Here is a 57,236-nt window from a genome sequence, read left to right on the forward strand (position 1 = left end):
CCCCTATTCGAACGTCGATAGGGTTGCTCGGGTCGTTTCGCAGCAGGATATAAGGGGTTACGTTGATGGGGTACGCCAAAAAGTTATTAGGCATGGTCGCAATCCGGATATTAAACGGCACAGGGGTGTTATAAAACGCGCCATTGATACGTAAGCCGGTACCTTGACTGGAAAACTTCGGACCGGGCACCCAGGGGGGGCCGGCTTGCGCGGATGTTCCCCAATAGTCTATGCGTGTAGGGTGGGCAGGCGAGGGAGTAAACCGGCACTCCAGCCGTGCGCCTTCAAGGATCAGACGGGTAGTGTCTGACCCCACGCTGACAGTGACGGGAACCTGCAGGTTCAGAATCCCACCGTCGCCAACATATTGCCATGTTCCGTTATTAACGCGGCAATCAGCGGCTCGCACGGCCGTGGTAACACCCATTAGGACGAGAAGCACTATAGCGCCATGGCGTCGTTTCATTTTGTTCTCTCATTGTTCCTCTGAACGTCGCCGCAGGTGTCCAACCCCATGCTGAAACGGTCCGAAAGATAGTTAATGTTTTCAGCCCATCCAGGGCTACGGATAGTCCAACGTAAACGTTGAGGTCACCGTGTACGCACCGTGCCCGATGGTTTGATCCTTGATGGCTGTCGGCTCGCCCTGCACATAAGCCTTGAGCTCGATGGCATTGCTGCCGTCGCTCAGCGCCTGTTTGTCGCTGACGGTATTCAAGGGCAAGGGTTTGTCGCTCAGCGTCTCTATACCGACGCCAATGCCGGAGGCGCCGCTGCCGCCATCCAGCGCGAGCAAGCCGGGAAGCTCTGCGTTCTCTACCCCCCCGAATGTGATGGTCACCGAGTTGCCGATCGTGGTATCGCAGTCTTCCAAGTGCAGCTTGAAACGCTTACCCACCGAGCGCGTGTTGATATAGAGGTACTTGCTGGTGAGGTCCCAGAGTTCCAGCGTGATGGCCTCGTCGCCGGGGCGCAGGGTGCAGGCTTCTTCAACCAGGTTGCCTTTGAAACGCAAGTTGTCCGCCGCCTGCCCCAAGGGGACCAGGCCGACCATGAGCAGGAGTGCAATGCCATTGTTTTGAATCCGTGGATATCGCATCGATGCAGCTCCTACTGGTATTCGGCCAACAACGTGGCCACCGCCGTAAACCTGGCGGGAGGCAGCGTTGCACCGGGCTGTTGCACGGGCACTACCTCCAGGGTCGGCGGTGCCGACAGGGTGATGTCCAGCGGCGTATTGAGTGGAAACGGCAGGTTGTTCTGAAAAACCCGAATGCCCAGTGCAGGCACGCTGGTCTGCACCGCTGAGCCGTCAAACGCCGTGGGGGTGCCGTTAACGCTCAGCTTCAATACCCAAGGCAGGGTGTCGGTGCCGCAATTAATGGCGTAGCCAACTCCTCTGCGATACCTCACACCATCGACGCGTTTTACCCCGACATCGCCGAAGTCAATCTCGATGGTGTTGCCCGCATCGATCGTGCAGGGAGGCGGTTCGTTCAGCGTTCCGCTGAACGTCAAGTTGGCCGACGCGCCACTGCACAGTCCGATGGCACACAGGGCGAGCAAGGCTCGCGGCTGCCAAGCTGTCATGGGTCGTTCCTCGTATTATCAGTAGCCGTTCTATCGGTAACCATCATTGGTAATCGACCACCAGGGTCGCGGTGGCATCGAAGGCTCCGCCGGTCAGCGTGCTGCCCGCACGCTTGACCGGCACCGCCTGCACCACGGGAAAATCGGGATAGGTGAAATTCACGGCCGTATTCAGTGGCCAGTCGGCACCATTCACAAACAGCCTTACGCCGAGATCCGCTTTGCGCGTGGCAAGCACGCGGTTATCAAACGACGCCGCCGTACCCTTGAGCTCCAGGGTCAACGCATTGCTGAAGGGAGAATTACAGGTGACGGTATACGGCACCCCGCGACGGTAATTGACCCCATCGACCCGTGACGTCAGAAGGTCATTGCCGAACGGCACATCAAGCGTGCTGCCGCTATTGATGACGCATGGCGGAGGCGCAATGATCACCGCGCGAATGGTCAAACTGGTTTCGGCCTGTATGCCCTGGCTGACCGCCAGTAACACGCCGCCGGCAATCACGCCGATTGATTTAGCCATCATCGCCCCCTTACTCATAATCGAGCCTGAAATCCACCACGGCCCTGAATGCCCCACTGGTCAACGGCGCAGCGGTGCGCGTGGGACGTACATTCCAAGTCTGGGTATTGCGGCCCACGGGCAAAAACAGCGGCTGGCCCCTTGAGCCCAATTGCACGTCCCGGCCAAGGGCGTCGGTCAACTGCAGGCCCATGCCGGTGATGCCCTGCACTTTGACCAACCGCGGATCGTCGGCGTCCGCCGGCGCCTGGAACGTGACCGACAGCACCGGTTGATAAGCGCTCCAGGTCAGGTTGCCCGTACGCTCATTGCGTATACGGCCGGCGGTGCGCAGACAATCGGTGAACCGCAGCTGAAAGGCCTTGGGCGTCGCCTGGTCGCCGGGCCGTTGCAATTGGCTGGTCGACACGGCGTCCAGATCGACGGTCTGGTGCAGCGAAGTCATTTCCAGGCTGCAAGGCGACTCATGCATGGACCCAAGCACATTCAGCATGCCGCTCATGCCTTCGATATCGTCCTCATCCGCGGCATATGCACCCGCCGCCACGGCCCATAACAGGCCGCCCAGGATCTTCATTTTTTGCGACTTCATGACGTTCTTCAGCACCATTACTCCTTCGCCGGCACGGCCTGCGGGTTCACTTTGCAGGTATGGCCCGTGCAGGTGAAGGCGAGGAGCGGGCGGCCGCCGTAATCGTTCACATAGGCCAGATAGGGGGTCGTACCCAGCGCCTTGGCGGTAGGCCCCAAGGCCAAGGTGCCTTTGGGGGGAACCATCAATGGCACGAAACCCGGCACGGTTTTGCCTTCCTTGCTGTTACGCGCATCCACCAGCGTCACGTAATACGGCGTGGGGTTATGGACCCGGTATTGATCGCCTTCACGGGTCAGGGTCAGTTTTTCCTGCCATGGGTTGGACAGGTCCTGCTGACTCGGCTCGATGGCTTGCGGGCGGTAGAACAGTTTGATGCGGGTTTGCAGCGCGATCTGCAGGGTGTTGGCCTTGTCGCTGCGCGGCGGAATCTCTCTCAAGTTGAAGTAGTAGACCGTCTCCCGGTCCTGCGGCAGCAGCTTGGCCGCCGGCAACGCCTGGACTTTCACCTGGCTTTGTTTACCCGGCTCCAAGCGTTGAACCGGTGGGAGCACAATCAATGGCGTGGTGATTTTTTGACCGGTTTCATCTTCGATCCAGCCCTGGGCCAGATAGGGCAACTGGGTATTGTTGTTGGTAATGCTCACGCTGGTGGCTTCTTTGCCACCGTCGAAAATCACGCGGGTACGGTCCAGAGCCACCGCCGCGTTGGCGCTCTGGCTCAAGGCCAGGACCCACAGCGCGAAGGTCGGGAATATGAGACGTGTGCTGGGCATCATGATGCTGTGTTCTCCATATCTGTAGGCGTGCCGGACAGCCCGGCGGGCTCCGGCAGGGATGAGTCAGCGGCGACCGCCTCGCAGCGCAACTGCAGGGCGTCGGTCAAACCATCGGCAGGCAACGTGGCAGGCAGCGTGAGCAGGCATCGCGCGTCGCCGCCCCAACTGACGGTCATCTGCTCGCCGGCCTGGATGCCGCTCAGGTAGACCTGGCCGCCGTCATTCACAATGCCGGTGCCCTGTTGCTTGAGGTTTTGCACCGTCGCGCCAAAGGGTGGTGGGTTGCCATCCGCCAGCCGCAGTACCGCCATGGCCTTTTCACCGGCAATCACATCCAGCGAGCGATAACCGATCGCTCCTTCGGTGAGCGTCAATTGCGTGACTGACTGAGTGGCTTCGACGTTGCTCGGCAAACGCTCCAGATCGACACTGGCGGCAGTACGCTGATAGCTGCTGATATCCGAAATCACGGCCTTGCCAAACACATTGCTGCGGGTCGGCGCGCCATAACCGCGCACCGGCACATCGGGCACTCCGGCGGTATCGACCATCAGGCGGGTGCCGCCCGTGCTGGTGGTTCGATGGAGCGCCGCACCATAGGCCGTGAGCGTGGCGCCGCCGCGGGCAGAGACACCGAGGCTGCTGGAGCCGCCCTGCTGCCTGCTGGCGCTCACGTCGATGTCGGCGTGGTTGCCCATATGGTTCAGGTAACCGCTGGCGGACGTGTCGCTCGCACTGAGCTGGTAGCTGTTACGCTCATCGAAGCGATCGCTGTAGCGCGATGCAAAGCTGTTTTTGCCGGCGAGTCGATTGGCATCCAGCGCGAGTGTGCCGGTACGCCCCAACGGCAGGCTGACCGTCAATGACATGCCGTTATCCTTGTAGTTATATTCCTGGGTGCGGTGCATGTTCAGGGAAAGGCTCATGTTCTTGACGGTGCCCATGTTGAAGTAGCGCGACAGCGACAAGTTCCAGCGATGCGTGTCAGGCCGGTCCCAGTAGGTTTGCTTGTTGTAACTGGCGTAGACGGTGGCCCCCAGGTCACGAAACTGCTTGTTGACCGTCACCGTATACAGCGCCTTGCTGCCACCGATAGGCTTCCACCCTTCGTTGTGGTCGCGATAATCCCCACGTCCGCCGAGTTCGCCGTTCAATCCGTAATGCCTGGCATCCAGATATTCACTCATGCTCAGGAAGTTCTTTTCGGAAAACCGGTAACCGGCGAAGGTCACTTGGCTGTCGTACTCTTCGAAGTTCTTCGAATATTGAAGACGGTAGGATTTACCCGAGAGGGTTTCATTCCATATGTTGGCACGAGACTGTGTTACATCCAGCGAGACGGCGCCGAACGCCAGCAAGTCCCGCCCGGCGCCCACGGATAACGCCCGATAGTTGTTATCGGTGATACCGCCACCGAACAACGACCAGCCATTGCTCACGCCCCAGGAAAACTCTCCGGTACCGAAGAAGGCGCCATCGGAGCCATTCTGAAGGTTGGACGGTCGCCCGCTCGCCAGCTTGTAACGGACTTGGCCTGGGCGCGTCAGGTAAGGCACGCCGGCCGTATTGAGTTGGAAGGTATGGACCGAACCGTCCTGCTCTTCCACCCGCACATCCAGCTTGCCGGTCACCGCATCATTGAGGTCCTGAATGCGAAATGGACCCGCAGCAACCAGGGTTTCGTAGAGCACACGGCCCTGCTGGCTGATGATGACTTTGGCGTTGGTTTTGGCCACCCCGACCACTTCCGGCGCATAACCACGCAAGTTGGGCGGCAACTGGCTTTGATCCGAGTTGAGCGCGGCACCGGTAAAGCGGAAGCTGTCGAACAGGTCCGAATACAGGTAGCTTTCACCCACGACCAGGCGCGCCTTCAACGCCGGAATAGCGCGATACGCGTAATAGCGACTCCACTCCAGCTTTTGCGGGCCGGCCGCCTCTTGCCGATCGCTCTCTACGCGCCCCTGCCAATCCGCCCTGAAACGCCAGGCACCGGCATTGGCTCCCACGGTTCCGTTGCCACTGAGGTTTTTGCGCTGGCCCTGGTTTCTCTGATAACTGGACTGCGCGGTCAGGCTGTAGTCCACCAGCAACCCCGGCACCCCCTCATCCCATCGGGAAGGCGGGTCCCAATTGATAGCGTTGTACTCCAGGTAGGCCTGGGGCACGTTGATGCTCAGGGTGGAGGTGGCCAAATCACCACTGACCTCCATGCCGGGCAAGCCTTGGATATCCAGGCACTCCCCGTCCTTCCACCATGTAAGTCTGCCGACTTCGGAGACTTTCAGACCCAGTTGCTCAACAAGATTGCGCGACAGACACGCTTGGCTGCCTTTGGGATCGTTATCCGGGGGATAGAACGCCACCGATTGCTCAGCAATGGGCTGGGCGTTCAGGTGCACAGCCATCGGGTAAGTGCCGGGCAAAATGAATCCGCTGCGCGCGAATTGAGACAGGTCAATATTAGTACGATCACTCAGATCGAGAACGTCGGTATTGAACTCGATATCCCCAGCGCCCAATGCAGTGCCTGCCAGCGACATCAACCCGCCAAACAGCCCGGGGCGGAGCGAATTTTTGATCTTCGACGTATTCAACATGCAAGGCTGTCCATCATTGTTCAAAAGTATTCCAACTTGAATCGCACCGCGGCACTGTGAGCCCCGACCACCAATGGCAAGCCGTTGCCGACCAGGAAAAACCGGTAGTTGAGTGTCATGTCACCTTCCCTCAGCGGGACCGGGGCCATGCGTTGCCCCGGCAGACTTTCCTGGCCGGCGGCGTCGACGATGTGCAGGGCAACCCCCTGCGAGTCGCCAAACACAGCGAAGGAGAGCCCTGCCCTATCGGTGGGCCCTTCGAACGTCACGCGCATATGTTCCCAATCAGGCAGGCTTGCGCCTGGGCGCAACGGGTCCGGGCGGCTCAATGAGCAATTGACCAGACGTAACTGGAAGGGATGATCTTCTCCCCGCGTGTTGCGCAAGAGCCGACCAACCGGTTCGGGCGGCATCTCGATGGTTTGATCGATACTGGACAGTTCCAGCCCGCAGGCGGAATCAACCACTTCACCTCCCAGCAACACGACCCCATCGCCTTGCGCAGACGCCTGGGCGACCACACAAGGACTGATGAATGTCGTCAATGAAGAAGCGATAGCCAGACGTATGAGTGTTTTCACCTGGATCTCCCATCAGCCTCCCCCGCCACACCGGGTGGCGGGGGCAACCTTTACTGATACGCCAAGGTGAAATTGGTGACCGCGCTGAAGTCGCCGGGAACGATGTCCCCAGTGGCGGCGCCTTGTACGTAGGCACCAAATTCCAGCGTGTTATCGCCCGCGCCGATGATTTGCGGAGTGGTAGGAACGCCCAACTGAACGAGGGCACCGCCATGGGTCATCATGATGCCCAAATTGCCTGCACCGCCGACCGTACCGATAGCACCGGGCACCACCGTGGACGGCGCGCCAGTGAAAGTCGTGGTGACGGTATTGTCAGTGAGGCCGGCCAGGTCGCAACCTTCCAGCTCGATCAGCACACGTCGAGCCTCCGATTTGCCACCCGCTTGCAGCTGGTGTTTTGCAATCGCACCCAGGCGAACGGTTTGGTCAACGGAGTCAGGCTTGATAGAGCAGGCACCTGAGTGGACCGACCCTATGAATGTCACCGTTCCATCCGCCGCATGTGCCATTGACATCGAACCCGCCAGCAGACCGACAGACAACAGCACAGTTTTCATTTTGGTTTTCATCTACACATTCCCACTTAACAAGTGTCATTAAGGAGCCTTTCCACCGACAGGCGCAGGGCTGATTAAAAGAGCGGTTTTACCTATACATCGAGGGGGACTTCCTGAAGCGCATTACAACTTTTTGTATTGCATTTCAGGGCCACGCTCAACGCCGGACAAAGTATCCACTTAACACTTTAAGAAGTAAGCCAGATATGTCACTCAATGGCGTAGCCTTTGCGTATCGAGGCCTGCATGAAATTTATGGCTATTTGCCAAAACTTTAAAAACAGGTGAAGGAAGAGGACTACATGAGCACTAGATGCGAATTATTTAGCGCCGGAGACGTCCGTAAGAATAAGGCTACATACCCTTTAAAACAACAAAACTTACAGGAACTTAGCAACTAACTATGTGGCCCGCGAGCCAGTGGCATCCCCGAACGGCAAATGCAAAAAGGGGAGCAAAGCTCCCCGTAATAGCGCGCTGCAACTGCCAACCAATGCTAGCGCACGGCTTCAAACAACCCGGTTGCGCCCATCCCACCGCCCACGCACATGGTGACGACGCCATAACGCAGGTTACGCCGCTGCAACTCACGCACCAGGTGCCCCACCTGCCGCGAGCCAGTCATGCCGAACGGATGGCCGATGGAGATCGAGCCCCCATTGACGTTGTACCTGGCGTTATCAATCTCCAGGCGATTGCGCGCATACAGGCACTGGGATGCGAACGCCTCGTTGAGTTCCCACAGGTCAATGTCCGCCACCTGCAAACCCTTGGCCTTGAGCAGCTTGGGCACCGAGAACACCGGGCCGATGCCCATCTCGTCCGGTTCGCAGCCGGCCACGGTAAACCCACGGAAGAACGCCTTGGGCTTGAGCCCCAGTTCCAAGGCTTTTTCCAGGCTCATCACCAGGGTCATCGAAGCACCGTCGGACAATTGCGACGAGTTACCCGCTGTCACCGAGCCATCTTCGGCGAACACCGGCTTGAGTCCGGCGAGGCTGGCCAATGTGGTGTCCGGACGGTTGCAATCATCACGGTCGACTACCCCGTCGAGCACCTGCACTTCGCCGGTGTTCTTGTCCTCGACCCTGTACTTGACCGCCATCGGCACGATTTCATCGCTGAACAGGCCGTCAGCCTGCGCCTGGGCCGTTCGCTGCTGGCTTTGCAGTGCATAGAGGTCCTGGTCTTCCCGGCTGACGTTGTAGCGGCGCGCGACGATTTCGGCCGTCTGCCCCATGGGGAAGTAAATGCCCGGCACCTGCTCCTTGAGCAACGGGTTGATCAGGTTGTCGGTGTTGACGCTTTTCATGGTCAGGCTGATGGACTCGACGCCGCCCGCCACAATGATGTCGCTGCAACCCGAGGCGATCTGGTTGGCCGCAATGGCAATCGCCTGCAAGCCCGACGAGCAGAAGCGGTTGAGGGTCATGCCCGCCGTACCCGTGCCCAGTTGCGACAACACGGCCACGTTGCGCCCGATGTTGTAGCCCTGGGCACCTTCGTTGGAGGCGGCGCCGACGATGCAATCTTCCACCGTCGCCGGATCGATGCCGTTGCGGCTGAGCAGCGCGTTGACGCAATGGGCCGCCATGTCATCCGGGCGGGTCTGGTTGAACTTGCCGCGAAAGGACTTGGCCAGGCCGGTTCGCACGCTGTCGACGATCACTACTTCACGCATGGGCTACCTCGATCTTGTTGTAGTTGGGAGATGGATCGAGGATAGATCCAGCTCTGTCCAACCGCGACGATCATTCACCCCGTCTATACAAAAGCATGGCTGCGAACTGACTTGTAACGGGCTTCGCAGATTCCCTGTGGGAGCGGCGGTGCGACGATTCGACTTGCTCGCGAAGGCGGTGGATCAGTCGATATCTTCGGCGACTGACACTCCGCCTTCGCGAGCAAGCCCGCTCCCACATTGGATTTTCCTTGCTTTGAGCATTGCGTTCGCTCAACTGATCGGCAGGGATTATTTCTTTTTCTTCTTATCAGACTTGGCGAATGCCTCCTCCAGCGCAACGTTGATCGTGCGCAGCACCTTGACCCGCGCCCAGCGTTTGTCATTGGCTTCCACCAAGGTCCAGGGCGCCACTTCGGTGCTGGTGCGGTCAACCATATCGCCGACCGCCGTGCGGTAAACATCCCATTTATCGCGGTTGCGCCAGTCGTCTTCGGTGATCTTGAAGCGCTTGAACGGGATTTCCTCGCGGGCCTGGAAGCGTTCCAGTTGGGTCTGCTTGTCGATGGCCAGCCAGAACTTGACCACGATCACGCCCGCGTCGCGCAGTTGCTCTTCGAAGTCGTTGATCTCACCGTAGGCGCGCATCCAATCGGCCGTCGTGCAAAACCCTTCAATGCGCTCCACCAGCACGCGGCCGTACCATGAACGATCAAATACGGTGAATTTGCCCCGCGCCGGGATTTTCTGCCAGAACCGCCACAGGTAGGGCTGGGCACGCTCGTCTTCGGTGGGCGCGGCAATCGGCACGATATGGTACTGGCGCGGGTCCAGCGCGGCGGCGACGCGCCGGATCGCCCCGCCTTTACCCGCCGCATCGTTGCCTTCAAACACCGTGACCAACGCGTGCTTGCGCATACGCTTGTCGCGCATCAGGCCGGAGAAACGGGCCTGTTCGGTAATCAGCTGTTCTTCGTAATCGTCCTTGTCCAAGCGCAGCGTCATGTCGAGGCTGTCGAGCAGGCTCATCTGGTCCACCGCCGAGGGCAAGGGCGCCGGGTTCATGCCGCTGGCCTTGAGCTTGGGCTGCTTCAAGGCGCTCTGCAGGCCCTCCAGCAGGATCTTGCCCACGGTCAGCCCGCGGTAATGCGCATCGACGCCCTCGATCACATGCCACGGCGCATAGTCGCGGCTGGTACGGCGCAACACGCGCTCGCCGAAATGCACGAACTTGTCGTAGGTAGCGGATTGCTGCCAGTCCAGCGGGCTGATGCGCCAGCTGTGCAACGGGTCGTCGGCCAGCGCCTTGAGCCGCGCCTTCATCTGCTTCTTGGACAGGTGGAACCAGAACTTGAAGATCAGCGCGCCTTCATCGCAGAGCATCTTTTCCAGGCGCTCGGCGCCGGCAATGGCCTGGTCAAGGCGCGCATCCTTGATCTGCCCGTGCACCCGGCCTTGCAGCATCTGGCTGTACCAGTTGCCGAAGAAAATCCCCATGCGCCCCTTGGCGGGCAGTTGGCGCCAGTAGCGCCAGGCCGGTGGCCGCGCCAGTTCTTCATCGGTCTGCTGGTCGAAGGTGCGCACCTCGATCAGACGCGGGTCCATCCATTCATTGAGCAGCTTGACCGTCTCGCCCTTGCCGGCGCCTTCGATGCCATTGATCAGGATGATCACCGGGAAGCGCTTCTGCTGCTGCAGCTCGTACTGCGCTTCCAGAAGCGCTTCACGCAGGGCCGGCACTTCGGCGTCGTAGGTGTCTTTGTCGATGGCGTGACCGATTTCGGCGGATTCGAACATGGGCAGCTCCGTGTGTGGGTGGACCAAGACTAGCGGATCGAGGCGTGCGTTGCGCTTGATCCACGACATTAGGTTAACACTGCGTTCACACGCTCTAATATTTCCCGCTGGAAAGCGACGGAACTCACGACACACGTCTCCACACTCAACGGGAGGCGTGCGATACGCGCCACCAAGGAAGAAGACTTTTCCGTCACCTCAGTCCAGGTAGGTCATCATGCTCTCCGTCAATACGCAGCGAACTGCTCCCTTCGATTTCCAGGTTCCAACCCAGCCAGACAGCCAGCCGCCACACCCGACCACCCACGCAGTCGAGCCCCACGTCCCGCTGGCGGTACGCTCGCTGCGGCGAACCCGCGAGGCCTCCGGGCCACGCACGGAGGCTGCCACGGCAGGCGCGCCCGCACTCGGCAACTTCAGTGGGGCATTGTCCTGGCCACTGCCCTTGACGGTTGAAAGCCAGCGCGAAATTGCCGACGTCGTCGCGTGTAACAGTGCGCATCTGCCGGGCCTGCCGCTGGCCGACAGCCGCCAAGGCGCCCTGGGCTATCTGCTGGGTGATCCGTCAATGTCGGATATTGACCTGCAAAACCCCGCCACTGTTCTGCAGCAACTTGCGCGAACGTCCAGGTGGACGGCATTGGGCAATGCCCTACAATCGCAACTCAACGGTATTCCCACCCAGACCAGCGTCAATGACTACGTGTTGGCAGCCATCGGTATTGGCCTGGACCTGGAGTCGCTCGATCACCCTGCAAGAAACACTGTCGCCGGTTTCGACCTGGCGGGCCAGGCGCACTGGGGCCAGTCACCCTCCACCGTCGTCGCAGCCCTGGAGCGCCACTTGATCGCTCAAGGCAAAACCACCGCCGACAGCGCAAAGCTGGGCGCCCATCTGTTGCTGGCACGGGTAGCTCCGGAGTATCTGGTCAAGGCTATTCCTGCGACCGTGGTCTATGGCAGCGCCGCGTGGGCGACCTTTACCCTCGCGGTGGCCCAGCTTGAAAGCGATGCGCCCGGCAGCACAGCAAGCATGAGCTTTGCGCAAGTCATGGCGAAAACGGAAGGTCGTTCCCAGGCGCCTTACGCAGATGCGTTGAGAGCGGCACTGGTCGATTGGGCAGTGGTCAATGGGGTGGTTGAAAAGCACGCAGACGATACCTATGCACCCGCTCAGATCGAAACCATCAGGCAAGCGTTCAACCAGCAACGCGATGAACGCCTGCAAGCCTCAAGGGCACTGGACAGCCCCCTGCCCAGTCGCAAGGAAATAGCGCTGGCGGCACTCAAAGAGCGCTTTGGGGACCAGCCCTATTTTGAGGAAAAATGCCTGAAGGCCAAGCCGACCCCAAGGAAGAGCCGTTTATATACCGGAACCTATTCAATGTTGGATCTGGTCATGGCCGGCATTGAAAAGCTCGAAACCTGGACAACCAAAGACCCACGCATTCCCATCCAGGGTTTTAACACCGGCGCTGGATTCACCGCCAAGGCAGCATTTGAGAGTAAGTTCGACAGCGTCATCGGCGAACACAAAAAAGCTCACCACACCCTGGTCAAGCACCTGATTGCACAACTGCCACTGGACGATCGAAACAACTTCGAGCAGGGAAAGCTCACGTTCTTCCGACAAAACACCTACAAGATAGGGATGGATATTATCCCCTCGACCACGCTTATCGAAAAAGGCAACACCCTGACGCTGAAACTTGAGCGAACAGTCGACAACCGCTCTAAAGTCGATCTCTATGAAATAGATATGACCCACGGCGTCATCCGCAAACGCAACGATTATCCCCACTTGGCAACCCCCTCCACCAAGTCGGTGGCCAATAAAGATTACGTTATCGAAACGTTCAAGCCGGATGAAGACAAGCAGTCGCATTTGCGTGACGAACGCCCCTCGCCCCAGTCGACACCCCAGAGTTTTACCAGCCCCCGAACCGACTACATCGCCAACGCCGTCGTTGAAGCCATGGATCTTGACTCGGCAAACGTCGTGAACGCTGCGCGCGGTAGCACGACCATTGACCAGGAACGCGCTTCACGGGAGGCCGTACATGACTTTCTGCTCAACCTTGTGCCGCTGCGGTCCGCGATTGTCAATTTCCGCGAGGGCAATACTGGCCAGGGCGTTTACGACCTGGTGGTGGATGTGTTTGGCTTTCTGACGGCAGGGCTGGGCGTCGCCGGAAAGCTCGGCAAGGTGGTGAGCGCAACGGCCACTGCAGGCACCAAAGCGCTACAGACCGCAAAGATCCTCGGGGTCACAGCCATCGGCACGATCAACCCGTTGGGAGGCGTAGGTGACCTGGCCGTAGGTGTCGGGAAGCTGATCACCAAAGGCGCGCGCGCCGCACTACACGGAGTTCGCAAGCTTACGGGCCAGGCCGGGCAGTATGATTTGCTCCAGGCCAGTGCAAAACAATCGCTTGCAACGGGCATCTTTACGGTTGCCGGTCAACCCGTCGAAGGTGCCGCCGTGCTGCACAAAGGCAGGTGGCATGCCTTCGATACCGTCACCCAATCGGCTTATGGCCCGCCCCGGGATAACTTCCGCGCCAGTGCGCGCTCCTTGCAGGACAGCGCATTTGGCAGAACCGATTTCAAGGTTTTGGAAACCACCCTTGGCGAACGACCGCTGGTACTGCACCGCAACGGTTTAAGCGACGTGCTCATTGGCGACCAAGTCTTTCGGCATGACCGCAAACACCCAAGCTTTCTATACGACCTCGCGACTCACCCGCAACGTAATGGCGAGGATCTGGTCGCTGTCTGCAGCCCTCCCAAGGGTGGGGCTAGAGTAAAGCGCGGCCTGTCCAACCTCTGTTTTGCCAAAGACATCGCCCAGACCGGAACGCGTGAATTCAAGCGCGCCCAAGCCATTGAACACAAACGTTTCCAGCCCTACCCCAACCGCGACGGCGCCACGCTGCTCAGTCACAACCGGCGCTATTATCGGGCCGATAATCCACCGGCAGGTCAAGCGCTGCGACTTGAAACGGCGGGCACCCCCATCGCCTATAAAACTCAGGTAAACGGTCAATTGCTTGACGACCCCTCTTTCGGCTTGCCCAATAAAGAAGTGGATCCGGTACTCGACGCCCACACCCGTGTAATCAGGCTTGAAGCCATCGATGACCAGGCCAACGTTCAACGCGATGTGCGAGCGATAGTGATCGAGCCCAAGCACAACAACCCGGGCCATAAAAAGTACCTGGTGGCCGAAGCCGATACCGGGGTTTTCTACAAGGCTGAACTGGGCCAGGACAAGGATCTGACGTTTAGTAAAATCGATTCGCTGGGCCAGGATGGGCTGGGGCTCGAACTCATTCTCACGCACAACCTGCACGTCGAAGACGCCTTGAGGGCCGCGCAGTTGCCGATCGATAAGGATCTGGTGGCGCTACCTCCCCTGAACACGATATTTACCAACCTGCGCGAAAAATATCAGTACCGGGCCAAGCACATGGCGGCGCTGCAGGAAAAGATGGACAAGCTGCCAGACGAGAAAAAACGCGAGTTCGCGCTGGGCGTCTGGAACAAAGGTGAGGGCCGCCCCGTAGAGATAGCGGCGCAGGAGGTCAAGATCAGACCCTTGGTCAAACCCGCCGATTTCGATCAGTTCCTGGAGCAAAACAAAAATCGATTTTATGCGCAAGCGGCGAAAAAGGAAGTGGATAAACAGTTCCAGGCCACCGGGATCGGCCCGGCGAACCAGCGCGTGCCCGACAACCCAGGGGACATAACCCGACAAAAAATCGCTCGCGAGGTCGTGATCTGGGAATACGACAAGATTGGCGCGCCCAATTATGCCGACATCGTTCTCAAGACCGGCGCAGGCAACTGCGATCAAATGGCAAGGGCCGCCGCCGAAATCATCAAGGAAAGCGGCGGCGATGCAAGCGTTTGGGCGATGTCAGGGCATGTGTTCACAGTGGTCGGGGCACCAACCGGGGTCAACGCCAGAACGGTCGACTTCCGCGAGCCGAAATGGGCAAATGCCTGGATCGTCGATCCATGGGCGCAAATCGAGTGCAAGGCCAGTGAGTACGTAAGTCGACTCAAGCAGAAAATGGACGAGTGGAGTCGGGCCGGCAAAGAGCTGCTCGTCGTCAATCCCGCGGTCGCCGGCGCGGGCCCCGTGTGGACCCGTCCCAATGAACCCTTCTGGCTCGACATGCTGATCAAGGAGGAAAAGGAGTGGTTGTATAAAGCCTAGGGTCAAAGCGTGCCGCAGGTCAGGCAACGGCGGACCAATAGGCTAGAATGGCCGCCTTGCCTTTGCCTGCTTTTGATGAGCCCTCCATGAACCCCATCACCCACGCCCAGCTTGACTGGGATGACCAAGGCCGCCCGCACTCGCGGGTGTTCGACGATGTGTACTTTTCCGACCAGTCGGGCCTTGAAGAAACCCGTTATGTGTTCCTTGAGCAAAACCGTTTGCAGGCGCGCTTTGCCGCTTTGCCGGCGGGCGGGCGGTTGGTGATCGGCGAAACGGGGTTCGGCACCGGCTTGAATTTCCTGTGCGCCTGGCAACTGTTCGAACGGCACGCCGTGGCCGGCGCGCGGCTGCATTTTGTCAGCGTGGAAAAGTACCCGCTGAGCCACGCCGACCTGCAACGCGCCCTCGCCCTCTGGCCCGAGCTGCAACCTTTCGCCGAGCAACTCCTGGCGCAGTACATTGCCATCCACCCAGGCTTCCAGCGCCTGGTGCTGGATAACGGCCGCGTAACCTTGACCCTGATGATCGGCGACGCCCTGGAACAATTGCCGCAACTGGATGCACAGGTCGATGCGTGGTTCCTCGACGGTTTCGCCCCGGCAAAAAACCCCGAGATGTGGACCGCCGAACTGTTCGCCGAACTGGCGCGCCTGGCGGCACCCGGCTCGACCATCAGCACCTTTACCAGCACCGGCTGGGTGCGGCGGCTGATCAACGCCGCCGGGTTCAAGATGAAGCGCACGCCGGGGATCGGCCACAAGTGGGAGATCCTGCGCGGCGAGTTTCTCGGCTGGCCCAGCGACACAGCGCTTCCTGCCCCCGCCAAACCCTGGTTCGCGCGCCCGCCGGCCCTCGACGGCGAGCGCCACGCAATGGTCATCGGCGGCGGCCTGGCGGGTTGCGCCACCGCCGCCAGCCTCGCGGCCCGGGGCTGGCGCGTCAGCCTGCTGGAACGTCACGCGGCCCTGGCGCAGGAAGCGTCGGGCAACCCGCAAGGCGTGCTCTATCTCAAGCTTTCCGCCCATGGCACGGCCTTGTCCCAACTGATCCTCAGCGGTTTCGGCCACACCCGGCGCCTGCTGGAACATTTGCACCGGGGTGTCGACTGGGACGGCTGCGGCGTACTGCAACTGGCGTTCGACGCCAAGGAAGCCGAGCGCCAGGCGCAATTGGCCCAGGCGTTCGCGCCGCCATTGCTGCACCTGCTCGATCGCGATCAGGCTCAACAAAGAGCCGGCATCGAACTGGCCCAGGGCGGTCTGTTTTTTCCTGAAGGCGGCTGGGTGCATCCTCCCGCGCTGTGCGCCTGGCAGGCTGCCCATCCGCTGATCGACGTGCTGCCCCACCATAATGTTCTGCAGTTGCATCGCGACGGCCACCAATGGCAGGCCCGCGACGGCGACAACGTGCTGGCCAGCGCTTCGGTGGTGGTGCTCGCCGGCGCCGCCGAGATCAAGGGTTTCCCGCTCAGCGCCGAATTGCCCCTCAAGCGTATTCGCGGGCAAATCACTCGCCTGCCGCAAACGCCGGCCAGCCAGGCGTTGGCCACCGTCGTATGCGCCGAAGGCTACGTCGCCCCCGCGCGCCTGGGTGAACACACCCTGGGGGCGAGCTTTAATTTCAGCAGCGATGACCTGGTGCCCAGCGTCACCGAACATGTCGGCAACCTGCAGATGCTGCGGGATATCTCGCAGGATCTGGCCCAGCGCCTGGCTGCCGACCAACTGCCGCCCGAGCAGCTGCAAGGCCGCGCCGCCTTTCGCTGCACCAGCCCCGATTACCTGCCCATCGTCGGGCCGCTGGCCGAGAGCGAGGCGTTCAAACACGCCTACGCCGCCTTGAGCAAGGACGCCCGACACGTCCCGGATGCGCCCTGCCCCTGGCTGGACGGGCTGTACATCAACAGCGGCCACGGCTCGCGCGGGCTGATCACCGCGCCGTTGTGCGGCGAACTGATCGCCGCCTGGCTCGACAACGAACCCCTGCCCCTGCCTACAAGCGTGGCCCAAGCCTGCCACCCGAACCGCTTTGCCGTGCGCGGTTTGATTCGGGGCAAGCCCGGCAAAGCCTGATCAGGGGATGCTGCCGGCGCACACCTGCGACTCCTCCCCCCCGGATGGCTTCCAGGGTCAGGCGTTGGATCTCGGCCTTCTCCTGCGACTGCTGCTCGGCCCGAATATCGTTGACCCGCTCAAAGTAGGTCGCGTCATCCAACTCCAGGCGTTGCTCGAAGACCTCGAGCATGCGCTGCACAAGCGGCTCGTTCAGCGCCTCGAAACGCTGCGAGAATGTGCGCTGCAGATAGTCCTTCCAGAACGGCAAGTCTTGTATGAACGTCATCAATTGCGGCGATAACTCGGCAAGCTTGACCTCGCCCTCGGCGCTGTCCAGGGCGGCTTGTGTCACTCCGCCCAGGCGGGCAAAACGCATGTGTTGCGGCTGACCGGGCAAGTAGAACCGGTTCACCAGGCCGGTTCGGAAAGCCAGGCTGACTTCAAGCGGATCGCTGGTCGGATGCGCACTGCTGTGCCGGCCGGCAATCCGTTCCAGGCGATCGAGGCGAAACAAGCCCCTTGCCAGCTTCAACAGGGGGCGCGCGGTAATACGCCCGTTTGCCAGCAAACGCCTGGCCTCGCTGATTTCCGTCAGTATTTCCAGGTTGCTGAAATTGACGGCGGCGGCGTCGGCGCAGTGCAGTGGCGTGGCCGCCCGGTCGAAGAGTTCTTCGCGCAGTTCGGCATCGCCCGCCGCCGCGTCCAACACGCGCCAGATCCGCCGCTGCAGGTCTTCGCGCACATGGTGCGCATCGGCGGTGGCGCCCATGTCGGCGAGCAACTTGAAAAAGCCGTCGGAACGTGGCGCATTTTTCAGCCCGGTCCACACCAGGTCCTTTTCGGCAAAATCGGCCATGCGCTCGTCCACCATCCACAGCTCGCGGGCTTTCTGTTCGGTCAGACGGGCGATATCGTCCTGCACGAAGCCAAGGCCCAGGCCCGTGCGTCGGCGCAGGCTGCGCACGCCCGCTTCGCTGGTGGGCGACAACGGGTTATGACGTAGATTGAACGCCTGGGCGATGCTGCGGGGCAGCTCCGGCAGCCAAGCCGGCAATGTGGTGATGTCGTTCTGGCGCAGGTCCACATGTTCCAGGTACGGCAAGCGCTGCACCCCCGCGGGGAACTCCTTGAGCTGGCAGTTACGCAGGACCAGGGCACGCAACTCGAATTGGTGGCTGACATCCGGCGCGATGAGCAGCGGGTTATTCGCCATGCTCAGGGTTTTCAACCCGCGCAGGCCGGCCAGTTTTTTGCGCGTCTGTTCGGTCAGCAATACGCGGTTGCCGGCCAAGTACAGATGCTCGAGTTGAGGCATCATTGACAGGACTTCGGGCACGCGGGAGATCCGGTTACCGTTGAGTTCAAGGATGTGCAGCCCCTTGAAGTGCTTGAGAAAGTACGCCACGTCGTCGTTCAGATCCATGTTGCGCAAGGACAGGTGCCGCACATGGTCAAAGCGCACCTCGGGCGGCAAGGTGGGCAAGGCGCCCAAGAGGATGCCGTCCAGCGCCAGGCCCGGTGCTTCTATAAGCTGCGCGCTCCTGAGGGTATGGAGCCCACGCCAACTGCGCTCAATGGCCTGCGCCGCCTGATGCCGGCTCAACCGGAAATCCCACAACGGCTCAGCCTGTGCGTTGTGTCCGGAGGTGTCGCTGCGCCAGCGCTTGAGCGTGCGTTGCAGGGTCTTGAATTGCTGCTCCAGCGCTTCGACGGCATGGGCCCGGCTCAGGTGATCGTCACCGCAGCCGCGCAGCAGGTCGGCAACCTGATGCTCGGAGAGCGTGGGGTAGAGTTTTTTTATTTTGCGCACCAGGGCTGGTGCGAACTCGGCCGGCGGGCGCACCTGCGCGGGAGCACAGGTCTCAGGGGCTTGTTCGGCGAAGGCGCGCTCGGGCCACAGGTAGCGAGAGGCGTGCGAGCGCTCGGTCCGGGCGCGGAAGGCCAATTGACTGCGCAAGCGTTCGGCCGGGTCTTCACCCACCAAGTTCAAGGTGCGGCGTTGCGCAGGTGAGAGGCTGTCCACCACAGCCTGGTACAACCCCATCGGCCCTGGCACGGGCGTATTCAGGCCCTTACCCTGCTCATCGAAAGCTTGAAAACCCGTGCCGCTGCGCACGAGGGTGCGCCGTACCGGCGCCGAGGCCGGCCCGGTCTGATACAGCAACTCGCCTTCCACGCCGCCCTCGCGCACTTGCAGCAACAGGTCTTGCGGCCAGCCATCCAAGCGTTCAAGCATGCCGATCGCCACGCGGTGGGTTGCAGCGTCTGCCAGTGGGGGCCAATGCAAACCCATCAAGGCTCGATCGCCAGCCCGCAGGTCCATGGCTTCGCGCGAGCGCTCGGCGAGCGGCAATGGCACCCGACCGGTCTTGCGCAAATACCGTCGTTCCACGGTGGGCGTGCCGACCAGCAGTTCCTGGGCGATTCGCCTCGGCATTCCTGGAAAACGCGCACACAACGGCACAAGATCGCCGCTTGGCGCGCCGCTGTAGCGCTCATACAGCGCGTGCGAGACTTCGCGGTGATTGGCCCTGAGCGTCGTCAGCAACCGCTGCCTGAGCAACGGTTGCGCCTGTTCAAGTTCGACGGCTTGCCCGAGCAAGGTTTCACGCTGCGCAGCCGTCAAGGCCTGGAGCAAGGTCGGCATCACTTGCCCGTCCATCAGTTGCTGTTGGCTGATATGGATGCTCAGGTCGGAATAATCGAAAGGCGCCAGCTCGGGATAGGTTTCCAGTCGTTTACCTTCGCTGTCGAGCAATTCAAAAAAACGGCCCGAGGGCCAGCCCTCGAGCAAAGGCAGGGCCAGCATTTGGGTGCGGGCCGTCTGCGCGGCTGGAACCTCTCCGCGCTCAAGCACGCCGACCAGTTCATCGACCTTGCGATAGTGGCGGTAGAGGGTCACGCAATCGTACAAGCGCTCCGCCAGGCGCTGATGTTCTTGCGCCAACCGCTGCAACTGGTCCACCGGCTGTTCAGTGATCGCCGCCAGGCTGTCCAAGGCTTCGCCGGGCAGTTCCCGCAGTTCGGGGTTAATGCGCAACAGGTTGTAACGCGCCTCCTGCCATTCTGCCGGGCGCTCGAAGACGTGCTGCCACCCGCCCTGGAAGTTGTGCCGCAGCGGTGGGCGGTAGGCCCCCGAGCGTTTGGGGTGGTGAACTCGCCAGTGGCCAGAATCGCCGTCGTACTCAACGTGGTAGACCTCATCGTCGATCTTCACATACGACTTGCCTTCAGCCTGATGCATGCCACGGGCATCGGCCAGCCACGGTGCCGGCAGTGCGTCAGTATGACGATACGCAGCCAGGCGCGGGCGCCACAAGCGCGCCCGGTGATCGGGCAGCGCAACGCTCTCGACGTTGTCAAAAAAGGGCGCCGAGGTTGTCAGCGTGCGCTTGATCGAGCCCGCCACGCGCGCTCCGGCGCTGAACAACAGCATGCCTGCGATGTTTTCCGCGACGCCGACCAAGTGTTTGAGCGCCTCGGCGTGGTCATGGTGGCTCCAATCCTCGACGCCCTCAAAGACTTCGCCGAGCAGCTGTCCAACGGCCACGCCGAGCATCAGCTCTCCCAGTACGGGCACCACGAGCGCGGCGATGTTGAGTACGTCGAGCCCGGCATTAAGGTAATCGAACAGCCGTTGCTGACGCGCTTCTTCGTCCACGTCCGCGACCGGCACGGCCAGGACCTGCGCGTCCAACTGGATTTTGCCAACGCACGCCCTGAAAAAAAAATCACCGAAATTACTGGCCACAGGCTGTGGTTTGACAACCCACAGGGTGTGGTCTTGATCAAAACGCCGAAAAAAATCGAGCCGCTCGGCTTCGTCCAGGTAGCGGGTGAAAAATTCCCGGTAGGACGGCACCTGCAATTTCAGCGTCAGGTAGTGTTTGAAGTCGTCTATCGAGGGGTACTCATACCACGCTCGCACGGGCTCGTTGGGCATATAGACCGTGACCGCGCCGCTCGGCAGCTCGCCAGGTTCAGCGTCGCCGAACATCAGCACGCTCCATAGGCACGCGCTGTCGATATTCACGCCTTGCCAGATCAGGCGTTGCCCCTCTGGCGCCATGGCGCGCACTTGATCAGCCGGCTTGTCGGCCTTGATCAAGCGCAGCAGCCACTCGTGGTTTGCCTCGCTGATATGCCGCTTGGCCAAGGCAATGTGCAGTTCGATTTGCATGGCGCTGATTTTGCCCAGCCCAACCCCGAGCGCCGCCTCGTTGTACTCCACCGGCAGGGGCGTCTCGCCCGGCTCCGGCAGGTCGAACACCTCGCGGATGTGTGCCTGGTAGGCGCTGCCCAGGTCCAATGCGCGGCAATGGCGCACGAACTCGGCGGCGCTCAGCCCGGGGATCGCGCGCTGTTCAACCGCAGTGCGCAGCACCGAGCCTTCGGGCAGGCCGTCCACCTCGGCCTCGGCAGCGGAAAAATTCTGCATGGCGGCCCTGACCAGGCTGCGGCGTTCAAACGCGACGGTCTCAATTAACACGCCGGTGAGATAGGGGGCGAAATTGGCCGTTTCGCGCCTTGGCATTTCCAGATAGTCACATCCGACCTCCAACGTTGTGTGGCCCTTGCCCGCAAGGTAGCGGGTCAACGCCTCGGTGCAGAACTGATCCAGTGGCTGCAAGCTATTCATATAGTATTCAAGGTGTTCGCGGGCACTGAGGCTTTCGGCGTGCGCCTGCAGCAGGTAAGTCAAGGCCGGGGGTTTGGCCTCGATCAGCCAGTGCGGCAGCGTGGCGTGCAGGGTCCGGGCCTTTTCCAGATCACCGGTCATCTCCAGCATCGCCGCGTCCAGCTCAGCTTCCGTCACGGGCGTGACGAGGTCATATAAATTGCGCTCATTGCTCATCGCAGCAGTCCTTGGTGCAGTCAGTGGGGACTGACCACGATAGGCCTGCGCGGCACAAAAACAGATCCAAATAGCCGCTCGTTCCAGGGGCTGAAACACTCGAATTTCGCCGCTGAAAAACACCTGGATACCGCCGCTTCGCTGCACACCGCACCGCGTCGGCAGCCGCGCAACAGGGTAAATGGCTATGCGACTTATAACTTATCGATCTAAAACTCCACCAATTGGCGTGGGTCAGTTTCTGGGTACGCGCCCTTTTGGCGCATTAAGTCACCACTCTCCCCAACGGAAAAACCGGTAAGGAATTTATGTGCGGATTAGCTGGAGAATTACGTTTCGATGCCCAACCTGCCGATCTGGCAGCCATTGAGCGCATCACCCATCACCTGGCCCCCCGTGGGCCCGACGCCTGGGGCTTCCATGCCCAAGGGCCGATTGCCTTGGGTCATCGACGCCTGAAAATCATGGACCTGTCGGATGGCTCGGCCCAGCCGATGATCGATGCGCAGCTGGGCCTTTCCCTGGCGTTCAACGGCGCGATTTACAACTTCCCGGAATTGCGCCAAGAGCTGGAAGCCCTGGGCTATGCCTTCTATTCCGGCGGCGACACCGAAGTGCTGCTCAAGGGCTACCACGCCTGGGGCGAAGCGCTGCTGCCCAAGCTCAACGGCATGTTTGCCTTTGCCATCTGGGAGCGTGACGCCCAGCGCCTGTTCATCGCGCGTGACCGCCTGGGCGTGAAACCGCTGTACCTGTCGCGTACCGGCCAGCGTCTGCGCTTCGCTTCGGCGTTGCCGGCGCTGCTCAAAGGCGGCGATATCAAACCGATCCTCGACCCGGTGGCGCTCAACCACTACCTGAACTTCCATGCGGTGGTGCCCGCGCCGCGCACCTTGCTGGCAGGCATCGAAAAGCTGCCGCCCGCGAGCTGGATGCGCATCGAGGCCAACGGCAAGACCGAGCAGAAAACCTGGTGGACCCTGCCTTACGGTCCCCATGAAGATGAAAAAAACCTGAGCCTGGAAGACTGGACCGACCGCGTCCTCGACAGCACCCGCGAAGCCGTGGCCATCCGCCAACGCGCCGCCGTGGACGTCGGTGTGCTGCTGTCCGGCGGTGTCGATTCGAGCATGCTCGTGGGCCTGCTGCGCGAAGTCGGCGTGCAGGATCTGTCGACCTTTTCCATCGGCTTTGAAGACGCCGGCGGCGAACGTGGCGACGAATTCCAGTACTCCGACCTGATCGCCAAGCACTACGGCACGCGTCACCATCAGCTGCGCATCGCCGAAAGCGAGATCATCGAGCAACTGCCGGCCGCGTTCCGTGCCATGAGCGAGCCGATGGTCAGCCACGACTGCATCGCCTTCTACCTGCTGTCGCGGGAAGTGGCCAAGCACTGCAAAGTGGTCCAGAGCGGCCAGGGCGCCGACGAACTGTTTGCCGGCTACCACTGGTACCCGCAAGTGGACGGCGCGAGCGATCCTTATACCGCGTACCGCGATGCGTTTTTCGACCGCAGCTATGAGGACTACGCCGCCACCGTTGCGCCCAAATGGCTGACGGCCAATGACGCCGCTGGTGACTTCGTGCGCGAGCATTTCGCCATGCCGGGCGCGGAGGCCGCGGTAGACAAGGCCTTGCGCCTGGACAGCACGGTGATGCTGGTGGACGACCCGGTCAAGCGCGTCGACAACATGACCATGGCCTGGGGCCTGGAAGCGCGTACGCCGTTCCTGGACTACCGCCTGGTGGAGCTGTCGGCCCGTGTGCCGGGCAAGTTCAAGCTGCCCGACGGTGGCAAGCAGGTGTTGAAAGAAGCCGCGCGCCGGGTGATTCCGAGCGAGGTCATCGACCGCAAGAAAGGCTATTTCCCGGTGCCCGGCCTCAAGCATCTGCAAGGCGACACCTTGAATTGGGTACGTGAGCTGTTGCTGGACCCGAGCCAGGATCGCGGCCTGTTCAATGCCAGCGCGCTCGACCGCCTGCTCACCGACCCACATGGCCAACTGACCCCATTGCGCGGCTCCAAGCTCTGGCAGTTGGCAGCGCTGAACCTGTGGCTCAGCGAACAAGGAATCTGATTGATGAAACCCCACTCAGCGGCCTACAGCCAACGCTTGCTCAAGGGCCAGGCGCCCACCTACGAACGCCTGCAAGCACGACTGGCCGAAGATGGCAGCCCACTGGCCGCCGACCCGATCGCGGTGCATTGCGGCTGGGGCCGCTTGTTGATCGGCCATACCTTCCCCGAGCCCGCGACCCTGGCCCAGGAGCTGCTCAACGAGCGCCCCGGAGAACGTGATATTGCACTGTACGTGGCCGCGCCCCAGCAGATCCTCGGGATCGATCCCCAGCAGTTGTTTCTCGACCCTTCGGACACCTTGCGCCTGTGGTTCAGCGATTACCGCCCGGCGACCCGGGTGTTTCGCGGGTTCCGTATTCGCCGCGTACAGTCCGAAGCCGACTGGGCAGCGGTGAACCGCCTCTATCAGGGACGCGGCATGTTGCCGGTTGACCCTGAGCGCCTCACCCCCCGGCATCAAGGTGGCCCGGTGTACTGGCTGGCCGAAGACGAAGACAGCGGCGCGGTGATCGGCAGCGTCATGGGCCTCAATCACCAAAAAGCGTTTCACGATCCGGAGCACGGTTGCAGCCTGTGGTGCCTGGCGGTCGACCCGCAGTGCACTCGCCCCGGCGTCGGCGAAGTGCTGGTGCGCCACCTGGTCGAACACTTCATGAGTCGCGGCCTGAGCTACCTGGACTTGTCGGTGCTGCACGATAACCGCCAGGCCAAGAACCTCTATGCCAAGCTGGGTTTTCGCGCGCTGACCACCTTTGCGATCAAGCGCAAGAACGGCATCAACCAGCCGCTGTTCCTCGGGCCCGGACCCCAGGCGGGGCTCAACCCGTATGCGCGGATCATTGTCGAAGAGGCCCACCGACGCGGGATCGACGTGCACGTGGACGACGCGGACGCCGGCCTGTTCACCCTCAGCCATGGCGGGCGTCGCGTACGTTGCCGTGAATCCTTGAGCGACCTGACCAGCGCCATCAGCATGACCTTGTGCCAGGACAAGAGCCTGACCCACAAGGTATTGAAGGCGGCCGGCTTGAAACTGCCGTCGCAGCAATTGGCGGGTAGCCCCGATGACAACCTGGAGTTCCTCGACGAGCACCAGCGCATCGTGGTCAAGCCGCTGGATGGCGAGCAAGGCCAGGGCGTCGCGGTGGATTTGCAGAGCATCGAAGAAGTGCAGCAGGCGATTGAAGTGGCACGGCAGTTCGACAGCCGCGTGCTGCTGGAAAGTTTTCACGAAGGCCTGGACCTGCGCATCCTGGTGATCGGTTTTGAAGTGGTCGCCGCCGCGATTCGCCGCCCCGCCGAAGTGACGGGCGACGGCCAGCACTCCATCGGTGCCTTGATCGAGGCCCAGAGCCGCCGGCGTCAGGCCGCCACCGACGGTGAGAGCAAAATCCCCCTGGATGGCGAGACCGAACGCACCCTCAAAGCCGCCGGTTACGACTACAGCAGCATCCTCCCGCGTGGCCAGACCCTGGCCGTGCGCCGCACCGCCAACCTGCACACCGGCGGTTGCCTGGAAGATGTCACTGCGGTTTTGCACCCGACGCTGGTGGACGCCGCCGTCCGCGCTGCCCGCGCCCTGGACATCCCCATGGTGGGCCTGGACCTGCTGGTGCCCGCCGCCGACCAACCCGAGTACGTGTTCATCGAAGCCAACGAACGGGCCGGCCTGGCCAACCATGAACCGCAACCCACTGCGGAGCGGTTTGTGGATTTGTTGTTTCCCCACAGTCAACCGACGGCTTGAGAAATAGGCTGCCCGCACCGCCGCCATCGCGGGCAAGCCCGGCTCCCACAGTTTGAACGCATTCCAAGGTGGGAGTCGGGCTTGCCCGCAATGGGGCCCTTGAGGGCGCCAGATCCTTACAAGCAATCAGGAGTCTTTATGAGCCGAACCATTCCCGAACCCGATCTTAATTACCTGCAGAAAGTACTGCTGGAAATGCTCGCCATCCCCAGCCCCACCGGGTTCACAGACACCATCGTGCGCTACGTCGCCGAGCGTCTGGAAGAACTGGGCATTCCCTTTGAAATGACCCGGCGCGGCACCATCCGCGCCACCCTCAAGGGCCAGAAGAACAGCCCCGACCGCGCGGTGTCCGCGCACTTGGACACCATCGGCGCCGCCGTGCGGGCGATCAAGGATAACGGTCGCCTGACACTGGCGCCGGTGGGCTGCTGGTCGAGCCGGTTTGCCGAGGGCAGCCGCGTCAGCCTGTTCACCGATAACGGCGTGATCCGCGGCAGCGTGTTGCCGTTGATGGCTTCCGGGCACGCGTTCAACACCGCCGTGGATGAAATGCCGGTGAGCTGGGACCACGTGGAGCTGCGCCTGGACGCCTATTGCGCGACCCGCGCCGATTGCGATGCCCTGGGGGTCGGCATCGGTGACTATGTAGCGTTCGACCCGTTGCCGGAGTTCACCGAGAGCGGGCACATCAGCGCGCGCCACCTGGACGACAAAGCCGGCGTCGCCGCCCTGCTCGCCGCGCTCAAGGCGATTATCGACAGTGGCGAACCCTTGCTGATCGACTGCCACCCGTTGTTCACCATCACCGAGGAAACCGGCAGTGGCGCAGCGGGCGCCCTGCCTTGGGACGTCAGCGAGTTTGTCGGTATCGATATCGCGCCGGTCGCCCCTGGCCAGCATTCCAGCGAGCATGCGGTGAGCGTAGCGATGCAGGATTCCGGCGGGCCGTATGACTATCACCTGTCGCGGCACTTGCTGCGCCTGGCGGCGGATAACGAGCTGCCGGTGCGCCGCGACATGTTCCGCTACTACTTCAGTGACGCCCACTCGGCCGTGACCGCCGGCCACGATATCCGCACCGCCCTGCTGGCGTTCGGGTGCGACGCGACCCACGGCTACGAGCGCACGCACATCGACAGCCTGGCGGCGCTGAGTCGCCTGTTGGGCGCCTATATACTCAGCCCCCCCGTGTTCGCCAGCGATGCGCAGCCTGCCCAGGGTTCCCTGGATCGGTTCAGTCATCAGATCGAGCACGAGACGCAGATGGAGAGCGACACACGGGTGCCGTCGGTGGACAGCCTGGTCGGCAACAAGTCGTGATACTGGCAACTGCGGTCCCGGCGCAGTAGCATCGCCGGGATCCACCACCCGAGGCTTGTATGCTGATTCCCTACGACGCACTTGAAGTCGACACCCTGACCCGCCTCATCGAAGACTTCGTGACCCGTGACGGCACCGACAACGGCGACGACACGCCCCTGGAAACCCGCGTGCTGCGTGTGCGCCAGGCGCTGACCAAGCGCCAGGCGCTGATCGTGTTCGACCCGGAGAGCGAGCAATGCCAATTGATGCTCAAGCACGATGTGCCCAAGCATCTGTTTGACTGAGGGGTTCACATAACTGTGTAGTGAGCGGGCTTGCCCCGCGCTGGGTGGCGAAGCCGCCCCAATCGGACCGCCGCGGTGTGTCAGGTAAAAATCGGGGCGCCTGGTTTTGGGGCGGCTTCGCCACCCAGCGCGGGGCAAGCCCGCTCACTACAGAGATTTGCGTGGAGGCCTGTTATGGGGTGGGCGCCGCGTGGAGCTCCACGGCTTGGCGTTCGAGGATTTTCTGGTACACCTCGGCGCGATGAACCTGCACCCCGGCCGGCGCTTCAACGCCTATTTTCACCTGGGTACCGTTCAACTCGAGGATGTGTACGGCAATGTCATCGCCGATGGCGATGGCTTCGCCTACAGTGCGGCTTAAGACCAGCATGGCGGTTGTCCTTTTGGAATAACAGAACCTCGACCATGCGCGCTGGCTGTGGAGTCATCAATGGCTTGCAGTAAAATCAGGCACCACCTACATACCCAGGTAACTTGCCTGACAGACTACTACCTGATCAGCCTCTGACCGCCTGCGCCTTGGCGCGCATCTTGTCGGCCATGGTGGTCATCTCGTCATACAGCAACTGCGGGTTCTTCTGCTTCAAGGCCCAGGCCATGCGTCCTTGTTCATGGGGCAGGATCATGAACTCACCCGCTGCGACGCGCTGGTAAATGTAATCGGCAATCTGCGCCGCCGTGATCGGCGAACTCTCCAGCAACTTACCCACCTGAGCCTTCATCGCCGGAGTCGGCCCACGGAAGGAGTCCAGCAGATTGGTCTGGAAGAACGATGGGCAGACCACATGCACCCCGACTTCTTGCTGCTTGAGTTCCACCAGCAGGCTTTCCGAGAGCGCCACCACACCGGCCTTGGCCACGTTGTAGTTGCTCATGGCGGGCCCCTGCATCAGCGCGGCCATGGACGCGATGTTGATGATGCGTCCCTTGCTCTTTTCCAGCAGCGGCAGGAATGCCTTGCACCCTTTGACGACACCCATCAGGTTGATCGCGATTTGCCAGTCCCAGTCTTCCAGGGACAGTTCGGCGAAAAACCCACCCGAGGCCACCCCGGCATTGTTGACGATCACATCAATGCCACCCAGTTTCTCCTCGCAGGCCTGGGCAAACGCCGTGAGCTGGCTGTAGTCACGCACATCGCAGCGTTGGGTAAAACCATCGCCGCCCGCCTCGCGCACCTGCTTGAGGGTTTCCTGCAGGCCGGGCTCGCTGACATCCGACAAGGCCAGCTGCCAGCCTTCGCGGGCCCAGCGCAGAGCGATTTCGCGACCCAGGCCGGAACCGGCGCCAGTGATCATCATGCGATTTTGCATAGGAAGTAGCCTTGTGGTTTACGGAGGAAGTGAACGCCAGTGTAGCGAAGGTTGTTACTGACCCCATCCACCATCAGAGTGATGAATGCCCCTGGCAAACCGCCGGCCGGGTCGCAAAGTTGCGTATAGCCCACGTTCACTTTTTTTCAACTAAGGAGGCGTATTTGCGAACGCATTAAAAGAAATAGGCAAGTGCGCGAAATGCTTTAAAAAAATACTGAATTTTTCGTGAAGCGCATGAGTCGGAGTTGTTAAGGCGTCCGTTCAAGCTGTCGGGCCTATTGCTGAATAAACCGGTCTTTGCAGAAAGCCAATAAGGAAGAAAAACCATGAGCCTCATCCTGATCATTATCTTGATCCTCCTGCTGGTCGGTGGTCTGCCAGTATTCCCTCACTCGCGTAACTGGGGTTATGGCCCGTCGGGTATCCTGGGTGTCGTGTTGGTGGTACTGCTGGTGTTGTTGTTGCTCGGCAAGATATAAACGCCGGGTAAAAAAAAGAGGCCTTCAAGGCCTCTTTTTTATTGCCGGTCAATTAGTCCGGCTTGCCGTCAACCACGCCGGCGGTGTTATCCAACAAGCTCTTGGTTGCTGTTTGCAGGAACGATTCAAGCTTCTGTCTTAATGCACCTTCGTCCGCAGATTCCGCAATCACCTTGCCGCTCGGATTGGCACCCAGCTCGTATTGCCAAAGCTTGGGTGGCATTTCCTTGGGCAATACCAGGATGCGATCGCCGGTGACCAATGCCACCGTCTGATCGCTGCCCGACGGCTTGATCACACCAAAACCCTTGTCGCCTTCCGGCAGGTTCAGCAGGTCGCGGCCCCAGCACTGGTGCAGGGTTTCGCCACCCAGGCGGCCCATGATGGTCGGTACGATGTCGATCTGGGTGCCGACGGTGTGATCACGCTCGCCGAACTTCTCCTGCATGCCCGGTGCGATCATCAACATCGGTACGTTGAAGCGGCCCAGGTCCATCTCGGTGATCTGCTGCTCGTTGCCAAAGCCGTGGTCGCCGACGATCACGAACAGGGTTTCCTTGAAATACGGCTCCTTGCGGGCCTTTTCAAAGAACTGGCCCAGGGCCCAGTCGGAATAGCGCATCGCGGTCAAATGCTCGTCCAGGCTGCCACGGCCCGTGACCTTCTCTACCGGCAATGGCGTCGGCAAGGCATACGGCGTGTGGTTGGACAGGGTTTGCAGCAAGGCGTAGAACGGTTTGCCGCCTTCACGGGCCTTGAGCTCCTGCAGGCCACGGTTGAACATGTCCTGGTCCGAAACGCCCCATGTCGGGTCGGAGAACACCGGGTCGACGAAGTCGTTGCGACCGATGAAGTTGGTCATGCCCTGGTTGCTGAAGAACCCGGACTGGTTGTCCCAGGCGAAGTCGCCGTTGTAGACATACACATCGTCAAACTTGCGTGCGCTGAGCAACTGCGGCAGGCCCGACAGCTTGTGGCTGCCTTCCGGGGTCTGCATCAGGTATTCGAACGCCGGCAGGTTCGGGAAACACGCCATGGTGGCGAACATCCCTTGGTGCGTGTGGGTGCCGTTGGAAAAGAAACGGTCGAACAGCAGGCCTTCCTTGGACAGTTTGTCGAAGTACGGCGTGATGTTTCCGGGGCGACCGAGGGCGCCCACCGAGTGCCCGGCAAAGCTTTCCATCAGGATCACGACGACGTTTTTGATCGGCAGGGTTTTCTCTGCCGGTGGCGTGAACTCGCGGCGCACGGCGGCGGTGTCGGTATCGACCAGCTTTTCCGTCGGCAGCACCAGCATGTCACGCACGGTCTGGGTCGCCAGCGGTTGTTCCAGCGTGGCCTTCCAGGTGTTGTCGCGGTGCTCGGAGAAACGTGCCTTGGCCGCGCCTACCAACGACAAGGTGCCGTTGAGGCCCAACTGGTTGGCGAAGTTCGAATCGGTGGTGTACACATCACCCCAACGCAGCGGCGGGCCCTGGCGCAGGGTGCCGCGCGCGGCAACCACAGCGATCAACAGGCACACCACGAACACCGCGCTACGCATGTACCACGGTGCCACCGGGCGAGTGCCGATGCTGCCACCGCTGAACGGGCCGCGTGGGCGCGTCGCACGGTCAGCGCCCTTGAACGCGATGCTCAGGAGCAGCGTGCCCACGGCCCAGGCCAGCAGGTAGCGCACCACCGGGAAACCGTACCAGAGCATGCTCATCACGGTTTTCGGGTCTTCCTTCACGTACTGGAACACCAGGCCGTTGAGGCGCTGGTGGAATTCGCGGTAGAAGTCCATTTCCATCAAGCCCAGGAACAGCGCGATGCTGGACACAACGGTCAACCACAAACGGAAGAACCCGCGGGCGGCCATCGCCCGTACGCTGAACAGTGCCAGCAGCAACGGAATGACCAGGTACACCACCAGGCGCAAGTCCAGGCGCAGGCCGTTGCCGAACGCTTCAAGGAAGGTCGAGGCCGGCGTGTCGAGGATCATTTCGCGGTTGTAGACCAGCAGCGCCAGGCGCAGCAGGGAAAACATCACCATCATGACCAGCGCGCAAAGCAGCGTGTACGCCAGATGGGATTTGACGGTCGGTTGCAGCAGACGATTTGAAGCACGCTGCTGATTCAGGGCATCCGGGTTTGCCATGTCGTTTTAGGACCCATTGGAAGTTTAAGTTGCGAAATATTGCAGCGGCATCCTGCCCACGCCCAAGCGTGTAGGAACGGGGGGTTAGCGCGTTGGCGCAAATGGTGCCCGATCAATGCCATCAACGCTATTGATTACTGAGGAAAAACCGTGCTTTTGACGCTTTTCCCCGGCAAGTGACAGAGGCGTCCTACAGGGAAGCGAAGCGAAGGGAATTGTCCGAAACGCTGTGTGAAAATTCTGTGTAGCGAATATTTCGATACAAATTTCAAACCGCACCTAAAACAAATGTGGGAGCGGGCTTGCTCGCGAATGCGGTGTGTCAGTCATGAAAGGGTTGACTGATCCACCGCTTTCGCGAGCAAGCCCGCTCCCACATTTACCGAGCCCGCTCTAGATTGAAGTGCAATCAGATCCGCACGTTGCCCCGCGGCCCGGCAATCGCCCAAATGATCAAGCCCAGCACCGGCAGCAACAGGATCAGCAGGATCCAGAGCACCTTGGCGCCTGTGCTCGCGCCGCTTTTGAAGACGTTGATGATCGCCCAGATATCCAGCGCCAGGATGATCAGCCCGACCAAGCCATTAAAAGTGGAACCCATGGTGTCGCTCCTAAGTGAGGGCATGCACTTGTAGGATAGTCAGCCCTGGCAGGGGTTCCGTATTATTTCAGACGTGAACGGCGATCTTCAGCGCTTCCAGGGACGGCTCGCCCTTGATGCCGACTTCGGCGCACAACGCCAGCACGCGCGGCACGTCGTTGCCATAGACCAGCACGGCCTGGATCTCGTCATCCAGCGGTTGGCTGAAGTCGAGCAGCACGTAGCCGCCGTCTTGCGCGCTGAGGGCGCTCATCTGGATCTGGATGCGGTTCAGTGCGGTGAGGGGCTCGGTCTTGGCCAATTGCTTGGGCTTGAGGTTGAACGCGACACCCGGCCCGAACGACGCGACGATCTGCGCGAACAGATCGCCGTAGGTGTCGGCCTGGAACAGCACGGTGTCCGGCAGGCTGCCAACCACGATCCATTCGCCCAGCGCAATCGGGAAGGTGTCGTCGTAGTTGATGTCCGGGTTGGCCGCCAGGAACGCCGCAGGATCCGCGTAGGCCTGGGCCGCTTCATCGGCGATACGCGCCACTTCGTCCTCGCTCATGACGCCGGCGCTGATTTTGCTGATGAGTTCGACGAGGGCGGTTTTCATGGGCGTGGTCCTGTGGCGGGCTGGTTTTTCAGGGCGCGTAGCCTACACCAGTTTCTGCAACCGCGCCGCCGTATCCACTGCGCCCATGGTCCGCGCCGCCGCCAATGCAGTGGCGCCCTGGGCATCGGTAGCCTTGGGGTTGGCGCCCTGGCCGAGCAGGTAATCGACCATCTCCACGCGGTTGAACATCGCCGCCATCATCAATGCGGTGCGGCCATCGGAGGACGCGGCTTCGATCGGCGTGCCGCCTTCGATCAGCGCCTTGACCACCGGCAGGTTGCCCTTGAACGCCGCGCCGGCGATGGGCAATTGGTTCTTGTCGTTGGCAATCAGCGGGTCGGCCTTGAACTCCAGCAGCACTTTCACCGCCTCGACATGGCCGTGGTAGGCCGCGAGCATCAGCAGGGTGTCGCCGTTATGGTTGCGAAAATTAGCCGGCAAACCCTTCGCCAGCAGCGCGGCAAGCATGGCAGCGTCGCCTTTGCGGGCCACGTCGAAGACCTGCTCGGCAAATTCGGCGGCTTCGTCATCGGTCATTTGTTTGGCTTGGTCTGACATGTGGGGCTCCTTGTGCAAGTACTGGATAGGCGCCAGTGTCGCGAGGGAGTTCCCGCCTGTCATGGTTTTTTTGTGAAAAACCGCCATAGGCAGAATCAATAGCGGAACTGTCCGCCTTGAATCTGCGCGAGCAATTGCCCCGTCACGGGCACATAGCAGTCCGAACCCGGCAACCAGGCGTAGACCGGATCATTGCCCGCCTTGTCCGGATCGAACGCCTCTTCCTTGAGCCGCACCTTCTGATATTTGAAGGTGCCGGTGGTTTCCATCTTCACTTTGATCCGCAGGAACAACGGCACCGCATAGTGAGGCAGCTGGCCATGGGCGAACTGCAGCAGCTCGCGCATATCCAGGGCGGCCAGGGACTCGCTCGGAGTAATGGCGACCATGCCGGCACGGCCGTTGGTGTTGTCGATTTCCACGCCATAGGCCACGACTTCGGCAATTTGCGGATGTTGCAGCAGGACGTTCTCTACTTCGGTAGTGGAGACGTTTTCGCCCTTCCAGCGGTAGGTATCGCCCAGGCGATCGACAAATTGCGCATGGCCGAAGCCGATGCTGCGCACCAGATCGCCGGTATTGAAGTAGCGATCGCCCTTCTCGAACACGTCGGCGAGGATCACCTGGCGGTTCTTTTCGGGGTCGGTGTAGCCATCAAAGGGTGATTTTTCATCGATCCGGGCCAACAACAAACCCTGCCCGCCGGTGTGCACCTTGTGCATGAAGCCATCGTTGCCACGCAGCGGTTCGCCGCTGTCGTGGGCGTAGTCGACCAGCGCCCAACGCTGCAGGCAAAAGCCGATGGTGTTGTCGAAATTGAGTACGTTGGTAAAACCGATATTGCCGTCGCTGGCGGCGTACAGCTCGCAGACATGATCCACGCCATAGCGTTGCTTGAACTGCGCCCACACGCCAGGGCGCAGGCCATTACCGACCATCTTGGTCACGCGGTTGTCACGGTCGTTCGTACTGGTGGGCTGGTCGAGCAGGTAACGGCAAAACTCACCGACGTAGCCGAGGGTGGTCGCCTTGAACCTGCGGGCATCGTCCCAGAACTGGCTGGCACTGAATTTTCGGCGGATGGCAAACCCCGACGCCCCGACAATTGCCGAGCCCCAGCACACACACAGGCCGGTGGCGTGGTACAGCGGCAGCGTGCAATAGAGGACGTCATCCGGGCCCATGTTCAGGGCAATGTTGCCGAAGCTGACAGCGGTCTTGGTCCAGCGACCGTGTTTCATGATGCCGGCCTTGGGCAAGCCCGTGGTGCCGGAGGTATAGATATAGAAGCAAGGGTCGTTGAAGAAGACCTGCGCGGTGGTGGCCGGGTTGTCCGCAGGGCTTTCGACGCTGGCAGCCATCAGGTCGATGTAACCTTCGGGCAACGCACTGCCCTGTTGCTCGGCGACAAACCAGGTGCGTTGCGCCTCGATCGCCACCTGGCTACGCACCGCTTCATAGGCGGCCACCAATTCCTCCCCCACCACAATCGCCACCGGGTTCACCAGCTTCAGGCTGTGCACCAGCGCCGCCTGGGTTTGCGCCGTATTGAGCATGGCGCAGACGCCGCCCAGCTTGGCCACGGCCAGCACGTTCAGCAGCAATTCGGGACGGTTCTCGACAAACATCGCCACCACGTCGCCCTTGCGAATGCCTTGGGCCTGCAAGTGATGGGCGATACGGTTGGCGTGTTGGTTCACTTCGTTGTAGCTGAGCACGCGGTCGGCGTACAACAACGCCGTACCATCCGGGTTACGCAGGGTAGCCTGCTCGAAATGCCAGCCCAGGCCGCAGGGCTGCCGAGGATCGGTGACAGTGGCGGCACGCATGCCGCGCACGACGCGCGGCAGGGCGCGCACAATGGCAGGCACCTTACGCAGCATTTTGCTCCAGGTGATCATGTCGTTTGGCGAGCGGTTCATGAGAACGTCCTTTTTCTTATTCTTCTTAAAACCTTGCAGGAAAGTACGTCAGCCCCTCTTCAGCTGTACACGCGGGATTTGAAAAGTTTTGTATCCCGATGAGCGACCGCCGCAGGAGGGAATTTCGCGACGAAAACACAGTCTTTAGCAGTAAGCGCGCGACCGTTCAGCCAGGACGAACAACGCAAAATGCAGGATGCATGATGGCCCTTCATGCAAATTGCACGAAATCGAAAATCCGCTAATTTTTCAAGCTGTTGATTTATAAGGTAATTTTTATAAATCACAAGCTGGCACAATCACTGCACCTATCACTCCATGCTTGCCAACTTGAGCCAATGGAGCTGATAGACATGAGCCTGATCCAAGATAAATTCGCCTCAGTATTCTCCAACTATGACGTCACCACCCAGCCACGCCCTGACGGCGGCATCCTGTTGACCCTGCGTAACAGCGAAGGCAAACAGGTCAAGCGCTCGATCTCTTACCAGCAGTTGCACACTGCCGATCAGCTGACTTGGGTTATCAGCGCCATTCGCCGCGACCTGGCTGAACAAGCCAGCGATCTGCCGCAAATTTCGATGCTGCAAAGCCAGAACCGCTTTGCCCTGCCGACTTACCATTCGGCTTAAGACATGCCACACCAAAAAGGGCCACGACACCGTTGAGTGTCGCGGCCCTTTTTCGTGCTTTCAGTAAAGGCCCTGACGCGCCGCTTCGTTCATCGCCTGCACGCGATTGGTGACCTCCAACTTGCAGTAGATATTGCGCAGGTGGAATTTTACCGTGGCTTCGGACGTGGCGCGTATCTGGCTGATCTCCCAGACCGTCTTGCCTTCCGAGGCCCAGCGCAAGATCTCAAGCTCTGCCGGCGTCAGCGGCCTGCCCGACAAGCTCAAGCGTCGTCTGACCGCGTTGGGCACCGAATACGATGGTAGAAACGCTTCCTCTGGACCTCGCATATGTTCTCTCCTTTTAATGGCTGACGCTCCATCACCTTTCGGATTACTCCTATTGACAGGCGATATAAACGTTAAGGCCTCAGAGAGTTACATAAAGAACAGTAATCAAGCGTAAGCCCTGCAATAAACAGCAAGGCCTTACAGAAGTTTAGGTTTCTTCCCACAGCAACTTCCAACATATGGGGATTGACGCTTCTGATAGCGCACGATTAATCGTCCAAACCCGGAAAGCGCCGGGCAATATCGTCACCCGTGAAGGCAGGCACCCACCCTTGCGCTGAATCAAACAGCCGCAACGCCACGAAGTGCGGGTGCTCTCCCATATCGAACCAGTGCGCCGTACCGGCCGGAATCACCAGCAGGTCGTTTTTCTCACAACGCACGGCATACACGTAGTCGTCGATGTGCAGGGCGAACAATCCTTGGCCTGCAATGAACAATCGCACGTCGTCTTCATTGTAGCGGCGCTCGTCCAGGAAACTGGAGCGTAGCTCGGCTTGCTGGGTGGGGTCGCCGGTCACGCGCAGCACCTCAACGCAGCTGTAGCCAAGCGCGTCGATCTGCGCCTGGTATGCCGCGATCAATTCGGCATCGCTGGCGCCTTGCTCAATCGGGCCGGGCTGCCAGCGCTCAAAACGCACACCGTGCTCGGCCAAGGTGGCGGCGATGTCATCGAAATGGGTCAGGACCTTGTTGGGCGTGTCCGGTGCAGCGGCGGAGTAGACAGCGACATAACTCATTGAAGGGTTCCTTGGTTCTGCTCGTGCAATCGAAAACCGATGATAACGGCGGCCGCCAGGGCGGCGACGCTGGCAATGCTGAAGGTCAGGGTCGGCCCCAACAGGTTCCAACTGTAGCCTGAATACAGCGCGCCCAGCGCACCGCCAGTGCCCGCCAGCGCCGCATACAGCGCCTGGCCCTGGCCTTGTTGTTTGTCGCCGAAACTGCGCTGCACAAAGGCAATCGCTGCGGCATGGAAGCTGCCGAACGTGGCGGCGTGCATCACCTGCGCCAGCAACAGCACCCAGAAAAACTCGGCAAACGCCCCCAGCAGCAACCAGCGCAGCGCCGCCAGCAGGAAACTGGCCAGCAGCACGCGACGCACCGAAAAGCGCGCGAGGATGCGGCTCATGGCCAGGAACATCAGCACTTCCGCCACTACCCCCAGCGCCCACAGCAAGCCGATCACGCCACGGCTGTAGCCCAGTTGCTCAAGGTGCAGGGTGAGAAAGGTGTAGTACGGGCCGTGGCTCATTTGCATCAGCGCCACGCAGGCGTAGAACGCCAGCACGCCGGGGCTGCGCAATTGCTTGAGAAAGCCTTCGCCCGCCACGCGATTGCCCTGGACGGCCGGCTGCGCGTTCGGTACCCACAGGCTGGCGCCGATAATACCGGCCATGATCACCACGACCACCACCGGGTAGATATCCAGGCTCAGCCAGTCGAACAGGCGCCCCATGATCACCACGGTGAGGATGAAACCAATCGAGCCCCACAGGCGGACCTGGCTGTAGCGCGCGGTCTGTGTTTGCAGATGGGCCAGGGTGATCACTTCGAACTGGGGCAGCACCGCGTGCCAGAAGAACGCATGCAGCGCCATCACCAGCGCCAGCCAGGCGTAGGTGTGGCTGACGAAAATCAGTGAAAAACTCGCCAGGGTGCACAGCGCGCCGAAGCGCACGATGGCCAGGCGCCTGCCCGTGTAGTCGCCCAGCCAGCCCCACAGATTGGGCGCCACGCAGCGCATCAGCATGGGGATGGCCACGAGTTCGCCGATACGCGCGCTGGAGAACCCCAAATAGTCGAAGTACAGCGCCAGGAACGGCGCGGTTGCGCCGAGCAGGGCGAAGTAGAACAGGTAGAAGCTGGAGAGGCGCCAGTAGGGGAGCGTGGTCACCGTCAGGCCGTCACAGCTGGCCCAGCACCGGCGTACTCACGCGTACGTCGGCGTTCTGCCCGCGATGACGCAGCAGATGGTCCATCAGCACGATGGCCATCATCGCCTCGGCGATCGGCGTGGCACGGATGCCGACACACGGGTCGTGGCGGCCCTTGGTGATCACGTCCACCGGATTGCCGTGCACATCGATCGAACGGCCCGGCGTGGTGATGCTCGACGTCGCCTTGAGCGCCAGGTGTGCCACGATCGGCTGGCCGGAGGAAATACCGCCGAGGATGCCGCCGGCGTTGTTGCTGAGAAAACCTTCGGGGGTCAGCTCGTCGCGATGCTCGGTGCCACGTTGCGCCACGCAGGCGAAGCCGGCGCCGATTTCCACGCCTTTCACGGCGTTGATACTCATCAGCGCGTGGGCCAGTTCAGCGTCGAGGCGGTCGAAGATCGGCTCGCCCAGGCCGGGCTTGACGCCTTCGGCAACCACGGTGATCCGAGCACCCACGGAATCCTGATCGCGGCGCAACTGGTCCATGTAGGCCTCCAGCTCCGGCACCTTGTCCGGGTCGGGGCTGAAGAAAGCGTTGTCGTCCACGCTGTCCCAGGTCTTGAACGGGATTTCAATCGGGCCCAGTTGGCTCATGTAGCCGCGAACAACGATGCCCTGGGTGGCCAGGTATTTCTTGGCGATGGCACCGGCGGCCACGCGCATGGCGGTTTCGCGGGCCGAGCTGCGGCCGCCGCCGCGGTAGTCGCGTTCGCCGTATTTGTGGTGGTAGGTGTAGTCGGCGTGGGCCGGGCGGAACAGGTCCTTGATGGCCGAGTAGTCCTTGGACTTCTGGTCGGTGTTGCGGATCAGCAGGCCAATGGCGCAACCGGTGGTGCGACCTTCGAACACGCCGGAGAGGATCTCGACTTCGTCGGGCTCCTGGCGCTGAGTGGTGTGGCGGCTGGTGCCAGGCTTGCGGCGGTCGAGGTCACGCTGCAGGTCTTCCAGAGACAGCTCCAGGCCTGGCGGGCAGCCGTCGACAATGGCGACCAACGCCGGGCCATGGCTTTCGCCCGCGGTGGTGACAGTGAACAGCTTGCCGAAGGTATTGCCGGACATGCAGGGCGCTCCGTGAAATCAGTTGAATCAAGTCAACTGTAATAACTTAAGGCCGCCAGTATACGCAGGCCAACCGACTAGTTCATCCTCGAAACCTTACCGGTAGACTCTGGTCCAACCGGCACCTCTCCAATGATGGCGCGATGATGCTGCGAGTTCTGCTATTTACCCTCACCCTGTTTGCCGCCGTGGTCCAGGCCGCCTCCCCTGTCGTACTGCAACGCCCCATCAGCCTCGACACCGGCAACGGCGAGCTGTTCGGTTCGCTGCTGTTACCGCAGTCGGACAAACCCGTGCCGGTGGTGCTGATCATCGCCGGCTCCGGCCCCACCGACCGTAACGGCAACAGCGCCGACGGCGCGCGCAACGACAGCCTCAAGCGCCTGGCCTGGGTACTGGCCCGGCACAACATCGCCAGCGTGCGCTACGACAAGCGTGGCGTCGCTGCCAGCCTGGCCGCCACGCCTGACGAGCGCAACCTGACCCTGGACGCCTATGTCGCGGACGCCGTGGCCTGGGGCAAACTGCTCAAGGCCGACAAACGCATGGGCCCCTTGATTGTGCTCGGCCACAGCGAAGGTGCCCTGGTGGCGGCCCTCGCCGCGCCGCAACTGGACCCGGCGGGCGTGATTTCGCTGTCCGGCAGCGCGCGCCCGGTCGACCAGGTCATTCGTCAACAGTTGGCCGATCACTTGCCCCCTGCCCTGCTGCTGCGCAGCAATCAAATCCTCGATCACCTAAAGGCAGGCCAAGTGGATGCGGATGTGCCTGGCCCGCTGGAAGGCATTTTCCGACCCAGCGTGCAGCCGTACCTGATCAGCCTGTTCCGTGCCGACCCGTCGGCCGCCTTCGCCAAGCTGCGCATGCCGGCGCTGATCATCCAGGGCACTAACGATATCCAGGTCGGCGTGGGCGACGCCCAGCAACTGAAAAAGGCCAAGCCCGACGCACAGTTGGCGGTGATCGAAGGCATGAACCACGTGATGCGCATCGTGCCCAACGATGTAAAACAGCAGCTGGCCTCTTACAACGACCCGCAATTGCCCCTCGCCGCCGAGCTGGGCAGCCGCCTGGTGCGCTTTATCGACGGCCTGCAACCGCGCTAAGCGGCAATTGGCCTCCAGTCCTGGCGAAAACGGCCGATAAGCCCAAGGTCGACAGCAAAAAGACTGTCGGCTTGCTGGGTTTGGACAGGATCGCGCCGCATGACAACCACTGAAGCAACACCGGAATCTACCGCCGAAACCCCGGCTGAAAAAACCGAGGCCGTCGACGCGGCGGCCCTGCCGTGGGCGGATGTTCAGGCCGAGCATTTCAAGATGCTGCGCCTGGCGCCCCTGGCCATTGACCGCGCCACGGGGGTGCGGCCGTTGCGGTTCGTGCAGTTCGGCTATGCCGAGCGCCATGACAAACACCACAGCCTGCTGCGCATGGTCATTCAGTTACCGGGGCAGCGCGTGCGCCGTGAGCAGAATCACCTGGATATCTGGGTCGACCACGATAAGCATCGTGTGCACTTCGGCCCGGGCAACAGCCTGGAAATCGAACCGGTCAACCGTGGGATCGGCCGCTTTCTGGTGGCCCAAGCGGCGGCCTGGGCGAAGAAAAAATGGTCGCATTACCGCGTCGACGGCGTGGACCTGTCCAACAAGGACGCGCTGAACGAATCCACGCGCCTGCGCCGCGATCATTTCCTGCGCATCCACGGTTTTGATGTGGCCTACGCCGATGTCCAGCATCTGAAGGGTAACGTGCAGCCGGGCAAGGTCGGCGATGTGCTGGAGAACTGGAACACCGAGAAGGTACAGTTCGTGGAGATTCTGGAGGCTGCTCAGATGCTGCAGCAAGCCGAGCAGAACCTGGCGGAGCAGGAAGTGAAGCTGCGCAAGGAAGAGGAAAAGGTCACCAAATTCAAGCGTGAGGACAGCGGGTTGCGCTTTACCATCACCTGTTTGGTGGCGTTTACGGTGTTTCAGGCAGGGTTGTTGATCTGGATTGCCACGCACCGGTAGCCGGTTGAAATGCGATCAACCTGTGGGAGCTGGCTTGTCGGGTCGCCGCATCGCTGCGATGACGGTGGGTCAGCTTGCACAGGTTGGCGGTTTCCCCTGTGGCGAGCGGGCTTGCCCCGCGTTGGCTGCGAAGCAGCCCTAAAATCAGGCTCTGCGGAATGTCTGATACACCGCATTCTGCTGACTGGGTCTGCTGCGCAGCCCAACGCGGGGCAAGCCCGCTCGCCACAGAGAGATTTGTCAGCCGTTGAAATTGTTTAGATATCTATGGCTATCGCAAGCCAGCTCCCAAACTGACCGCGCTCCTGCCGTCAGACCCTGGCGGCAAACACCGCCTGATGCTGGCGGCATTGCTCCGCCGTCAGCATGAACACCCCGTGCCCGCCACGCTGGAACTCCAGCCAGGCGAAGTCGACTTCCGGGTACAGCGCCTCGACGTGCACCTGGCTGTTGCCCACTTCAACGATCAGCAAGCCCTTCTCCGTCAGATGGTCCGCCGCCTCGGCCAGCATGCGCCGCACCAGGTTCAAGCCATCGTCGCCGCAGGCCAGACCCAGCTCCGGCTCGTGCTGGTATTCGTCGGGCATATCGGCGAAGTCTTCGGCATCCACATACGGCGGGTTGGACACGATCAGGTCGAAGCGCTGGCCTGGCAGGCCGTCGAAGCCGTCGCCCTGCACGGTGTAGACGCGCTGGTCGACGCCGTGGCGTTCGATGTTCTGGTTGGCCACTTCCAGGGCTTCGAAGGACAAGTCACCCAGCACCACTTCGGCGTCCTGGAACTCGTAGGCACACGCGATGCCAATGCAGCCGGAGCCGGTGCACAGGTCGAGGATGCGTGCCGGCGGCTGGGCCAGCCAGGGTGCGAAGCGGTTTTCGATCAGCTCGCCGATCGGCGAACGCGGGATCAGCACGCGCTCATCGACGATAAACGACAAGCCGCAAAACCAGGCTTCACCAATCAAATAAGGCGTCGGCACGCGTTCGTGGATGCGGCGATGCAGCAACCGTTGCAGGTGGGCAACTTCCTCTTCTTCCAGGTTGCAGTCGAGGTAGCTGTCGGCGATTTCCCAAGGCAGGTGCAGGGCGCCGAGCACCAGTTGCCGGGCGTCGTCCCAGGCGTTGTCGGTGCCATGGCCAAAAAACAGGTCTTCCCCATGGAAACGGCTGACAGCCCAACGGATATGATCGCGCAAGGTGCGCAGGCGGGAAGTGGTCACGGGGTAAGCTCCTGGAAAAAACGACTGGCGATTCTAACAGCCTTCACCTGTACCGACGATGTACGAAAAAGCCTCTGCCACCCGTCGGATTTCATCTGAATTAGCCTCATTGTGTTAAACAGGCCAGCCTCTTGACATGGCTGCACGCCAGCAACGGCGTACCTTACGATGGTAGCGATTCACAGAACCGCTCAGCCAGTGGACAATGGCGCAAAAGCCCCCCTCACAGGAGCCCCAGAATGTCCGTTCCAAAGACGATGTTTCAACTCAGCGGTCGTGGTTACGCAGCAGCGAACCTCAGCCATGCGACCCTCGTGATCATCGACGCCCAGAAGGAATACCTCAGCGGCCCGCTCGCCCTGTCCGGCATGGACGCGGCGGTCAGCAACATCAAGCAGCTTGTGTCTTCGGCGCGCAACGCCGGGCGCCCGATCGTGCACGTGCGCCATCTGGGCACCGTGGGCGGCCTGTTTGACCCCCAGGGCGAGCGCGGCGAATTCATCCCGGGCCTTGAGCCTGAAGGTGACGAAACCATCATCGGCAAACTGTTGCCCAGCGCGTTCCACGGCACCGGCCTGGAAAAGCATCTGCAGGATCTTGGTTCCCTGGACCTGATCGTCTGCGGTTTCATGAGCCATTCAAGCGTCAGCACCACCGTGCGCGCCGCCAAGAACCTGGGCTTTCGCTGCACCCTGGTCGAAGATGCCTGCGCCACCCGTGACCTGCCTTACAAAGGCGGCATCCTCAGCGCCGAGCATGTGCAGCAGACCGAAATGGCGATCATGGCCGACAATTTCGCCACCCTTGCGCTGACTAAAGACCTGATCTGATCCAAACGAGCGCCGATGAGCGACGCGGCAATGTTTATTGCCTCGCTCATGCGCAAGACCCTTTCATTTGGCGCATTTACCCCTCGTCCCGGAACAACCTGTGTATTGTCCGGTCGAAGGGCCGATACCCTGGAGGAAAGGTCGGAATGAAGATATCCGATGGTTTTGATGCTCGTCGCTTGCGCCCCAAGGGCCCGAGCAACTGGCGTCTGCGCCTGGTAGCCGGCATTGCCGCGCTGCTGGCGATTGTAGGTCTGCTGCTGGCCGGCGCTGGTGGCGCCGGCCTGTTTGGTCACTCTCCGGCCCTTGGCGAGCTGAATGCCAGCCCTGGCGGCTCGGCGATTCTGTTGGCGATTGGCCTGCTGGTGCTGTGGCTGGGCGTGTGGTTATGGCGGCGCAGCCGTCGGAAAATGCGCCAGCCATTGTCGCTCAACATCGCTTCGCACCTGATGAAAAAGCACGACTGATGGCGCTTGGATAGCGTTTCCTGCGCCCTGGCCGCCGCGTTTTAGGTAAACTGCCCGCCCTTCGCGGAGGCCATCATGCAAGACGACGATTTTTCCCTGTTCAAGAACGAGCTGCGCGGCGTCAAGCCGATCAAGCACGACCGCGCCGACACCGGCAAGCCCAAGGCCGACCGGGCGCAGATCGCCAAGCTGCGCCAGGCCGCGACCGTGCGCACCGACGCCACCACCGTGGACGGCCTGTCGGACCAATTCGTGATCGACGTCGGCCCCGAAGACGAGCTGATGTGGGCCCGCGATGGCGTGCAGGAAAGCCAGATGCGCAAGCTCAAGGCCGGCCAGATCCCGTTCGAAGGCAGCCTTGATTTGCACGGCATGAACGTGGAGAAAGCCCGGGAAACCCTGTGGGCCTTCCTTGCCGAAGCGACCAAGTTCGAGATTCGCTGCGTGCGCGTCACCCACGGCAAGGCCGTGCGGCTGGACGGCAAGCGGCCCATGATCAAGAGCCACGTCAACACCTGGCTGCGCCAGCACGCCCAGGTGCTCGGCTTTACCTCATGCCAGGCCCGCCACGGCGGCGCGGGTGCGGTGTATGTGATGCTCAAGCGCACGATGATGGAAGGGCGCGACGAGTGAGATGAAAAGCCCAGCACTCAGGCTGGGCTTTGGCTTAATGGGCCAGATGCCTAGTTGCCATTAACCTCTTGAGACTTCTTTTCTTTGGCCAAAGAAATCACAGCTTTTTGCATCGTTATTGCAGTATTGGCTGCGCTTCGATACACCGCCCGCCTTTCTTCTACCGAACAGTTGCGGAAAAAGTCCGACATGGTCGTTGATTGATATGTTTCTACCGATTCCGTGATTCCGCCTTTCATAAGGCTGCTCCGGTCAAAATTTGCTCAAGTTGATCTGGATGGTAGGGCTGGCTGACCCACTCGTCAACGTCCTCAGCCGAAAGGTCGATACCGACCTCTGCATCACCACCGTCCGTGTCCTTGATGAGCACATCGACCTGGAGGCGATCCTGAAATTCGCGTTTTAACTGACAAACCGTCGCCTTTGATGCGTAGAACTGACGAACAAACTCATTGCAGGGAATGTTCCTTCCTTCGATGGCTTCACGTGCCAACACAAACTCCCAGGCTAACGTCGGTTTCTGATAAACATAGATCACTTGAACCGATCGGTTTTTCTTATCGAGAGCACGTTGAACATTTTTTCGGGCGACATCAAGATTCGCAAGTGTTCCATCCAAAAGAAACGACTGGCACTGTTGGTAAACAAGGTCGACGGTCCGTTCCACTATGGCTGTTACACCACGCTGGAAAAGACTTGAGTTCCCACCCGTGTACTCAGGAAAATATTCTCTGAAATCGTCAGGATCGATACGAAGAGCAGTCGATCCGTGGGCCTCCATCAAACGGATAAAAGATTTCGAAACTTCTGTCTTGCCTGCGCCAGGGGAGCCGGCCATAAAAACTGACACTGGATACTCTTCACCCGGATATCGACTCAGGCAGGCCAACTCCCGAGCTATTCGTGTCCGATTTGCTTTGGCAAAAAGTACGGCGCGCTCAGAAATGCTTCGTTCCAAGGGTGTCATCGGGTCCTCCTCAACGAGGGCTGACTCTAGCATCGGTATCGCCAAGGAATACAACTGTCGACGCACCTAAGCTACTATATGCGCCATTAATCAGCACGCGATGCGCTACACCCGCTGAAAACTGCGCTTCACATTGGTACAGGCATACACCGTACCGTTCTGAAATCCATACGGAAACAGCCCTGTGACATTGGAACAAAACTATACTGCGATCCTCGGCCAACTCGGCGAGGACGTTTCCCGCGAGGGCCTGCTCGACACGCCAAAACGTGCCGCCAAGGCAATGCAGTACCTCTGCCGTGGCTATGCGCAGACACTGGAAGAAGTCACCAACGGTGCCTTGTTCAGTTCTGACAACAGCGAAATGGTGCTGGTCAAGGACATCGAGTTGTACTCGTTGTGCGAACACCACTTGCTGCCGTTTATCGGCAAGGCCCACGTGGCGTATATCCCGAGCGGCAAAGTGCTGGGCCTGTCGAAGGTCGCGCGGATCGTCGACATGTATGCGCGCCGCCTGCAGATCCAGGAAAACCTCAGCCGCCAGATCGCCGATGCGGTGCTGCAGGTGACCGGTGCCCTGGGCGTGGCCGTGGTGATCGAGGCCAAGCATATGTGCATGATGATGCGCGGGGTCGAGAAGCAGAATTCGTCGATGATCACCTCGGTGATGCTCGGTGAGTTCCGCGAAAACGCGGCTACCCGCAGCGAGTTTCTCAGCCTGATCAAGTAACGGGCTGCGTAGGAAGAACCGGCGTTCATCGCCGGTTTTTTTTCGCCCGGCAAAAATCAGGTAAGCTGCGGCCCCTTCTGTCATGGGCAAGAGGTTTCAGCCATGTTCGTCAAAGCACTTCGAGTGGGCCTCGGCCAACTCATCATCGCGGGCGACTACCTTACCCGCCCACGCAAAAAACAACGCAGCGCCGAACAGCAGGCGCAGGTGAACGCAGCGGCCAAGGAACTGACCCTCTACCAGTTCCACGCTTGCCCGTTCTGCGTGAAAACCCGCCGCACCCTGCACCGCCTGAATGTGCCAGTGGCGTTGAAAGACGCAAAGAACAACCCACAGGACCGCCAGACCCTGCTGGAGCAAGGCGGCAAGATCAAGGTGCCGTGCCTGCGCATCGAAGAAAATGGCCAGACGACCTGGATGTATGACTCCAAGGTGATCATTGATTACCTGGACCAGCGGTTCGCCGCGGTCTAAAAGCTTGCGCAGATCCCATGTGGGAGCGGCGGTGCGACGATTCGACTTGCTCGCGAAAGCGGTGTGTCAGTCGCCGAATTAATTGACTGATCTGCCGCATTCGCGAGCAAGTCGAATCGTCGCACCGCCGCTCCCACATTTAGTCCTGTATTACCAAGTCCAGGTCCAACAGCGCCGAACCCAGGCACTTGCCATGGGCATCCAGCGCCAGCGAACGCGTGACGCCACCGCGCAGGATCCCCGGCAGCACGAAGTTCAGCGCCTGCACGTTGGGCAATTCATAGCGCCTTACCTGCGCCGCGCCTGCCTCGCGCATGCCCGCGAAGAACTCGGCCACGCGCTCGGCCGTCAAGTATTCGCACAGCAACGGATAATCCTCGGCGCGATAGGCAATGATCGAGATATTCGAGGTGTCGCCCTTATCTCCGGTGCGGGAATGGGCCAGCGTATGCAGCTTCATGCTTCGATCCTCGGCTTGACCGCGTTACGCGGCAGCAGCAACGACGCCACCGCCACCACCTGGCGCACGCTTTTGCTCGCGCCGCCGCCGCCCGACGGGCCGTTGGTATAAAGGGTTTCCACTTCATTGCCCACACGCACGGCTTCGCTGCGTTCTTCGCAGCGCGCGGCCACGCGCAGGCGCACTTCCCAGGGGGCGACGCCGCTGCGCGGGCCGTGGAGCGAGTCCATGCCGATCAGCTCGGCGCGCACGTCCTGCATCTTCACGCCGGTCAGCTCAAGACGCTTGAGGACCACATCCCTTGCCAGTTGGGCTCGTGCGACAGCGCCGGGGCCGCCATACGACATCTGCCCTTCACCGATCCAACCCTCCAGGTAACCGACGCTGACCTTCAACTGCTCGGGTCGCGCACGCCCGTCGGCGCCCTGGGCGCGAACGCGATCGACGCCCTCCTCGACAAACCCCACCCGGGAAAAGTCCGCCGTCACATCCGGCGTGAGGTAGGCGGCCGGGTCGTGCACTTCGTAGATAAGTTGTTCGATACAGGTGGCACGGCTGACCCGCCCACCGGAACCGGCCACCTTGGTGATCACGGCTTCACCGTCGGCATTGATTTCAGCCAAGGGGAAGCCCAGGCGAGCCAGGTCATCCACATCCTTGAAGCCTGGGTCGGCGAAATACCCGCCGCTGACTTGCCCGGCACATTCGAGCAGATGCCCCACCAACGTGCCGCGCCCCAGGCGCGGCCAATCGTCCGCCGCCCAGCCCAATTCAAACATCTGCGGCGCCAGGAACAGCGAGGGGTCGGCCACGCGTCCGGTGATGACGACGTCGGCATCGGCGCGCAAAGCTTGCAGGATGCCGTCGACGCCCAGGTAGGCATTCGCCGAAATCAGCCGCTCGCCCAAGGCGCCGACGCTCTGGCCGTTATCCAGTAAAAAGTCAGGCTGCAGCACCTTCAACACATCGTCACCGACGACAGCGAGCACTTTCAAATCCAGGCCCAACGCGGCAGCGATCCGCCGCACTTCAATGGCCGCCGACACCGGGTTGGCCGCGCCCATATTGGTGACTACCCGCAGACGGCGACGCCCGGCCTGCACGCCGACAAAGGGCAACACGCGGCGCATGCGCTCGCTGAGCAAGGGGTCGTACCCACCGTTTGGATCGCTGATCCGCGCCTGTTGCGCCAGGGCAATCGTGCGTTCAGCCAGACACTCGAACACCAGGTAATCCAGGTCGCCCTGCTCGGCCAGTTCCACGGCAGGCTCGATACGGTCGCCGGAATAACCGGCGCCGGAACCGATGCGCAAGGTTTTCATATCAGATAACTCCCAGGAGCAACGCGGTCAGGGTCATCAACACCGACGCGGCAAACAGAAACGGAATGGTGAAACGCTGGTGATCGGCCAATTCGATCTTGCACAGGCCCACCAGCAGGAAGGTCGCGGGGGTCAGCGGGCTGACCGGGAACCCGGTGGTGTGCACGCCCAGCAACGAGGCCTGGGCCACTTGCAGCGGATCGACGCCTAACGCTTTGCCGACTTCGGCGATCACCGGCATCACGCCGAAATAGTAGGAATCGGGATCGAACAGCATGCTCAACGGCATGGAAAGGAAGCCCACCACCGCCGGGATCAGCTTGCCGTGGCCGGCCGGGATCTGCGCCACCGCCACTTCGGCGATGGCCTTGAGCATGCCGGTGCCCTGCATGATGCCGGTGAACACGCCGGCCGCCAGCAGAATACTGGCCATGGTCAGCGCGGTCTTGGCATGCGCGTCGATACGGGCGCGCTGGGCGTCGACGTTCGGGTAGTTGATGCACAGCGCGATCACCGTGCCGAGCATGAACATCACCACCGGGTCGACCCAGCCGGCGATCATCACCACCATCACCAGCACCGTCAGGATCAGGTTGACCCAGAACAGGCGCGGGCGGCGCAGCTTGATGTCGTCGTCACTGAGCACCCGCTGCGGCACGGCGTCCACGCTGGAACCGGCACCGAGGCCCAGGCGTTTTTCCTCACGATGGCCCAGCCACCAGGCACAGGCGAAGACGAAGATCAGGCCGACGATCTGCACCGGGATCAGCGGCTGGAACAGATCCGCCACCGGCACATGCAAGGCCGCCGACGAGCGCAGCACCGGGCCGGTCCAAGGCAGGAAGTTGACCCCGGCCGCCATCGCACAGACACACGCGAGGATGCGTTTATCGATCCCCAGCCGGGTATACAAGGGCAGCATGGCCGGCACCGTCACCAGAAAGGTCACCGCGCCGGAGCCGTCGAGGTGCACCAGCAGCGCCAAGGTCGCGGTACCTACGACAATTCGTGTAGGACGCGTCCCTACCGTGCGCAGGATGCGATCAATGATGGGGTCGAGCATGCCGGCATCGGTCATGATTCCGAAAAACAGAATCGCAAACACAAACATGCCCACCACGGGGGCGACGTTCTTGATACCGGTGATGATGAAGGCGCTGGTCTGCAGGCCAAACCCGCCAAGCAATGCAGCGATGATCGGCAGGGCGATCAGGGCCACCAGCGGTGAGAGGCGTTTGCTCATGACGGCAGCGAGCAGGCACAGGATGGTGATGACACCCAGGGTTGCGAGCATGGGTTACTCCAGAGCGGCCTTGGTGGCCGGTTATTGTTTTCCCTGGAGTATTGGAAGCGAGGTAGTCTTTGTAAATTGGAATATTCACCTGCTGGCATTCGGAAAAACAAAATGAAGAACAGCATCCAACACATCCAGGCCTTCCTTGCTGTGGCGCGCACAGGCAGTTTCACCAAGGCGGCCAATGAGCTGCACCTGTCACCCTCGGCGCTCACCGTCCAGGTGCAACAACTGGAAGACTGGCTCGGCGTCGCCCTGCTCGACCGCAGCCCGCGCCACGTCAGCATCACCGCCGCCGGCCAGGAAGCCCGCGGCCCCATGGAAAAACTGCTGCTGGACCTGGACAACATTGTCACCGGTTCCCGTGACCTGGCCGCGCTACGCCGGGGCGTGGTCACCCTGGCCGCCCTGCCCTCGGTATGCGCCGGCACGCTGCCGCCGGTACTGCGCCTGTTTCGCGAGCGTTTTGCCGGGATCGAAGTGCGCCTGCATGACCTGGTGGCCCATCGCATTCATGCCCAGGTGCGTTCCGGCGAGGTGGATTTCGGCATTGGCGTACGCGCGCGGCTCAGCCATGGCCTGGAATTCGTACCGGTGCTGAATGACCGATTATGTGCGTTTGTGCCCCAGGGCCATCCGCTCGCCCGCCATCGCCAGTTGACCTTGGAACAACTAACGGACCAGCCGATCATCCTCACCGGGCGCGACAGCAGTGTGCGTGAGCACGTGGATGCCTTATTCGATGAGACAAAGCTGACGATGACCGCCGGCATGGAAGCCAACTACATGTCGACGGTATTGGCACTGGTGCGCCAGGGGCTGGGGATCAGCGTGCTGCCGGAGTCAGCGGCGGACAGTCTGGAGGGGTTGAAGCGCATCGCTATTGATCATCCGGGTGTGAACCGGGAGATCGGGTTGATCAGTCGCAGTGGGGTTGCACTAAGCCCGGCCGCACTGCGCTGCTTTGATCTACTTAAAGACGAACTATCTGACACAACGCAGCGCTAAATGTGGGAGCGGGCTTGCTCGCGAAAGCGGAGTGTCAGTCACTGATGATTTGACTGAACCACAGCTTTCGCGAGCAAGCCCGCTCCCACATTTGAACCTGCGTCTAATCCAACATCGCCACATGTTTCGGATGGCTGGCCACACGCTCCAGCCATGCCTGTACCCCCGGATAAGGCGCCAGGTCAAACCCACCCTCATGGGCCACATGGGTATAGGCGTACAACGCAATATCAGCGATCGAATACTGCTCGCCCACCAGGTACGGCGTGGCTTGCAACTGACGCTCCATGACCTTCAGCGCCTTGTAGCCGCCCTTATGGGTGGTTTTGTATTCCTCCAGGCGATCTTGCGGCATGTTCAGGTAGAACTGGATAAACCGCGCCACCGCAATGTACGGCTCATGGCTGTATTGCTCGAAGAACTGCCACTGCAACACTTGCGTGCGCAGGCGCGGCTCGGTGGGCAGGAACTCGCTGCCGTCGGCGAGGAAATTGAGGATCGCATTGGACTCCCACAGGCAGGTGCCGTCTTCCAGCTCCAGCACGGGGATCTTGCCGTTGGGGTTCTTGGCCAGGAATTCGGCGGTCTGGGTGTCACCCTTGAGGATGTCCACATCGACCCATTGGTACGGGATGCCCAGCAGGCTCAACATCAATTTGACTTTGTAGCAGTTGCCCGACTTGTAATCGCCATAAACCTTGTACATGGGGCTCCCCTTATGCCGCTTGCGCGTGCTGTGCTTGACGGACCACCGCGGCCAGGCGCTTGAGACCTTCGTCCAGGCGGGCCGGGTCGATATGGCTGAAATTGAGTCGCAACGAGCCCAGGTGCTGGTCGGGCTCGGAAAAGAAGGGTTCACCGGGCATGAACGCGACGTTCTGGTCCAGCGCTTGAGCCAACAAGGTGCGGGTATCGAGCGGCTGTTTCAAGGTCAGCCAGAAGAATAATCCACCCTGGGGCACTTGCCAGTCGGCCAGGTCGGCGAAGTGGCGCTGCAGCGCGGCCTGGAACGCATCGCGGCGGTCGCGGTAAAAACTGCGCAACTGCACCAGGTGCTGCTGGTATTTCTGCGTGCCGATCCACTGCATCGCCTGCCATTGGCCGACGCGGTTGGTGTGCAGGTCCGCCGACTGCTTGAGCTTGAGCAAGTGTGGGAACAGGTCCGGGCTGGCGATCAGGTAGCCGACACGCAGGCCGGGCAGCAAGGTCTTGGACACTGTGCCGGTGTAGATCCAGCTGGCTTTCTGCAGGCGGGCGACAATGGGTTTGGCACTGGCGCCGTCGAAGCTCAACTCGCGGTAGGGTTCGTCTTCGATCAGCGTCACGCCGAACTCATCGAGCAAGGCGGCGACGGCTTCGCGCTTGGCCTCGCTGTAGCGCACCGCAGACGGGTTCTGGAAGGTCGGGATCAGGTAGATGAACGCTGGCCGATGACGTTCAAGGTTGCTGCGCAAGGCACCCAGGTCGGGGCCGTCGGCCTCCAGCTGGACGGTGAGGCAGTCGGCGCCGAACAGTTGGAAGATCTGCAAGGCCGCCAGGTAAGTCGGGCCTTCCAGCAGGATCTGCGTGCCTTTGTCAACATACAGCTTGGCCGCCAGGTCGAGGGTTTGCTGGGAACCACTGACCACCAGCACCTGGCTCGCCTGACAGTGGATACCCAGGGCGCGTGCCTCGGCGGCGAGCAGTTCACGCAGCTGCGGCTCGCCTTCGCTCATGCCGTATTGGCCGATGTTCAGCGGCATGTCGTCCCAGTTCAGCGCCGGCAGCATGGCTTCGGCGGGCAGGCCGCCGGCGAACGACATCACTTCCGGTCGCTGGGCCGCCGCAAGGATTTCACGGATCAAGGAGCTTTTGAGGCGCGTAACACGTTCAGAGAAGGCCATGGGGGTCACCGGTAGCGAAGCCTGGGGGAAATACGTCAAACTGGTTGACCGAAATTACGACGACTCACACGGATACGTCAATATGCTTGACCTTAAAAACCCCCTCGCCCAGCAAGAAGCCATGCAAGCGTTCTTCTTCGGTTACCAGGCGTTCACCGCTAAGGCCGACGAAATGCTTGAGCGCCGTGGGCTGAGCCGGGTGCATCAGCGCATCGTGTTCTTTATCGCGCGCTACCCGACGTTGAGCGTCAAGCAATTGCTGGAATTGCTGGGCGTGAGCAAACAGGCGCTGAATATCCCGCTGCGCCAGTTGCAGGAAATGCACCTGGTGCACAGCGTGGCGTCGGAGACCGACAAGCGTAAACGCCTGCTGCAACTGACCGAGGAAGGGCTGCGCTTCGAGCAGTCGCTGCGCCGTGAGCAGGTCAAGTTGCTGCAACGTGCTTTCAGTGAAGCCGGCGAAGCCGCTGTGGCCGGGTGGCTGGCCGTCAATCAGGCGCTGAGCACCGCGAACTAGCCTTTCATCGCGCTATTCGAAAACATTATTTGCTTTCTTTGTATACAAAAGCATAATTCGCCTCGTGCGAGTTTCTGACCTATTGGTCAACAAAACCCACCAGTACCTCACAGCGCCGTGCCCACTTGCGTGACCCGCGCTGGAAATAACAATAAAACTCTTGAGGAGTACTTGCCGTGGATAGCCGCAAATCCGAAGCCCCTACGCTGGACCTTGCCCCGCCCCACAACGGCTGGCTGGAACGCCTGTTCAAACTGCGCTTGCATGGCACCACAGTGAAGACCGAGCTGATCGCCGGCCTCACCACCTTTATCACCATGGCCTACATCATCTTCGTCAACCCCAACATCATGGCCGATGCCGGCATTGATCACGGTGCCGCGTTCGTCGCCACGTGCATTGCCGCCGCCCTGGGCTGCCTGTTGATGGGCCTGTACGCAAACTGGCCGGTGGGCCTGGCGCCGGGCATGGGCCTGAATGCGTTTTTCACCTACACCGTGGTCGGCACCATGGGCTACACCTGGGAAACCGCACTGGGGGCGGTGTTCGTTTCCGGCGTGCTGTTCATGGCCCTGACGCTTTCGCGGGTACGCGAATGGCTGCTCAATAGCATCCCCGTGAGCCTGCGCCATGCCATGGGCGCGGGCGTCGGCCTGTTCCTCGGGGTGATCGGCCTGAAGACCGCCGGGATCATCGTCGACAGCCCGGCCACGTTGATCAAGCTCGGCTCGTTGCATGAACCGGCACCGCTGCTGGCGGCCATTTGCTTCCTGCTGATCGCCATCCTCAGTTATCACCGTGTGTTCGGCGCGATCCTGATCAGCATCATCGCCGTCACGCTGGCCGGTTGGGGCCTGGGCCTGGTGCAGTACAACGGCATCCTCGCCACGCCGCCAAGCCTGGCGCCGACCTGGATGGCAATGGACGTAAAAGGTGTATTCAATGTCAGCATGATCAGCGTGGTATTTGCGTTTCTTTTTGTACACATGTTCGATACCGCAGGTACACTGATGGGCGTCGCGCAGCGGGCCGGCCTGGTCAATGCCGATGGCAAGATCCATAACCTGTCCCGCGCGTTGAAAGCCGACAGCGCTTCCAGCGTGTTTGGCGCCATGGTCGGCGTGCCGCCGGTGACCAGCTACGTGGAAAGTGCCGCCGGTGTTGCCGCTGGCGGCCGTACCGGGCTGACGGCCGTGACCGTGGGTGTATTGTTTGTGGCGGCGATGTTTTTTGCACCGCTGGCTGGCATGATTCCGGCCTATGCCACCGCCGGTGCGCTGATTTATGTGGCGATGCTGATGATGGCAAGCATGGCCCATATCAACTGGGATGAAGCCACCGACAGCATTCCGGCGATTGTCACGGCGATCATGATGCCGCTGACGTTCTCGGTGGCCGACGGCATTGCGTTGGGTTTTATCACCTACGTGGCGCTCAAGACCGGCACCGGCAAGTACCGCGAAATCTCCGTGAGCCTGTGGGTGCTGTGCGCGATCTTTATCGCCAAATTCATATTTCTGTAAGGAGCAACGGATGAACCTGGAAACCTGGCTGCTGTTCAGCGGCGCAGCCTTGGTGGTGATCCTGATACCGGGGCCACTGTCACTGCTGATGATCAGCAATAGCCTCAACTATGGCCTGCGCCGCTCGTACCCAGCGTTTCTCGGAGGGGTGTTTGCCTCGATCTGCCTGCTCAGCGCTTCGGCCCTGGGCCTGGGCGCCCTGCTGCTGGCGTCGGAACGGTTGTTCAGCGCTTTGAAGATCGTTGGCGCGGTGTACCTGTTCTACCTCGCCTGGCAGAGCTGGCAGCAATCGCGGCAACCGGCCAAGGCCGCCGAAGTGCCGTACAGCGCGCCCGTGCCACGGTTTCGGGCGTTGTTTGGCCGCGCATTCGTGCTGGGCGCGAGCAACCCCAAGGACATTCTGTTCTTTGCCGCGTTCCTGCCGCAGTTTCTCAGCAGCGAACAGCCCTTCCTGCCTCAATTGCTGACGATGATTGCAACCTGGACTCTGCTCGATCTGCTGTGCAAGCTGGCCTACGGCCTCAGCGCCCATGGCGCCGCGCGTTACCTGCGCAGCGGCGCGGGCCAAAGCTGGTTCAACCGGGCCAGTGCCGCGCTGTTCGGTGGTGCTGGCGTGATGGCATTGATCAAGGCCAGGACCGGCTGACTTTGGCAAAATAGACACTCGCTTCGCGCCCCGCCTGACTGCTCCACTGAATACCCGCAACGATCGGGACGAGGCGGTTTTCGCTCATGGCGCTGTTGATGCCTGCCAATGCAGGCACATCCGGATTTTTGCGAATAGTTTCAGTTAGCCATTGATCCGTCAGCCGCGTTCTCAAGTCGACCGTCCCACCGTACGTCCAATGCATTGACACGTAGTAAACCTTATTGGAAAGCGGATGAGTCACGATCAATTCACGCGTGGGCTTATTGGAATGGATAGCCAACACGTCTTGTACCTCAAAGCCTTGCTGCTGCAACACGTCTGTGATGGCCCGGCGCATCGCAATGTCGCGCTCAGCCGCCCGCTTGGGGACTGGAAATCGGAGCGTGGGATCTAAACCTGAGGGCCTGAAGTCGACGCGCGTGAAGCCTGGCGCCTCGCCTTCCATCCCTATGAATATCGATTTGACCTGCCTCTCGGTGGGCCGCAGCATTCTCAGCAAATCATCCGTCTGCCCCGGTTGCGCGGGGGCCGGGGGCAGCCAGTCGTCCAACGTCGCACGGATATTGAGCATATGACTGGCCGTTGCAGGGCGCTCCGGGCCTGATAACTCAATCATTCGTGCCACGGTGAATTCCCGGCTTTTGGCGGTCATGGTGGGAAACGCCGTGCCGACATATTCCGGCAACGACCTGTCAAACAGAGGGGCATGGAGCTGCCAGCCGCCCGTTGCCGTGTACGACGCAGGAAGGGGCTGTTCATGACGTGCTGTGCTTGTCCAACGTTCGATATCCACACGGGCCAATGAAACCAATGGCTCATCCGTTGTGATAAACACGATGTTACCCAATGGAGCCTGCCCCCCCTGGGGGAGCAACCTGTAATAAGCGCTCAAAGGATCGTTCAGGCTTGTAAAGGGTGGGGCTACACGCAGGACATTGTAGGAAAAGCCTCGGTTATCCATCGGGACGTAAAAAATACCGGGCGACGGGGAAGTCAACCGCTGAACATCCGGAATCTGCGTACGCCAAGCCAACCAGTGGGTGGCCGTGGTGGAGGATTGGCGTATCCGGCTTTCCGTCGTCCTGCGTACCACGGGTGGCCACCAGTCCGGCGGCGGCGGTACCGGGGCTGTCCACGGGCGAAGCACGCCCGAACTCGTTCCCGCCACGGGTGGAGGGGCGTCCGCGCCGAGTAACCACTCCCTGGGCTGGTGGATATCCAGAATCAGCTCGTCCTGCCCTGGCGACTGCCGATTTTTCAGGCGAAACCATTGCTCGCTGTCCCGTTTGTAAACCGGGTAATGGTGTGTGTTATCCGCCACAAACAACTCGCCATGTTTGGCGTAGACACCTGTTTGACCCGGCCCTTTCAACGCCACGGCCCCCTCAGGCACCGATTTGATCCTGAAACGCTCCAGCGCCTGAAGTTGCCTCACAGATGACGCCGAACGGGCAATGCCTGCCGGTTCCACACGCCAATGGCGGATCCGCCCCAACGCCGCGGGCAGAGCAGGCCGTAGGGCGGGAGCCAGCGCAACCCCCGTCTTTTTAGGGCCCGGTACGAAAGTCGTGATCAGATTGACCATAAAGAATTTTGTCGTATCGGCCAACACTCGCTTATCGCTGGGATCGCCCGAATGCTGATAACGCCGCGCGGCACCGTATAACGCGTGGATGTCACTGAATATTCCCAATATTGGAACAAAGGTACTTAACAGCATCCGAATATTGGCGACTCTGTCGTCGCGAAGGCGGCGGATTCGATATTCTTCCAGGGCCTTACTGGAGTAACTGGCCGCCTGTGTCTGGCGCTGCAACTCCTGCACCTTGCCGTGATATAGCAATGCCTGGGCATCGCAGTTGGAGTTGGCGACAATCGCCAGCCAGTCCTTCGGATCACAGGCAATCTGCTCCAACACTTGTTCTTCTATTTCATCAAGCGACAGCGAGGGTTCCAGATGCCTCACGCGGGAGCTTCGAGTCCATCGCCAAACCCCTTTCACAAGGAAAATAACAGCGGACACATCAAGAATGTTGATGGCCGCCGGATCAAACAGAGAAGGGGTTGCCTGAAAAGCCCAGCCGGGTGCGACTTGTCGTGCCAGCGTCTTGACGTTATCTGGCAATGCGCCAAGACGGTTCAATTCAGCGCTGGCCTGTTCAAGGCTGCTGTACTCAGTGAGCACCAAGGGGAGCGGGGCCTGGGGCCAATAGACCACGCAAAGCTGCGAGCGCTTGTCCTGCATGACCACTATCCCTGTGACATAGCGGTCATGCAGCAGGGTATGTCCCACCAAATGAACCACGTGCAGGTGTAACTCGTGCTGGTTCTTCAACATGTCCTGGGGCGTGCGTGCGGCCATTGCAGTGCGCAATACGCTCTGCGCTTTCGC

The 57,236-nt window shown here is 60.9% G+C and carries 51 protein-coding genes (2 of these 51 cut by a window edge); 19 read left to right on the forward strand and 32 right to left on the reverse strand.

All coding sequences use genetic code 11. From position 1 onward, the window contains the following. The 11 genes from H0Z09_RS18610 to pap all read right to left on the reverse strand — a co-directional run. Positions 1–466, reverse strand: partial view of a fimbrial protein gene (locus H0Z09_RS18610; protein ID WP_186692252.1) — the 5' portion only. 503 nt of this gene lie to the left of the window's left edge; 466 of the gene's 969 nt are visible here — the first part of the coding sequence; it begins with the start codon at positions 464–466; its stop codon lies beyond the left edge, outside the window. Between the two features lie 96 nt (positions 467–562). Further along, a complete protein-coding gene (locus H0Z09_RS18615; protein ID WP_186692254.1) occupies positions 563–1,099 on the reverse strand; it encodes a fimbrial protein in 537 nt (178 codons plus the stop codon). A gap of 11 nt (positions 1,100–1,110) precedes the next feature. Next, positions 1,111–1,590, reverse strand: coding sequence for a fimbrial protein (locus H0Z09_RS18620; protein ID WP_076953083.1), 480 nt, complete (start codon positions 1,588–1,590; stop codon positions 1,111–1,113). A gap of 43 nt (positions 1,591–1,633) precedes the next feature. After that, on the reverse strand, positions 1,634–2,116 hold the full coding sequence (locus H0Z09_RS18625) for a fimbrial protein (protein ID WP_186692256.1): 483 nt from the start codon (positions 2,114–2,116) through the stop codon (positions 1,634–1,636). 10 nt (positions 2,117–2,126) lie between these two features. Next, positions 2,127–2,708, reverse strand: a complete 582-nt coding sequence (locus H0Z09_RS18630; protein WP_186692258.1) for a fimbrial protein — start codon at positions 2,706–2,708, stop codon at positions 2,127–2,129. Between the two features lie 17 nt (positions 2,709–2,725). Then, a complete protein-coding gene (locus H0Z09_RS18635; RefSeq protein ID WP_186692260.1) occupies positions 2,726–3,487 on the reverse strand; it encodes a fimbria/pilus periplasmic chaperone in 762 nt (253 codons plus the stop codon). Continuing rightward, on the reverse strand, positions 3,484–6,087 hold the full coding sequence (locus H0Z09_RS18640; protein WP_186692262.1) for an outer membrane usher protein: 2,604 nt from the start codon (positions 6,085–6,087) through the stop codon (positions 3,484–3,486). Before H0Z09_RS18640 ends, H0Z09_RS18635 begins: the two co-directional genes overlap by 4 nt. Before the next feature lie 20 nt (positions 6,088–6,107). Next, positions 6,108–6,668, reverse strand: a complete 561-nt coding sequence (locus H0Z09_RS18645) for a type 1 fimbrial protein (protein ID WP_186692264.1) — start codon at positions 6,666–6,668, stop codon at positions 6,108–6,110. A gap of 50 nt (positions 6,669–6,718) precedes the next feature. Next, positions 6,719–7,240 (reverse strand): fimbrial protein, encoded by a 522-nt coding sequence (locus H0Z09_RS18650; protein ID WP_186692266.1) that lies wholly within the window; start codon positions 7,238–7,240, stop codon positions 6,719–6,721. A gap of 484 nt (positions 7,241–7,724) precedes the next feature. After that, positions 7,725–8,909, reverse strand: a complete 1,185-nt coding sequence (locus tag H0Z09_RS18655; protein ID WP_186692268.1) for a thiolase family protein — start codon at positions 8,907–8,909, stop codon at positions 7,725–7,727. Between the two features lie 291 nt (positions 8,910–9,200). Next, entirely contained in the window at positions 9,201–10,706 is a 1,506-nt protein-coding gene (gene pap / locus H0Z09_RS18660; protein WP_186692270.1) for a polyphosphate:AMP phosphotransferase, read from the reverse strand. Between the two features lie 217 nt (positions 10,707–10,923). Between pap and H0Z09_RS18665 the strand changes: the two genes are divergently transcribed. Both H0Z09_RS18665 and mnmC read left to right on the forward strand, forming a co-directional pair. Continuing rightward, a complete protein-coding gene (locus tag H0Z09_RS18665) occupies positions 10,924–14,928 on the forward strand; it encodes a hypothetical protein (RefSeq protein WP_186692272.1) in 4,005 nt (1,334 codons plus the stop codon). A gap of 86 nt (positions 14,929–15,014) precedes the next feature. Continuing rightward, positions 15,015–17,003 carry a bifunctional tRNA (5-methylaminomethyl-2-thiouridine)(34)-methyltransferase MnmD/FAD-dependent 5-carboxymethylaminomethyl-2-thiouridine(34) oxidoreductase MnmC gene (gene mnmC / locus H0Z09_RS18670; protein ID WP_186692274.1) on the forward strand — a complete coding sequence of 663 codons (1,989 nt, stop codon included), beginning with the start codon at positions 15,015–15,017 and terminating at the stop codon, positions 17,001–17,003. On the opposite strand, the gene H0Z09_RS18675 is transcribed toward mnmC, so the two are convergent. Next, positions 16,924–21,840: an NEL-type E3 ubiquitin ligase domain-containing protein gene (locus tag H0Z09_RS18675; protein ID WP_186692276.1), complete on the reverse strand. Its 4,917-nt coding sequence runs from the start codon at positions 21,838–21,840 to the stop codon at positions 16,924–16,926. The genes mnmC and H0Z09_RS18675 overlap by 80 nt on opposite strands. Positions 21,841–22,148: 308 nt before the next feature. Between H0Z09_RS18675 and H0Z09_RS18680 the strand changes: the two genes are divergently transcribed. The 4 genes from H0Z09_RS18680 to H0Z09_RS18695 all read left to right on the forward strand — a co-directional run bounded on the left by H0Z09_RS18680 (position 22,149) and on the right by H0Z09_RS18695 (position 27,280). Further along, positions 22,149–23,921, forward strand: coding sequence for an N-acetylglutaminylglutamine amidotransferase (locus tag H0Z09_RS18680; RefSeq protein WP_186692278.1), 1,773 nt, complete (start codon positions 22,149–22,151; stop codon positions 23,919–23,921). Positions 23,922–23,924: 3 nt separating this feature from the next. Continuing rightward, on the forward strand, positions 23,925–25,670 hold the full coding sequence (ngg, locus tag H0Z09_RS18685; RefSeq protein WP_186692281.1) for an N-acetylglutaminylglutamine synthetase: 1,746 nt from the start codon (positions 23,925–23,927) through the stop codon (positions 25,668–25,670). Positions 25,671–25,808: 138 nt separating this feature from the next. Further along, entirely contained in the window at positions 25,809–26,993 is a 1,185-nt protein-coding gene (locus H0Z09_RS18690) for an osmoprotectant NAGGN system M42 family peptidase (RefSeq protein ID WP_186692283.1), read from the forward strand. Positions 26,994–27,052: 59 nt separating this feature from the next. Beyond that, positions 27,053–27,280, forward strand: a complete 228-nt coding sequence (locus H0Z09_RS18695; RefSeq protein ID WP_186692285.1) for a YheU family protein — start codon at positions 27,053–27,055, stop codon at positions 27,278–27,280. A gap of 172 nt (positions 27,281–27,452) precedes the next feature. Here H0Z09_RS18695 and csrA read toward each other — a convergent pair whose 3' ends face one another. Beyond that, positions 27,453–27,650, reverse strand: a complete 198-nt coding sequence (gene csrA, locus H0Z09_RS18700; protein WP_076953072.1) for a carbon storage regulator CsrA — start codon at positions 27,648–27,650, stop codon at positions 27,453–27,455. A gap of 127 nt (positions 27,651–27,777) precedes the next feature. Beyond that, entirely contained in the window at positions 27,778–28,593 is an 816-nt protein-coding gene (locus H0Z09_RS18705) for an SDR family oxidoreductase (protein WP_186692293.1), read from the reverse strand. A gap of 329 nt (positions 28,594–28,922) precedes the next feature. Between H0Z09_RS18705 and H0Z09_RS18710 the strand changes: the two genes are divergently transcribed. Beyond that, entirely contained in the window at positions 28,923–29,075 is a 153-nt protein-coding gene (locus tag H0Z09_RS18710) for a DUF3309 family protein (RefSeq protein WP_003192767.1), read from the forward strand. A 52-nt stretch (positions 29,076–29,127) separates the two neighbouring features. Here H0Z09_RS18710 and H0Z09_RS18715 read toward each other — a convergent pair whose 3' ends face one another. The 5 genes from H0Z09_RS18715 to H0Z09_RS18735 all read right to left on the reverse strand — a co-directional run bounded on the left by H0Z09_RS18715 (position 29,128) and on the right by H0Z09_RS18735 (position 34,894). Then, the gene (locus H0Z09_RS18715; RefSeq protein ID WP_186692295.1) at positions 29,128–31,215 is read right to left on the reverse strand and encodes an LTA synthase family protein; all 2,088 of its coding nucleotides are present in this window, start codon (positions 31,213–31,215) and stop codon (positions 29,128–29,130) included. 409 nt (positions 31,216–31,624) lie between these two features. Continuing rightward, positions 31,625–31,816 carry a PLDc N-terminal domain-containing protein gene (locus H0Z09_RS18720; protein ID WP_076953069.1) on the reverse strand — a complete coding sequence of 64 codons (192 nt, stop codon included), beginning with the start codon at positions 31,814–31,816 and terminating at the stop codon, positions 31,625–31,627. Positions 31,817–31,883: 67 nt separating this feature from the next. Beyond that, the gene (locus tag H0Z09_RS18725; RefSeq protein WP_186692297.1) at positions 31,884–32,414 is read right to left on the reverse strand and encodes a hypothetical protein; all 531 of its coding nucleotides are present in this window, start codon (positions 32,412–32,414) and stop codon (positions 31,884–31,886) included. A gap of 42 nt (positions 32,415–32,456) precedes the next feature. Continuing rightward, positions 32,457–32,972, reverse strand: coding sequence for an ankyrin repeat domain-containing protein (locus H0Z09_RS18730; RefSeq protein WP_186692299.1), 516 nt, complete (start codon positions 32,970–32,972; stop codon positions 32,457–32,459). A 95-nt stretch (positions 32,973–33,067) separates the two neighbouring features. Continuing rightward, complete coding sequence (locus H0Z09_RS18735; protein ID WP_186692302.1) at positions 33,068–34,894, reverse strand: long-chain-acyl-CoA synthetase; 1,827 nt, start codon at positions 34,892–34,894, stop codon at positions 33,068–33,070. 353 nt (positions 34,895–35,247) lie between these two features. Here H0Z09_RS18735 and H0Z09_RS18740 point away from each other — a divergent pair, with 353 nt between their 5' ends. Continuing rightward, positions 35,248–35,526: a DUF3509 domain-containing protein gene (locus tag H0Z09_RS18740; protein WP_010208870.1), complete on the forward strand. Its 279-nt coding sequence runs from the start codon at positions 35,248–35,250 to the stop codon at positions 35,524–35,526. 60 nt (positions 35,527–35,586) lie between these two features. Here H0Z09_RS18740 and H0Z09_RS18745 read toward each other — a convergent pair whose 3' ends face one another. The 4 genes from H0Z09_RS18745 to aroC form a co-directional block, all read right to left on the reverse strand. Continuing rightward, the gene (locus H0Z09_RS18745) at positions 35,587–35,856 is read right to left on the reverse strand and encodes a helix-turn-helix transcriptional regulator (RefSeq protein WP_186692304.1); all 270 of its coding nucleotides are present in this window, start codon (positions 35,854–35,856) and stop codon (positions 35,587–35,589) included. 209 nt (positions 35,857–36,065) lie between these two features. Next, complete coding sequence (locus H0Z09_RS18750) at positions 36,066–36,596, reverse strand: acireductone dioxygenase (protein ID WP_186692306.1); 531 nt, start codon at positions 36,594–36,596, stop codon at positions 36,066–36,068. After that, a complete protein-coding gene (locus tag H0Z09_RS18755) occupies positions 36,593–37,753 on the reverse strand; it encodes an MFS transporter (RefSeq protein ID WP_186692308.1) in 1,161 nt (386 codons plus the stop codon). Before H0Z09_RS18755 ends, H0Z09_RS18750 begins: the two co-directional genes overlap by 4 nt. Positions 37,754–37,763: 10 nt before the next feature. Next, positions 37,764–38,855 (reverse strand): chorismate synthase, encoded by a 1,092-nt coding sequence (aroC, locus tag H0Z09_RS18760; protein ID WP_076953062.1) that lies wholly within the window; start codon positions 38,853–38,855, stop codon positions 37,764–37,766. 143 nt (positions 38,856–38,998) lie between these two features. On the opposite strand from aroC, the gene H0Z09_RS18765 reads away from it, so the two are divergent. Further along, positions 38,999–39,961: an alpha/beta fold hydrolase gene (locus tag H0Z09_RS18765; protein WP_186692310.1), complete on the forward strand. Its 963-nt coding sequence runs from the start codon at positions 38,999–39,001 to the stop codon at positions 39,959–39,961. 99 nt (positions 39,962–40,060) lie between these two features. After that, on the forward strand, positions 40,061–40,867 hold the full coding sequence (locus H0Z09_RS18770; protein WP_186692312.1) for a hypothetical protein: 807 nt from the start codon (positions 40,061–40,063) through the stop codon (positions 40,865–40,867). A 311-nt stretch (positions 40,868–41,178) separates the two neighbouring features. Here the strand turns inward: H0Z09_RS18770 and prmB are convergent, their stop codons facing one another. After that, positions 41,179–42,087: a 50S ribosomal protein L3 N(5)-glutamine methyltransferase gene (gene prmB, locus H0Z09_RS18775; protein ID WP_076953059.1), complete on the reverse strand. Its 909-nt coding sequence runs from the start codon at positions 42,085–42,087 to the stop codon at positions 41,179–41,181. Between the two features lie 239 nt (positions 42,088–42,326). Between prmB and H0Z09_RS18780 the strand changes: the two genes are divergently transcribed. The 3 genes from H0Z09_RS18780 (at position 42,327) to H0Z09_RS18790 (ending at position 44,017) form a co-directional block, all read left to right on the forward strand. Beyond that, positions 42,327–42,917, forward strand: a complete 591-nt coding sequence (locus tag H0Z09_RS18780) for a cysteine hydrolase family protein (RefSeq protein ID WP_076953058.1) — start codon at positions 42,327–42,329, stop codon at positions 42,915–42,917. 146 nt (positions 42,918–43,063) lie between these two features. Continuing rightward, the gene (locus H0Z09_RS18785) at positions 43,064–43,384 is read left to right on the forward strand and encodes a hypothetical protein (RefSeq protein WP_010208859.1); all 321 of its coding nucleotides are present in this window, start codon (positions 43,064–43,066) and stop codon (positions 43,382–43,384) included. A 75-nt stretch (positions 43,385–43,459) separates the two neighbouring features. Next, positions 43,460–44,017, forward strand: coding sequence for a Smr/MutS family protein (locus tag H0Z09_RS18790; RefSeq protein WP_016976371.1), 558 nt, complete (start codon positions 43,460–43,462; stop codon positions 44,015–44,017). Between the two features lie 50 nt (positions 44,018–44,067). On the opposite strand, the gene H0Z09_RS18795 is transcribed toward H0Z09_RS18790, so the two are convergent. Together H0Z09_RS18795 and H0Z09_RS18800 are read right to left on the reverse strand one after the other, a co-directional pair. Next, positions 44,068–44,256 carry a hypothetical protein gene (locus tag H0Z09_RS18795; protein WP_186692314.1) on the reverse strand — a complete coding sequence of 63 codons (189 nt, stop codon included), beginning with the start codon at positions 44,254–44,256 and terminating at the stop codon, positions 44,068–44,070. Continuing rightward, positions 44,253–44,984: a zeta toxin family protein gene (locus H0Z09_RS18800; protein WP_186692316.1), complete on the reverse strand. Its 732-nt coding sequence runs from the start codon at positions 44,982–44,984 to the stop codon at positions 44,253–44,255. The genes H0Z09_RS18795 and H0Z09_RS18800 overlap by 4 nt, the downstream gene beginning before the upstream one ends. A 184-nt stretch (positions 44,985–45,168) precedes the next feature. On the opposite strand from H0Z09_RS18800, the gene folE reads away from it, so the two are divergent. Together folE and H0Z09_RS18810 are read left to right on the forward strand one after the other, a co-directional pair. After that, on the forward strand, positions 45,169–45,714 hold the full coding sequence (gene folE, locus H0Z09_RS18805) for a GTP cyclohydrolase I FolE (RefSeq protein ID WP_076953056.1): 546 nt from the start codon (positions 45,169–45,171) through the stop codon (positions 45,712–45,714). A 102-nt stretch (positions 45,715–45,816) separates the two neighbouring features. Beyond that, positions 45,817–46,188: a glutathione S-transferase N-terminal domain-containing protein gene (locus tag H0Z09_RS18810; protein WP_076953055.1), complete on the forward strand. Its 372-nt coding sequence runs from the start codon at positions 45,817–45,819 to the stop codon at positions 46,186–46,188. Between the two features lie 139 nt (positions 46,189–46,327). Here H0Z09_RS18810 and H0Z09_RS18815 read toward each other — a convergent pair whose 3' ends face one another. The 3 genes from H0Z09_RS18815 to H0Z09_RS18825 are packed head-to-tail and all read right to left on the reverse strand — an operon-like array spanning position 46,328 to position 49,264. Further along, positions 46,328–46,648 (reverse strand): hypothetical protein, encoded by a 321-nt coding sequence (locus H0Z09_RS18815; RefSeq protein ID WP_186692318.1) that lies wholly within the window; start codon positions 46,646–46,648, stop codon positions 46,328–46,330. Beyond that, positions 46,645–47,970, reverse strand: coding sequence for an acyclic terpene utilization AtuA family protein (locus H0Z09_RS18820; protein ID WP_186692320.1), 1,326 nt, complete (start codon positions 47,968–47,970; stop codon positions 46,645–46,647). Before H0Z09_RS18820 ends, H0Z09_RS18815 begins: the two co-directional genes overlap by 4 nt. Before the next feature lies 1 nt (position 47,971). After that, the gene (locus H0Z09_RS18825; protein ID WP_186692322.1) at positions 47,972–49,264 is read right to left on the reverse strand and encodes a citrate:proton symporter; all 1,293 of its coding nucleotides are present in this window, start codon (positions 49,262–49,264) and stop codon (positions 47,972–47,974) included. A 111-nt stretch (positions 49,265–49,375) separates the two neighbouring features. Here H0Z09_RS18825 and H0Z09_RS18830 point away from each other — a divergent pair, with 111 nt between their 5' ends. Continuing rightward, entirely contained in the window at positions 49,376–50,272 is an 897-nt protein-coding gene (locus H0Z09_RS18830; protein ID WP_186692324.1) for a LysR family transcriptional regulator, read from the forward strand. 103 nt (positions 50,273–50,375) lie between these two features. On the opposite strand, the gene H0Z09_RS18835 is transcribed toward H0Z09_RS18830, so the two are convergent. Then, positions 50,376–50,978, reverse strand: a complete 603-nt coding sequence (locus H0Z09_RS18835; protein ID WP_186692326.1) for a glutathione S-transferase family protein — start codon at positions 50,976–50,978, stop codon at positions 50,376–50,378. 10 nt (positions 50,979–50,988) lie between these two features. Continuing rightward, positions 50,989–52,155: a PLP-dependent aminotransferase family protein gene (locus H0Z09_RS18840; protein ID WP_186692328.1), complete on the reverse strand. Its 1,167-nt coding sequence runs from the start codon at positions 52,153–52,155 to the stop codon at positions 50,989–50,991. Between the two features lie 82 nt (positions 52,156–52,237). Between H0Z09_RS18840 and H0Z09_RS18845 the strand changes: the two genes are divergently transcribed. From H0Z09_RS18845 to H0Z09_RS18855, 3 genes are all read left to right on the forward strand, one after another. Beyond that, positions 52,238–52,672, forward strand: a complete 435-nt coding sequence (locus H0Z09_RS18845; protein WP_186692330.1) for a MarR family transcriptional regulator — start codon at positions 52,238–52,240, stop codon at positions 52,670–52,672. Positions 52,673–52,848: 176 nt separating this feature from the next. After that, positions 52,849–54,195, forward strand: coding sequence for an NCS2 family permease (locus H0Z09_RS18850; protein ID WP_186692332.1), 1,347 nt, complete (start codon positions 52,849–52,851; stop codon positions 54,193–54,195). Between the two features lie 10 nt (positions 54,196–54,205). Next, the gene (locus tag H0Z09_RS18855; RefSeq protein ID WP_186692334.1) at positions 54,206–54,841 is read left to right on the forward strand and encodes a LysE family translocator; all 636 of its coding nucleotides are present in this window, start codon (positions 54,206–54,208) and stop codon (positions 54,839–54,841) included. Here H0Z09_RS18855 and H0Z09_RS18860 read toward each other — a convergent pair. Continuing rightward, positions 54,822–57,236, reverse strand: the 3' portion of a protein-coding gene (locus H0Z09_RS18860; protein ID WP_186692336.1) for a DUF6543 domain-containing protein. 2,826 nt of this gene lie beyond the right edge of the window; the window shows 2,415 of its 5,241 coding nt (coding positions 2,827–5,241); the start codon falls outside the window, past its right edge; the stop codon is at positions 54,822–54,824. The two genes, H0Z09_RS18855 and H0Z09_RS18860, sit on opposite strands and share 20 nt — an antisense overlap.

Origin of the sequence: Pseudomonas sp. SWRI18 (assembly GCF_014268345.1) — a bacterium.
Lineage (GTDB): Bacteria > Pseudomonadota > Gammaproteobacteria > Pseudomonadales > Pseudomonadaceae > Aquipseudomonas > Aquipseudomonas cedrina.

Bases quoted from the DNA above. Each gene is read 5' to 3' on its own strand.
- H0Z09_RS18615 (WP_186692254.1), bottom strand. From the start codon at position 1,099: ATGCGATATCCACGGATTCAAAACAATGGCATTGCACTCCTGCTCATG.
- H0Z09_RS18620 (WP_076953083.1), bottom strand. From the start codon at position 1,590: ATGACAGCTTGGCAGCCGCGAGCCTTGCTCGCCCTGTGTGCCATCGGA.
- H0Z09_RS18625 (WP_186692256.1), bottom strand. From the start codon at position 2,116: ATGGCTAAATCAATCGGCGTGATTGCCGGCGGCGTGTTACTGGCGGTC.
- H0Z09_RS18630 (WP_186692258.1), bottom strand. From the start codon at position 2,708: ATGAAGTCGCAAAAAATGAAGATCCTGGGCGGCCTGTTATGGGCCGTG.
- H0Z09_RS18635 (WP_186692260.1), bottom strand. From the start codon at position 3,487: ATGATGCCCAGCACACGTCTCATATTCCCGACCTTCGCGCTGTGGGTC.
- H0Z09_RS18640 (WP_186692262.1), bottom strand. From the start codon at position 6,087: ATGTTGAATACGTCGAAGATCAAAAATTCGCTCCGCCCCGGGCTGTTT.
- H0Z09_RS18650 (WP_186692266.1), bottom strand. From the start codon at position 7,240: ATGAAAACCAAAATGAAAACTGTGCTGTTGTCTGTCGGTCTGCTGGCG.
- H0Z09_RS18655 (WP_186692268.1), bottom strand. From the start codon at position 8,909: ATGCGTGAAGTAGTGATCGTCGACAGCGTGCGAACCGGCCTGGCCAAG.
- pap (WP_186692270.1), bottom strand. From the start codon at position 10,706: ATGTTCGAATCCGCCGAAATCGGTCACGCCATCGACAAAGACACCTAC.
- H0Z09_RS18665 (WP_186692272.1), top strand. From the start codon at position 10,924: ATGCTCTCCGTCAATACGCAGCGAACTGCTCCCTTCGATTTCCAGGTT.
- mnmC (WP_186692274.1), top strand. From the start codon at position 15,015: ATGAACCCCATCACCCACGCCCAGCTTGACTGGGATGACCAAGGCCGC.
- H0Z09_RS18675 (WP_186692276.1), bottom strand. From the start codon at position 21,840: ATGAGCAATGAGCGCAATTTATATGACCTCGTCACGCCCGTGACGGAA.
- H0Z09_RS18680 (WP_186692278.1), top strand. From the start codon at position 22,149: ATGTGCGGATTAGCTGGAGAATTACGTTTCGATGCCCAACCTGCCGAT.
- ngg (WP_186692281.1), top strand. From the start codon at position 23,925: ATGAAACCCCACTCAGCGGCCTACAGCCAACGCTTGCTCAAGGGCCAG.
- H0Z09_RS18690 (WP_186692283.1), top strand. From the start codon at position 25,809: ATGAGCCGAACCATTCCCGAACCCGATCTTAATTACCTGCAGAAAGTA.
- H0Z09_RS18695 (WP_186692285.1), top strand. From the start codon at position 27,053: ATGCTGATTCCCTACGACGCACTTGAAGTCGACACCCTGACCCGCCTC.
- csrA (WP_076953072.1), bottom strand. From the start codon at position 27,650: ATGCTGGTCTTAAGCCGCACTGTAGGCGAAGCCATCGCCATCGGCGAT.
- H0Z09_RS18705 (WP_186692293.1), bottom strand. From the start codon at position 28,593: ATGCAAAATCGCATGATGATCACTGGCGCCGGTTCCGGCCTGGGTCGC.
- H0Z09_RS18710 (WP_003192767.1), top strand. From the start codon at position 28,923: ATGAGCCTCATCCTGATCATTATCTTGATCCTCCTGCTGGTCGGTGGT.
- H0Z09_RS18715 (WP_186692295.1), bottom strand. From the start codon at position 31,215: ATGGCAAACCCGGATGCCCTGAATCAGCAGCGTGCTTCAAATCGTCTG.
- H0Z09_RS18720 (WP_076953069.1), bottom strand. From the start codon at position 31,816: ATGGGTTCCACTTTTAATGGCTTGGTCGGGCTGATCATCCTGGCGCTG.
- H0Z09_RS18725 (WP_186692297.1), bottom strand. From the start codon at position 32,414: ATGAAAACCGCCCTCGTCGAACTCATCAGCAAAATCAGCGCCGGCGTC.
- H0Z09_RS18730 (WP_186692299.1), bottom strand. From the start codon at position 32,972: ATGTCAGACCAAGCCAAACAAATGACCGATGACGAAGCCGCCGAATTT.
- H0Z09_RS18735 (WP_186692302.1), bottom strand. From the start codon at position 34,894: ATGAACCGCTCGCCAAACGACATGATCACCTGGAGCAAAATGCTGCGT.
- H0Z09_RS18740 (WP_010208870.1), top strand. From the start codon at position 35,248: ATGAGCCTGATCCAAGATAAATTCGCCTCAGTATTCTCCAACTATGAC.
- H0Z09_RS18745 (WP_186692304.1), bottom strand. From the start codon at position 35,856: ATGCGAGGTCCAGAGGAAGCGTTTCTACCATCGTATTCGGTGCCCAAC.
- H0Z09_RS18750 (WP_186692306.1), bottom strand. From the start codon at position 36,596: ATGAGTTATGTCGCTGTCTACTCCGCCGCTGCACCGGACACGCCCAAC.
- aroC (WP_076953062.1), bottom strand. From the start codon at position 38,855: ATGTCCGGCAATACCTTCGGCAAGCTGTTCACTGTCACCACCGCGGGC.
- H0Z09_RS18765 (WP_186692310.1), top strand. From the start codon at position 38,999: ATGATGCTGCGAGTTCTGCTATTTACCCTCACCCTGTTTGCCGCCGTG.
- H0Z09_RS18770 (WP_186692312.1), top strand. From the start codon at position 40,061: ATGACAACCACTGAAGCAACACCGGAATCTACCGCCGAAACCCCGGCT.
- H0Z09_RS18780 (WP_076953058.1), top strand. From the start codon at position 42,327: ATGTCCGTTCCAAAGACGATGTTTCAACTCAGCGGTCGTGGTTACGCA.
- H0Z09_RS18785 (WP_010208859.1), top strand. From the start codon at position 43,064: ATGAAGATATCCGATGGTTTTGATGCTCGTCGCTTGCGCCCCAAGGGC.
- H0Z09_RS18790 (WP_016976371.1), top strand. From the start codon at position 43,460: ATGCAAGACGACGATTTTTCCCTGTTCAAGAACGAGCTGCGCGGCGTC.
- H0Z09_RS18795 (WP_186692314.1), bottom strand. From the start codon at position 44,256: ATGAAAGGCGGAATCACGGAATCGGTAGAAACATATCAATCAACGACC.
- H0Z09_RS18800 (WP_186692316.1), bottom strand. From the start codon at position 44,984: ATGACACCCTTGGAACGAAGCATTTCTGAGCGCGCCGTACTTTTTGCC.
- H0Z09_RS18810 (WP_076953055.1), top strand. From the start codon at position 45,817: ATGTTCGTCAAAGCACTTCGAGTGGGCCTCGGCCAACTCATCATCGCG.
- H0Z09_RS18815 (WP_186692318.1), bottom strand. From the start codon at position 46,648: ATGAAGCTGCATACGCTGGCCCATTCCCGCACCGGAGATAAGGGCGAC.
- H0Z09_RS18820 (WP_186692320.1), bottom strand. From the start codon at position 47,970: ATGAAAACCTTGCGCATCGGTTCCGGCGCCGGTTATTCCGGCGACCGT.
- H0Z09_RS18825 (WP_186692322.1), bottom strand. From the start codon at position 49,264: ATGCTCGCAACCCTGGGTGTCATCACCATCCTGTGCCTGCTCGCTGCC.
- H0Z09_RS18830 (WP_186692324.1), top strand. From the start codon at position 49,376: ATGAAGAACAGCATCCAACACATCCAGGCCTTCCTTGCTGTGGCGCGC.
- H0Z09_RS18835 (WP_186692326.1), bottom strand. From the start codon at position 50,978: ATGTACAAGGTTTATGGCGATTACAAGTCGGGCAACTGCTACAAAGTC.
- H0Z09_RS18840 (WP_186692328.1), bottom strand. From the start codon at position 52,155: ATGGCCTTCTCTGAACGTGTTACGCGCCTCAAAAGCTCCTTGATCCGT.
- H0Z09_RS18845 (WP_186692330.1), top strand. From the start codon at position 52,238: ATGCTTGACCTTAAAAACCCCCTCGCCCAGCAAGAAGCCATGCAAGCG.
- H0Z09_RS18855 (WP_186692334.1), top strand. From the start codon at position 54,206: ATGAACCTGGAAACCTGGCTGCTGTTCAGCGGCGCAGCCTTGGTGGTG.